Source organism: Pseudomonas sp. SJZ131, assembly GCF_007828705.1.
In the GTDB taxonomy this organism is placed as follows: domain Bacteria; phylum Pseudomonadota; class Gammaproteobacteria; order Pseudomonadales; family Pseudomonadaceae; genus Aquipseudomonas; species Aquipseudomonas prosekii.
The window spans coordinates 1-57513 of sequence record NZ_VIVC01000005.1 but is presented as its reverse complement, the minus strand read 5'-3'; the positions used below and the strand labels follow the sequence as shown (position 1 = coordinate 57513).

The following is a 57513-nucleotide window of genomic DNA, read 5'->3' as shown; positions in this document are numbered from 1 at the left end:
GCGGTTGATCGCTGGCGAAGGTGCTCAACCCGACGGCATCGCCCTGACGCAACGCGACGTAACTCAGCAGCAGGCAGGCATTCAACGCATGGTCGAAGTGGCTCAGTTCACCGTCCTGGCTGCGCATGCTGCGGCCGCAGTCGAGCATGAAAACAATCTGCTGGTCGCGTTCGTCCTGATATTCCCGGGCAATTGGCGTGCGTTGGCGGGCGGTGGCTTTCCAGTCGATCTGGCGCAAGCTGTCGCCCTCGCGGTACTCGCGCAACTGATGAAACTCCAGCCCCTGGCCGCGCCGTTGCCGCTGACGCACACCGAGTTGGCTGAGCCAGTTGTCCACCGCCAGCAATTCACCGCCATACAGGCGCGCGAAATCCGGGTAGACCCGAGTGCTGTCGCTGACGCTCAGCAAGCGTTTGGCGGACCACAGGCCCATCGGGCTCGGCAGGTTGATTTCGCACCGTTCGAAACTGAAATGGCCACGGCGCAACGGGCGCAGACGATAGCTGATCAAACTGCGTTGGCCGGGTTGCAACTCGAGTGTCAGCGGCAGGTGTTCGAAGCTCAATCCATCGGGGACGTGATCGAAAATGTGCGCGGTCAGTGCATCGGTAAAATCGTGTTCGACTTCCAGTTGCACCTCGCCCCAGCGGCCCAGTGCCAGGCTGCCGGGCATCTGCCGTTTGAGCCGCGGTGCGGGCAAGCGTTTGAGGCGGATTGCGTCGATCACGCTCAACACCAGCAGCGCCAGCAACAGCGCCCAACTGATCGAAGACAGATTGTCTGGAAGGGCGAATTCAAGCGCGCGCAACGTCCCCAGCACCATGCCGAAACCGAGCAGCACGCACAGCCAGATCAGCAGCAGACGCGACGGTTTCACAGGCGTGGCGCCGCGACTTGGTCGAGCAGCTGTTGCAGCACCTGATCGACATTCAGGCCTTCGATATCCAGCTCCGGCGCGATCCGCACGCGATGGCGCAACACCGCCAGCGCGCAGCCCTTGATGTCGTCCGGGATCACAAACTCGCCACCGCGCAACAACGCCCGCGCCCGCGCGCAACGCACCAGCGCAATCGATGCGCGAGGCCCGGCGCCTAACGTCAGGCCGGGCCAGGTGCGCGTCGCGCGGGCGAGACGGATGGCGTAGTCGAGCACGTGTTCGTCCAGCGGCAAGTCGCTGGCAATCCGCTGCAACGCCATCACGTCCTTGGCCTGCAACACCGTGCGCAGCGGCTGCACGTCGAGCATGTCGGCGCGGGTTGAACGGCTGACCTGGCGCACCATGTCCAGCTCCTGCTCGGCGTCGGGATAATCCATACGCACTTTGAGCATGAAGCGATCCAGTTCCGCTTCCGGCAGTGGATAAGTGCCTTCCTGTTCAATCGGGTTTTGCGTGGCGAGGACCATGAACGGCTGCGCGATCGGCAGTGCCCGGCCTTCAAGGGTGACTTGGCGTTCCTGCATCGCTTCGAGCAGCGCAGCCTGGGTCTTGGCCGGCGCGCGGTTGATCTCGTCAGCCAGCAGCAGGTTGGTGAACAACGGGCCTTTGCGCAGTTTGAATTGCTCGGTTTGCAGGTCGTACACCGCGTGCCCGGTGACGTCGCTGGGCATCAAATCCGGGGTGAACTGGATCCGCGCAAACTCGCCACCGAAGCAGCGGGCGAGGGCGCGCACCAGCAAAGTTTTGCCCAACCCCGGCACGCCTTCGAGCAACACGTGGCCGCCGGCAATCAACGCGGTCAGGACGTCGTCGATCACGCTGTTCTGGCCGATCACGGCTTTGCGCAATTCGCCGCGCACCGACTGCGCCAGTTGACTGGCACGCTGGCGTTGCTGGGCGGCGTGTTGTTCGGTGCCGGGCTCGATGTCACTCATAAGGCATTCCTCAAAGTTTGCAGGTGGGCGACCTGACGGCTGAACTCAGCGCTGGACAGCCGCTGTTTCGGGCGCGGGCTCAGGGCCTGGCTGATGGCGCGGGTCGGTTGTCGGGTCAGGCGCGACAGCACCAGCCATTGTTCGGCAACCGCCAGTTGTTCAAAACCGGGATGGCGGCGGCGGGCGCGGCGCAGGATGTCGTGCTGCAAGGCTTGCAGCAGACTGTCCTGGCCGTTGCGCCGGAGCATGAAATCGGCGCTCGCGCGCAGGTGTTCCTGAAGTTGCCGGCGGGCTTTCGCGGGTGGTTGCAACAGCGGCCCATGGCGCACGCCGGCCTGCCAGCAACCGAGCAGGATCAACGCCGCGAGGGCCACCAGCGCTTGCGGAAAATAGCGCAGCAGCAAGGTCAGCAGCGAATCGTGTTCGCTGTTGTACAGCAGCGTCACGCTGGTGTCGGCGCTCAAGTACCAAAGCAGCCAGGCGTTGTCGTATTGCGCGATGGCCGGGTTTATCCACAGGTCGGCGTCGGTGACCACGATGATCGATCCGAGCCCGTGGGTCAGTTGCATCATGTGCGTTGCCTTGCCGCTGTTGGCCCAGGCCTGCGCGAGATTGTTCGGGTCTTCGAGATGGAATGCAGTATCGAAACCGGCGTAGGCGGGCGCCTCTTCATCTTCCAGATACAGCTTGGTCAGTTTTGGAAAGGCATCGTCAAGGGAGTCTGGCGGCGGCTCTTTGAGGTCTTTGCTCAGGGATTGATGCACTTGCACCCGGTCGAGCAGCAGGTCATTGCTCTGGCCGGTTTTTTCATCCCACAGCGCCTCGGCGACAAACAGCAATCGGCCACCGGCACGGGTCCAGTTCAGCACTTGATCAACCTGGCGCGGGGTCATGTTCGAACGATCACCGAACAGCAGCAGGCTGTTCTGGTGCGGGTCGATGCCGGGCAGCACGTCGAGGCTGTTGGCGTGGGTGACTGCCAATCCTTGTTTGCGCAGAAACTGCTCAGCCGCCAGATACGGATTGGCCCGTGCCTCCGGAGAAGGGCCGTGGTCGACAATCTCCTGATACGGCGTGGCGTTGAGGTACAGATAAACGCCCAAAGCACCGAGCAACAGGGCCACCACCGCGCCGAGCGCCAGCCATCCGCGCCGGCTCAATGCGCGGCTCCCGAGTGAAACAGCGCTCGCCAGCCGTCGCACAGTTGCTGCTGCGACTGCGCTGGTGGCAAGCGGTGCCCGTAAGCCATGGCTTGCCAGTGTTGGGTGAGGGTTTGGCTGAACGCGAGCAAGTCCGGTTGCTGCAGGTGGCCGACGCGCTCGAGCACCTGGCCCTCGGTGTCGGCGTCTTTCAACGGCAGATTGAAGTCATGCAACAACCGGCTGAGCAGCGCGCGATAAAGCAAGCCAAGCGCTTCGCGAGGATTGCTCTGCCAGAGTTGTTCGGCCGCCGCCGCGACGTCGGCGGGCAGGGTTTGCTGATGCACATTGAGCCCGAACAGTTGCTTGGGTATCGCCCGCTCGACTTGGGCTCGGCGGGTCGGTCGGCGGCTGACGAACGCCTGCAACCACTCGCGATAACGCCAGATCAACAGACCGAGCGCGGCAATCAGCGTGCCCCACAAAAGCACTTCCAACAGTGTCGCGATGGCGCCGAAACCCTGGCCGTCGAGCAACCTCAGCAGGGTTTTCAACCAGTCCGGGGCGCTGCCATCCTCTTGGCTTTGGCTGGCGGACTGCTCCTCGCCGAAACGGTAGCGGGTCACCGATTCGTTGTTCTTGAACGGCGGCTGTTCGAGGATTGCCTTGATGCTGTCGCGCGATGCCTGGCTGGTCAGCGGCTGATCGAGCAGGCGCGGCGCGTCCGGCGACATCACCGGCTCGGCGGCCCACAGCGTTTGCGTGTTCGGGATCAGCACAATCAGCGCCACTAGCAAGATTGCCGCCGCGCTGCTCAGGCGCTGACGCATGCGCCGGAACACCAGTTCAATATCCCAGGCCTCCAGCACCGTGCGCCGGTTCAGGTACAAACTGAAACCGCACGCGACATAAATCGGTTCCCAGACCACCAGCACCAATGCGTAAAAGGCGTTGGTCAGGTGTTCCAGCCACAACCAGTCATGACTGGCGGCGGCGATCAGGCTTTGCCAGTCCCAATCGAGTTCGATCTGTTGCGGCAGCAGCAAGTAAAACAGCACCATCAGGCCGACCCACAACGCGGTTTCCAGGTGCACGCCGATGATCGTCAGCCACTGCGCGGCGCCGGCATTGCGTTGCAGCAATACCGCCAGACGCTGCTGACGTTGCACGCCGTCGAGGCCTTCAAGTTGCACCACCGGCATCACAAAACTGCGACTCGGGCTCAAGCGCCGCCACGTCAGGCTGGCAAATAATTGCGGCTTGAGCAGGCGCGGCCATTCGCGCAGCGCTTGTCTGAGCGTGGGCGTTTCGCCAAACAGGACCTTCGACAGGATGTACAGCGGCAGGCGTTCGAACGCCGGTTTCAGCCACCAGAAAATAAACACCGCCAGCGACGGCGAATCCCACAGCAGCACACTTAGAAGAATGAAAATCGGCAAAGTGACGATGGCCCAACTGGTCATCAACAGGCGTCGATGGCGCTGGCTCAGCAACACGCCGAGGTCCATGGCTTCCCAGCTGTTACGCGGGCGAATGACGACGGTGGCATCACTCAGGCGCATGGCGAGTCCGTCCGGCGAGCAGCAGATAAGCGAGCACCAGTAACCACAACGCGGCGCCGACCAGGTATTTGGTGAGCGGCGTCACCGTGGTCATCGACGACCAATAGGCTTCGACAAACGCGGCAATCAACAGAAACAGCATCACCCCGCAAATCAGCAGCACACTCTTGCGCGCCGCCACCCGCAACGCCTCGGCGCGGGGCAAGCGGCCCGGGGCAATCAGCGCCCAGCCAAGTTGCAGACCCGCCGCGCCGGACAGGGCGATGGCGCTCAATTCAAAGGCACCGTGGCCAATCACGAAGGACCAGAAGGTTTGCCCGTAGCCGATTTGCGTCAGGTGCCCGGCCACCGCGCCGATGGTCAAACCGTTGAAGATCAGGAAAAACACGCTGCCCAGACCCAACAGCAAACCACTGGCGAAGGTCTGAAACGCGATGCCGATGTTGTGCATCACGTAGTAACCGAACATCACCCAGTCTTCGCTCGCGGCCCGTTCGGCCGAGCGCCCGAGGTGCCCGGCCACCGGGTCGTACATGCTTTGCATCTCGCTGACCTGATCGGCCGGGATCAGGTTGTAGATCAGCTCCGGGAACAGGTAAACCAACAGTCCCATGCCGATCAGACTGCCAAAAAACATCAGCACCGCCGCGAGCACAAACCGCCACTGCTGGCGCACCAGTCGCGGGAAGTCGGCGAGGATGAACGCCAGCGCATTCGCCCCGAACCGGCTGCGGTGCCGATAAAACTGCTGATGCCCGCGCAGCACCTGATGCTGTAACGAGTCGACGAGAAAACTGCTGTAGCCGCGTTCTTGCGCCAGTGCCAGATGATGGCAGAGCCGACGATAGTCTTTGGGGAAACTGGCGATGCGCGCAGTAGGCTTGCCGCGCTCCAGGCGTTCGAGGACCAGCGCGAAGTGCTCCCATTCGGCCTTGTGCCGACTCTCGAAAAGGCTTTGCTTCATGTCGGACCCAACAAGCCGCGAGCGATACCGTTGAGTTCGGCCACGGCGTGCGGCGGCGCAACGTGCAAAGGGGCCGCGAGCAGGCTGGCCAGTTCATCGACCCGCGCTGGCGACAATTCACTTTGGCGTTCGGCGAAACCGAGAATCGCCCGCTGCTCGGTCAATGTCAGGGCAAACGCCGGGCGCCGGGGCTGGGCCTCGGGCAATTCCGGGCGGCGCAGTTTTGCTTCGCTGTAGATCACCAGCGTACCGGCGGCGAGGTCGCCGAGGCGTTTGAAAGTGGGGTGTTGCAGGCAACTGATGGCGCCGAGGAAATACCCGAACGGCAGCATATCGACAAATCGCAGCAGGTTTCGCAGCAACGAGGCCGACCAGCCAATCGGCGTGCCGTCGTCCTGCACCACGCGCAAACCCATCAGGTGTTTGCCGGGCGAGCGCCCCTGATTGAGCACTTCGAACAGCACCATGTACCACCAACTGATCGCGAACAGCAGCAGCGAACCGAGCCCGGCGCCGAGTCGACCGAGAAATGCCAGGACAATAAACAGCAGGCCGAGGATCAACCCGCGCACACCCAGGTCGATGCTGAACGCCAGCGCACGGACCAGCAACCCGGCCGGGCGCAGTGGCAAGTCGATGCCTTCCGGCGTTTCGACGTGATACCGCGTGTCCAGTGGCGGGGACAGCGTCGCTTTCCTTGGCAGTGCTGTGGTCACGAGCATGGTCAACCTGAATGATGAGGCCGGATCGGCAAGCAATCTGGGGCCGATGCTAGCAGCCTCTCGGGTAAAAACGACATAACTATGTAGTGCACGCTGCAAACGCTGAAATGATTGAATCGCCAGAGCACTGGCCGCAACGCCCGGTGTGCGCCTAGACTTTGCCCGACTTCAGTTCAGGAACAGCCCGTGACTTCGATCTTCTGGTACGACTATGAAACCACTGGCATCAACCCGCGTTGCGACCGCCCCTTGCAAGTCGCCGGGATTCGCACCGACTTTGAGCTCAATGAAATAGACCAGCCGGTCAATCTGTATTGCCAGCCCAGTGACGACATCCTGCCGCACCCGGCGGCGTGTGCGATTACCGGTATCACCCCGAGCCGCCTCGCCGAGCTGGGCTTGAGCGAAGCCGATTTCATGACGCGGGTGCACGCGCAACTCGCGGCACCCGGCACTTGCGGCGCGGGTTACAACACCTTGCGTTTCGATGACGAGATGACCCGGTACAGCCTGTATCGAAACTTTTTCGACCCGTATGCCCGCGAGTGGCAGGGCGGCAACAGCCGTTGGGACCTGATTGATGTGGTGCGCGCAGCCTATGCCTTGCGTCCCGATGGTCTGCAGTGGCCAACGGATGACCAGGGGCGGGTGACGCTCAAGCTTGATCGGCTGACGGTGGCCAACAACATCGATCACGGCAACGCTCACGAGGCCTTGTCCGACGTGCGCGCGACGATTGCCCTGGCGCGCTTGATTCGGCAGAAACAACCGAAGTTGTACGACTGGCTGTTCCAGTTGCGCAGCAAACAGAAAGTCATGGATCAGATTCGCTTGTTGCAGCCGATGGTGCACATCTCCGGGCGGTTTTCGGCAGCGCGCAGTTTTGTCGGGGTGGTGCTGCCGCTGGCGTGGCATCCGCGCAACAAGAACGCGCTGATCGTCTGCGACTTGCACCTCGATCCGCAGGGCTTGCTCGACGTCGATGCCGAAACATTGCGCCAGCGCCTCTACACCCGACGCGATGATCTGGCCGAAGGCGAATTGCCGGTGCCGCTCAAACTCATTCATATCAACAAGTGCCCGGTGGTCGCACCGTTGTCGGTACTTCGCCCTGAAGATCAGCAACGCCTGGGCCTGGATATGGCGCTGTATCAGCAGCGCGCGCTGCGGCTAAGTGACGCACAACAAGTTTGGCGCGATAAAGTCATGGCGATTTACGCCAGCGAGGCTTTCACTTCCAGCGAAGACCCGGAACAGCAGTTATATGATGGCTTTATCGGTGATCGCGATCGGCGTCTATGTGATCAAGTCAGGGCCGCCGACCCGCTGCAATTAGCGCAACAACAATGGCCATTCGATGACGAACGTTTACCTGAATTATTGTTTCGCTATCGCGCCCGTAACTTCCCCGACACGCTGAGTGTGGAAGAGCAAGAACGCTGGCGCATATTCTGTCAGCAACGTTTGTCTGCTCCAGAATGGGGCGCGCCAAATACCCTCGAATCTTTTGCACGCGACGCGGCGCAATTGGCCAATAGCGCTACATCGTTTCAGCAGGAAGTACTCAATCAATGGATGATTCATGTCGATCGACTACGCCAACGATTGAACATCAACAGTGAATGATTGCCGGCTGAATCACAGGCATAAAAAAACGCCAGCATTCGCTGGCGTTCTTTTGTGTCACATAATCATTCTGTGACGGCGTGCAGCTTAGCCCAGCAGGGTAGCCCAGCCTTCAACCACGTCACCGCCCCACTTGGCTTTCCACTCTTTCAGAGTTTTGTGGTTGCCACCTTTGGTTTCGATGACTTCGCCATTGTGCGGGTTTTTGTATTGTTTAACTTTGCGCGCACGCTTGGTGCCAGTAGTTTTTACTGCGCCGCCACGTGGTGCCTTGGACTTGGACTCAGGATCCAACAGCGCAATGATGTCACGCAGGGACTTGGAGTATTCACCCATCAGGGTGCGCAGCTTGCCTTCGAATTCCAGCTCGGTTTGCAGTTTGTCGTCTTGGGACAGATTCTTCAAACGGGCTTGCAGCTCTTTGATAGCTTCTTCGGTGGCGCGGTATTCGTTGATCAAGGACATGAGAATTACCTTATGCAGGAAACGGGATGGCAGGGACAGTGCGGCAATAATAGTCAGGGTGTTTCAGCAAGTAAACATTTAACCCGGGTTTTATTTAAATGAGTTGCGATCAAATAGCCATAAATTCAATGTGCAGTTAAATAGTGTGATGCAGTCAACACAGATATTCACAATTGCATGCTTGAAGAACGCTGGTGTGAGCACCATTACGCCAGCGCGTGATGCTGGCGCCAGCCGCGCCTGCGCCCAATGTGCCGAGCGCGGCATCATCAATACTGCAGTTTTGCTGCGCAATCGCTAGAATGGCGGCCTTTACGAAGTTCTGGAGTTTGACCCAAATGCGCACTTTTCGGCTGGTGATTGCTTGCCCGGACCGCGTCGGTATCGTTGCTAAAGTCAGTAACTTTCTGGCGTCACATAACGGCTGGATCACTGAAGCGAGCCACCACTCGGACAATCTGAGCGGCTGGTTCTTCATGCGTCACGAAATTCGTGCCGACTCGCTGCCATTCGGTCTTGAAGCCTTCCGCGAGGCGTTTGCGCCAATCGCCGAAGAGTTCTCGATGGACTGGCGTGTCACCGACACCGAGCAGAAGAAGCGCGTGGTGTTGATGGCCAGCCGCGAGTCGCACTGCCTGGCGGACTTGCTGCACCGCTGGCACAGCGATGAACTGGACTGCGAAATCTCCTGCGTGATTTCCAACCACGACGACTTGCGCAGCATGGTCGAATGGCACGGCATTCCTTATTACCACGTGCCGGTCAATCCACAGGATAAAGAACCGGCCTTCGCCGAAGTCTCGCGTCTGGTCAAACAGCACGACGCCGAAGTGGTGGTACTTGCCCGTTACATGCAGATTCTGCCGCCGGAGTTGTGCCGCGAATACGCGCACAAAGTCATCAACATTCACCACAGCTTCCTGCCGTCGTTTGTCGGCGCCAAGCCGTACCACCAGGCTTCACTGCGTGGCGTGAAGTTGATCGGCGCAACTTGCCACTACGTCACCGAAGAACTCGACGCCGGCCCGATCATCGAGCAGGACGTGGTGCGCGTCAGCCACAGCGACAGCATCGAAGACATGGTGCGCTTCGGTCGCGACGTCGAAAAAATGGTCCTGGCCCGCGGTCTGCGTTATCACCTGGAAGACCGGGTGTTGGTGCACGGCAATAAAACCGTGGTGTTCTAAGCTCAGTGCAAGCGCGTTCCCATGCTCTGCGTGGGAACGATTTGAACCGGGAGACAAACATGAGCGATCCACTCGACAAAGCCACATCCAAAGCCCCCGCGACATTGGGCGAAGGTTGTTTGAGCCGCTACGACCCGGATGAGCTGAGCCCGGACGACGGCACCGATTTCCCGGACGCCGCGCAGTTGTGGGAAGAGTTGAAACCGCAGTCTGAAGAGGACTGAGATTCAGGCCTGTTTGAACTTCATCAACTTCTTCAACAGTGGTCGCCCGAGCATTATCAGAAACACCGGCCCACCGACCACCAGATAAAAGTAATACGTCACTGCTCGCCAAATCAGGATCGCCGCCGCTGCGGTCGATTTGCCCACCATCGGCGCCAGCAAGGCTGCCGAAGTCAACTCCGCCGCCCCGGCACCGCCCGGCAACAGGCTGAACTGCCCCGCACTCAACGACAGCATCTGGATCAGAAAACTCCAGGCCCACTGCAAGTCCGCGCCCAAACCGCGCAACGCCAGGTACAGCACGCTATAACGCAAAATCCAATGCACGCACGTCAGGGCAAACACCTTGATCAGCGTCGGCACCGGCAGTTTCAGCGTGTCAGTGAATGCCGCCAGAAAATGCAGGAGTTTGCGCGCCCAGCGCATCCGCGTAGAGCCTTTGACGTTGAGCCGCACCAGCAGCCGACCGCCCAGGCGAATCAGCAAACGGTGATAACGCGCCACCGCAATACAGCAGAGCAGCCCGCCAAACATCGACACCGCGCTCACCGTCAGCAGCCATTCCATGCGTTGGCTGAGGTGCTGGAACAGGGCATAAATCAAGATCCCGCTGAGCGCGCAGAGGAAAAACAGCAGATCGCTCAACTGGTCCATGGCAAACACCGCGCTGCCACGCGCCGGGCGCACGCCGTTGCGCGCCAGCAGTGCCATGATCGTCAGCGGTCCGCCGCTGCCGCCGGGCGTGGCGCAATAGGCGAACTCGGCCGCCATGACCACACCCAGGCTTTTGACCCGCGTGACTTTGTGCCGTTGATCGCCGAGCAACAGGCGCAAGCGCATGGTGTTGACCACCCAGCACAGCAAAATCATGCCGAACATGATCAGCAATCCGCTCAGCGGAAAGCTTTGCAGCCGCGACCAGGTTTCATTGCCGCCCAGCACCAGCGGAATCATCACCGCCGCGAGCAACGCAAGAAACAGCAGAATCCCGCGACTCATGCGCCGTGGCCGATACGATCAGGTTGCAGCTCCAGCCAGTTGGCCTTGGTCATTGGCACACGGCCCTCATCCATTAAGCGTTTAAGTGTTTGTAGCCAATAATTGCGCGAAAAGGCGTGGCGCATGTCCACCGGGTGCAGGCCCAGGCGAATCACCGGCGCCTGCCGCCAGCGTTGTTCGCGCTGATCGCTGATGACTTTCGACAACCCGCGCCGCCACGCACTGCGCGCACTCCAGACCAGCCCGGGGGCGTCGATCACGCAAAAGTCCGGCAGACGATACAGATGTTGCGGGTCGCTGGTGTAACTCAATGGCAACTGGCGCAATGCCTGGCGGGTGCCATCACTCATCAGCCAGGCCGGCGCGACAAAACCTTCGAGCGGCCAATTGTAACGGCGAAACACCTCAATGCCAGCCTGCAAACGCGCGAGGGCGGCGGTTTGCGAGAGGCTGTAGAACTCGCCTTCGTGGGTGTAGACGCGACGCATGAACCAGTCTCGCGGGGAATGCGCCGGCGGCCCGTCGTCGCAATGGAAGTAGCCGTGCAGCGCCAGTTCGTCACCGCGCGCGACGCGGCTGTCGAGCATTCGGCGAAAATCTCCATGCGCTGCAAGCTGATTGTTTTTGTGAAAATCGGGGACCACCAGCCAGGTGATCGGCACATTACCCAAGGCATCGACAGCGTCGACGAAAGGTTGGTAATCCGCCCAGGTTTGCGGCGCGACATCGTGCAGGACCAGTAACAGGGTTGGCGGATTCATCGCTTTCAACCATTCGCGGCCAGCGGCATATGGCTGCCGAGCACCGCGTGGTAATGCCCGAGCAGGCTGTTGACCACCGCGTCCCAGGCGTAATGGCGCTCGACATGTTGCCGCGCCTGCTGGCCGAGCGTGACGCTGCCCTGGCTGAACAATTCGCGCACGGCATTGGCCATCGCCAAGGGATTGTTCGGCGCGCAGAGCAAACCGCAATGTTCGCTGACGATTTCGCTGAACGCCCCGGCGGCCACTGCGACCACCGGAATCCCGCTGGCCATGGCTTCGAGGATCACCAGGCCAAAAGTCTCCTGATCGCCGGCATGCAGCAGCGCGTCGGCACTGGCCATCAGCCGCGCGACTTGCGGCGCCGGGCAAAACTCATCGATCACGCTAACATTGTCCGGCACCTGCGCCGGCATTGAGGAACCGACCAGCAACAAGTGGTAACGCGGGCCGAGGCGTTTCATGCAATTGAGCAGCACCGGCAGGTTTTTCTCTTTCGAACCACGGCCAGCGAAGATCAGCAGCCGGGTGTCTTCAGCAATTCCCAGCTCGGCGCGCAACTCCGGATCGCGGGCGCCGGGATTGAATGTCTGCAAATCGACGCCGAGTGGCTGCACGAAGACATTACGCACGCCGAGACCGGTGAGTTTGTCGGCCATCACTTGGCTGGGCGCCAGCACCCGGTCGAAGTTGCCATACAGTTTGCTGACGTAGGCTTCGACATTGGTCGTCAGCCAGTTGCCCATGCGATTACTCACCAGCAGCGGCAAGTCCGAGTGGTAAAAGCCGATCACCGGCACGTCGAGTTGCCGCCGCGCATCCAGTGCCGCCCATGCGGTGAGGTACGGATCGCCGACTTCGATCAGATCCGGCTGCAAATCCTGCAGAACGTTGCGCCACGGCGCCAGCCGCAGCGGGAAGCGATAACCCTTGCCGAAGGGCAGGGCGGGGGCGGGAACGGTGTAGATGCCGTCCTGTTCACTGAAGTGTGAACCGGGGATCAACAGACTGTGACGAATGCCCGGCTTGATGCTCAGGCGACGATGTTTTGCATCCAGATAAGTGCGCACGCCACCGCTGGCAGGGGCGTAGAACATGGTTATGTCAGCGATATGCACGATGAACATCCCTCTGGGCCGTGGCTCTTCCTCGGTTGACCTTTAACAAGGATAGATGTTCGGTTGAGGTTTTGCGGGCGGGGGTATCAGCGAGGGATGGGGTGTTGGTGAGGTCGCCTTCGCGGGCAAGCCTCGCTCCTACAGGGAAATGCATTCCAATGTAGGAGCGAGCCTGCTTGCGATGAGGCCTTCAGGCGCACATCAGATGCGGAAACTGCCCACCAACTGCTTCAACCGCGCCGCTTGCTGCTCCAGATCGGAACACGCGCGCAACGTCGATTGCAGGTTTTCCACGCCTTCCTGGTTCAGCGTGTTGATCTCGGTAATGTCGACGTTGATCGACTCCACCACGGCCGTCTGCTCCTCGGTCGCGGTCGCCACCGACTGGTTCATCCCGTCGATTTCGCCGATGCGCAGGGTCACGCTGTTCAGGCGTTCGCCGGCCAGGTTGGCGATTTCCACGCTGTCCTGACTGTGGCGCTGGCTCTCGCTCATGGTGCTGACGGATTCGCGGGCGCCGACTTGCAGCTCTTCAATCATGGTCTGCACTTGTTGCGCCGATTCCTGCGTGCGGTGCGCGAGGTTGCGCACCTCGTCGGCGACCACCGCAAAGCCGCGACCCGCTTCACCCGCGCGCGCCGCTTCAATCGCGGCGTTGAGCGCCAGCAGGTTGGTTTGCTGGGAAATGCTGGTGATCACTTCGAGAATCTGCCCGATGTTCACGGTTTTGCTGTTCAGCGACTCGATATTGCTGCTCGACGCGCTGAGCATGCTCGACAGCTGATTCATCGCTTTGATGCTGCGATCGACCACTTGCTGACCATCCTCGGCGAGGCTGCGGGCATCGCTGGCCTGATTCGACGCTTGTGCGGCATTGCGCGCGATTTCCTGCGCAGCAGCGCCGAGCTGGTTGATCGCGGCGGCCACGCTGTTGGTGCGCGAGGCTTGCTGGTCGGAGTTGAACATCGACGAGTTCGACGCCGCCACCACCCGCAAGGCAACTTCGTTGACCTGGCCGGTGGCCGAGGATACTTCGCGGATCGAGGTGTGAATGCGCTCGACAAAACGGTTGAACGCGGTGCCGAGGATGCCGAATTCATCCTGGTTCTGAATGGTCAGGCGCTTGGTCAAATCGCCTTCACCGTCGGCAATGTCCTGCATCGCGCGGGTCATCACGTGCAACGGCTGGATCAGGATGCGGATCAGCATGCCGAGCAGGGCGATGATGATGGCCACGGCAATCACCGTCGCAATCACCGCCGAGGTGCGGAATTCGCTGAGCATGGCGAAGGCTTTGTCCTTGTCCACCGACAGGCCGATGTACCAGTTGACCGAGGGCAAACCCTTGATCGGCGTGAACGTGACGATGCGTGTTTTGCCGTCGACGTCGACTTCGCTGAAGTCGCTGTTGATCCGTGGCGTGTCCTGTGGGTAAGCCTCGCTGAGGGATTTCATCACCATGGCTTTGTCCGGGTGTACCAGAATCTTGCCGTCGGCGCTGACCAGGAACGCGTAGCCCATGCCGTCGAAGTCGCGAGCGCTGAGGGTGTCGATCAGCGTTTGCAGGCTCAAGTCGCCGCCGACCACGCCGACACTTTGCCCGGCTTTCTTCGAGGCAGTGGCGATGGAAATGATGGTTTGGCCGGTCGCGGCATCGATGTACGGTTCGGTCAGGGTCGGCGTGCTGCTGCTTTCCGCGCCTTTGTACCAGGGGCGAACGCGCGGGTCGAAGCCGTCAGGCATTTTCGCGTCGGGGCGAATGGTGAAGTGCCCGGTGGCGTCACCGAGGTAGGATGCCATGAACGTCGACGTCAGCGCTTTCTGCTCCAGCAGGCTGGAAACAGTGGCCTGCTCGGGGTTGATCGCGATGTTCTGCGCGAGGTTGTCGATCAGCAGAATGCGCCCGCTCAGCCATGTCTGGATGTTGCTGGCGGTGACTTCGCCCATCTCGGTGAGGTAGTTGTCGAGGTCTTCGCGAATCGCGTTGCGTTGCAGATAATCGTTGTACAGCGTGAACGAAGCAAAAGCGGCAATGACGACCAGTGCGGCCGCAAGCAGGATCTTATGGCTGAAACGCAGATTTTTGTTCATGGCTTGGGGTGTCCGCTAAGGTCTTAATGTCCAGGTCGTGCTTTTATAAGCACGGGCAAATCGGGCAGCGTGAAATCAAGCTGATATTCCGTCTCTCCTTAGGGAATGTCCGAGGCTCTCTTCAGTCTGGTTCTCGCCATTATTTATCGGCCGTCAACGATCAAAGATTAACCATGGGTGACAAAATGCCTGACTCCTCGAAACTCGTTATCGGCGCCGACCTTGCAGGGCAGCCGATTGCTCAGGCCATGCGCCTGGCCAACCGTCACGGTCTGGTCGCGGGCGCAACCGGCACCGGCAAAACCGTCACCTTGCAACGGCTGGCCGAAGCCTTCAGCGATGCCGGCGTGGCGGTGTTCGCTGCCGACATCAAGGGCGACTTGTGCGGACTCGGCGCCGCCGGCAACCCGCAAGGCAAGGTCGCCGAGCGCATCGCCGGGATGCCGTGGCTCAATTACACGCCGCAGGCTTATCCCGTGACCTTGTGGGACATCCACGGCGAGTCCGGTCATCCACTGCGCACAACCTTGAGTGAAATGGGCCCGCTGCTGATCGGCGCGTTGCTCGAACTCACCGACAGCCAGCAATCGGCGCTGTACGCCGCGTTCAAGGTCGCCGACCGCGAAGGCCTGTTGCTGCTCGATCTGAAAGATTTGAAAGCGCTGCTCAATCACCTTCGCGACAACCCGCAATTGCTCGGCGATGACGCGGCGCTGATGACCACCGGTTCCAGCCAGGCGCTGTTGCGACGCCTGGCCATCCTCGAACAGCAGGGCGCCGAAGCCTTGTTCGGCGAACCGGCGCTGCAACTCGAAGACATCCTGCAACCGGCGGCCGATGGTCGCGGGCGCATTCACTTGCTCGATGCCAGCCGTCTGGTCCACGAAGCGCCGAAGGTCTACGCGACGTTTCTGTTGTGGCTGTTGGCGGAACTGTTCGAGCAACTGCCGGAACGCGGCGACGCCGATAAACCGTTGCTGGCGCTGTTTTTCGATGAGGCGCATTTGCTCTTTGCCGACACGCCGAAAGCCTTGCAGGAGCGACTTGAGCAAGTGGTGCGGCTGATTCGCTCGAAAGGCGTTGGCGTGTATTTCGTCACGCAATCGCCGGGCGACCTGCCGGATGACGTGCTGGCGCAGTTGGGTCTGCGGGTTCAGCACGGTTTGCGCGCATTCACTGCCAAGGAGCAGAAATCCCTGCGTGCGGTGGCTGAGGGCTTCCGGCCGAATCCGGCGTTCGACGCTTTGTCAGTGTTGACTGAGCTGGGGATCGGCGAGGCGCTGGTCGGCACCTTGCAGGACAAAGGCACGCCGGAGATGGTCCAGCGCGTATTGGTCGCGCCGCCGCAGTCGCGGATCGGGCCGCTGACGGCCACCGAGCGCACCATGCTGATCGCCGGCTCGCCGTTCAAGGGGCGTTATGACAAGCCGATCGATCGTGAATCTGCTTATGAAGTGTTGATGGGGCGCAAGGGGCTGGCGCCTGAGGCTGAAGCGGATAAACCTGCTGCCGAGGAGCCGAGCTTCACCGACAAGGCCGGCGAGTTTCTGGGCACAGCGGCGGGGCAGGCGTTGAAATCGGCGATGCGCCAGGCGGCTAATCAGATTGGTCGGCAACTGGTGCGCGGGTTGATGGGCTCATTGCTCGGTGGCAGCAAACGCCGTTAACCCTTGTAGGAGCGAGGCTTGCCCGCGAAGCTTTTGGCGTCCTCAAGGACCTCTTCGCGGGCAAGCCTCGCTCCTACAGGATGTGTGTCAATCCTTGGGTTTGGCGTGCGCCGCGAGTCTTTCCAGCGCCGCGCGCAGGTTTGGATCGGTAATACCGTCCGCCGTTGCCTGAATCGTCGCCCCGGCATCGCTCGACAAACTGATCGTATGCCCCGCTGCGCCTTGCGGCACGGTCGGCGGCTGAACCTTGAACAGAATCCGCGTCAGGCTGGCGAACTCATCAAACAACTGCAATTGCCGTTGCAAGCGTTTTTGCTGGTAACGCAAGCGCGTCGCCCAGTGACCGTCGGTGACAATCAACAGCAAACTGCCTTCGCGCCACGACGCCACATGGCAATGCTCGCGTGCGGCAGGCTGCAACTGGCTTTCCACCAGACGTTGTAAATGACCCAGGCGTTGAGCGTGGCCGAAGATGGCTTTCAGCGGTTTGGCTTCGCGAAGCAGAACGGCGGGTGCTCTGGCCGTGAGGGGGCGAAATGCCATGATCAGACACCTGAAGTAACAGAGCGGCCATGGTAGCAGAAAGCATTCGATCAGCCTGACCCATTGCTTTGCGCGCGCTTTACCCATTAAATCAACAAGTAACTTCTGCCGTGAATGGCTTGAAGTTCAGCAAAAAGCCCTTATTTTAAGTGAGCCCCGTAACAGCGCAGTGCATGCATCGTGGAACAACGCCACTTTCCTCACCTTCGTTTCCGGGTAGAATGCTCGTTCGCATGCGGCCATGAGGGCTGCTCGGGCGACTCACGGGGCCGCCCTCCATCCCTTTAGTGTGGAAGATCCTGCCGATATGTTTGCGCCTTTGTTAAAGAAACTTTTTGGAAGCAAGAACGAGCGTGAAGTCAAACGCATGCTCAAGACGGTGCAACTCGTCAATGCCTTCGAAGAGCAAATGGTGGCCCTTTCGGACGATCAGTTGCGTGCCAAGACAGACGAGTTCAAGGCCCGCATCGCCAAAGGGGAAACCCTCGACAAGCTGTTGCCAGAAGCCTTCGCGGTCGCCCGTGAAGCCGGTAAACGTGTCATGGGTATGCGTCACTTCGACGTCCAGTTGATCGGCGGCATGACCTTGCATGAAGGCATGATCGCGGAAATGCGTACCGGTGAAGGCAAGACCCTGGTGGCAACTCTGGGTGTTTACCTCAACGCGCTGTCCGGCAAGGGCGTTCACGTAGTAACCGTGAACGACTACCTGGCGCGTCGTGACGCCAACTGGATGCGTCCGCTCTACGAATTCCTCGGTCTGTCGGTCGGTGTGGTCACGCCATTCCAGCCGCCGGAAGAGAAGCGCCTGGCTTACGCCGCCGACATCACCTACGGCACCAACAACGAATTCGGTTTCGACTACCTGCGCGACAACATGGCGTTCAGCATGGAAGAAAAATTCCAGCGCGAACTCAATTTTGCCGTGATCGACGAAGTCGACTCGATTCTCATCGACGAAGCCCGTACCCCGCTGATCATCTCCGGTCAGGCCGAAGACAGCTCCAAGATGTACGTCGAGATCAACAAACTGATCCCGCAACTGGAACTGCACGTCGAAGAAGTTGAAGGCGAAGTCACCAAGGCTGGCCACTACACCGTTGACGAGAAGACCCGTCAGGTCGAACTCAACGAAGCCGGTCACCAGTTCATCGAAGACATGCTCACCCGTGTCGGCATGCTTGCCGAAGGCGAGAGCCTGTACTCGGCGCACAACCTGGGCCTGCTGACTCACGTGTATGCCGGTCTGCGTGCGCACAAACTGTTCCATCGCAACATCGAATACATCGTGCAGGACGGTCAGGTTGTCCTGGTCGACGAACACACCGGCCGTACCATGCCGGGTCGTCGTCTGTCCGAAGGCCTGCACCAGGCCATCGAAGCCAAGGAAAACCTGAACATTCAGGCCGAAAGCCAGACCTTGGCGTCGACCACGTTCCAGAACTACTTCCGTCTGTACAACAAGCTGTCCGGCATGACCGGTACCGCCGACACCGAAGCGTTCGAATTCCACCAGATCTACGGTCTGTCGGTGATGGTTATCCCGCCGAACAAGCCGCTGGCGCGTAAAGACTACAACGACCTGGTGTTCCTCACCGCCGACGAGAAGTACGCGGCGATTGTTGCCGACATCAAGGAATGCATGACCCAGGGCCGTCCGGTGCTGGTGGGTACTGCAACCATCGAAACTTCGGAACACATGTCGCGCCTGCTTGAGAAAGAAGGCATCGAACACAAGGTTCTGAACGCCAAGTTCCACGAAAAAGAAGCCGAAATCATTGCCCAGGCCGGTCGCCCAGGCGCATTGACCATCGCCACCAACATGGCCGGTCGCGGTACCGACATTCTGTTGGGCGGTAACTGGGAAGTGGAAGTGGCTTCGCTCGAAGACCCGACCCCTGAGCAGATTGCACAGATCAAGGCCGATTGGCAGAAGCGTCACCAGCAAGTGCTGGAATCCGGCGGTCTGCAGGTCATCGCTTCCGAGCGTCACGAATCGCGCCGTATCGACAACCAGTTGCGTGGTCGTGCCGGTCGTCAGGGTGACGCCGGTTCCAGCCGCTTCTACCTGTCGCTGGAAGACAGCCTGATGCGCATCTTCGCCTCTGATCGGGTGAAGAACTTCATGAAGGCCCTGGGCATGCAGTCCGGTGAAGCGATCGAGCACCGCATGGTGACCAACGCCATCGAAAAGGCTCAGCGCAAGGTTGAAGGTCGCAACTTCGACATTCGTAAACAACTGCTCGAGTTCGATGACGTCAACAACGAACAACGTAAAGTGATTTATCACATGCGTAACAGTTTGTTGGCCGCTGACAACATTGGCGAAACCATCGCCGATTTCCGTCAGGACGTGCTCAACGCCACGGTCAGCGCGCACATTCCACCGCAATCGCTGCCCGAGCAGTGGGACGTGGCCGGCCTGGAAGCCGCGTTGCAGAGCGACTTCGGCGTGGCGTTGCCGATCCAGCAATGGCTCGACGAAGACGATCACCTGTACGAAGAAACCCTGCGCGAGAAGCTCATGACCGAGCTGCTGGCGGCGTACAACGAGAAAGAAGAAGCGGCAAGCGCCGAAGCGCTGCGCACCTTCGAAAAACAAATCGTCCTGCGCGTCCTCGACGATCTGTGGAAAGACCACCTGTCTACCATGGATCACCTGCGTCACGGCATCCACTTGCGTGGTTATGCGCAGAAGAACCCGAAGCAAGAGTACAAGCGCGAGTCGTACACGCTGTTCTCCGAGCTGCTGGATTCGATCAAGCGTGACTCGATCCGTGTGTTGTCGCACGTTCAGGTCCGCCGCGAAGATCCGGAAGCCGAAGAGCAACGTCTGCGTGAAGAAGCCGAGGCACTGGCGGCGCGCATGCAATTCCAGCACGACGAACCGCCGGGTCTCGAGCAACCGGAACTGCTCGGTGAAGAGGTCGATGTTGCCCTCGCCACCGCCACCGCACCGGTGCGCAACGATCAGAAACTGGGCCGTAACGAACTGTGCTACTGCGGTTCGGGCAAGAAATTCAAGCATTGCCACGGGCAGATCCAGTAAAACCCGTTTCAATCGCTGAAATACCCGCGCCGCGACCGGCATCAGCCGTCGCGGCGTTTTGCCATTTGAACGCCGACGCTGCGGCGCCGGTGCCGACATCATTTATTAAGGAGCGCATTCATGGCTGTTGGTCTTGGTCCTTTGCCAACGTTGCACCCGGTTGCCGGTTTTGAACTCGGTATCGCCTCGGCCGGCATCAAGCGCCCTGGGCGCAAGGATGTCGTGGTCATGCGCTGCGCCGAAGGTTCGACCGTTGCGGGCGTGTTCACCCTGAACGCGTTTTGCGCCGCGCCAGTGATTCTGGCCAAGCAACGCGTGCAAGGCCCGGTGCGTTACCTGCTGACCAACACCGGCAATGCCAACGCCGGCACCGGCGAACCTGGCCTCGCCGCCGCCGCACGCACCTGCGCGAAACTGGCTGAACTGACTGGCGTCGACGCCAGCCTGGTGCTGCCGTATTCCACCGGCGTGATCGGCGAGCCACTGCCGGTCGAGAAAATCGAAGGCGCACTGCAAGCCGCGCTTGATGATCTGTCGGTAAACAATTGGGCAGCCGCCGCCACCGGCATCATGACCACCGACACCTTGCCGAAGGGCGCCAGCCGCCAGTTCGAACATGACGGCGTGACCATCACCGTCACCGGCATCAGCAAGGGCGCTGGGATGATCCGCCCGAACATGGCAACCATGCTCGGCTACATCGCCACCGACGCCAAAGTCTCCCGTGATGTGCTGCAGAACCTGATGCTGGACGGCGCCAACAAGTCGTTCAACCGCATCACCATCGACGGCGACACCTCGACCAACGACTGCTGCATGCTGATCGCCACCGGTCAGGCTGCGCTGCCGGAAATCACTGCGGCCAGCGGCGAACTGTTCGCCAAGCTCAAACAAGCGGTGTTCGAAGTGTGCATGGACGTGGCCCAGGCCATCGTGCGTGACGGCGAAGGCGCGACCAAGTTTGTCACCGTCGAAGTCAATGGCGGCGGCAATCACCAGGAATGCCTCGACGTCGGTTACACCGTGGCGCACTCGCCGCTGATCAAAACCGCGCTGTTCGCCTCCGACCCGAACTGGGGGCGTATCCTCGCCGCCGTCGGCCGTGCCGGTGTGCCGAACCTCGACGTGAGCAAGATCGACGTGTTCCTCGGTGACGTGTGCATTGCTAGCCGTGGCGCGCGCGCCGAGACCTACACCGAAGCCCAGGGCTCGGCGGTGATGCAGCAGGAAGAAATCACCATTCGGATCGAGTTGGGTCGCGGCGATTGCAGCGAAACCATCTGGACCACCGACCTGTCCCACGAATACGTGAAGATCAACGCCGAATACCGAACGTAAGACCGCGGCGCCTCATTCGCGGGCAAGCCTCGCTCCTACAGGTAGGACATCGCCCTTGTAGGAGCGAGGCTTGCCCGCGAAGAGGCCCGACCAGACGCCAAAGATTCCGGCCCTGAACTCCTCAACAAAAAGGTCCCGAACATGAGCCTGCACCTGATCATCGGCGACAAACTCTATTCCTCCTGGTCCCTGCGCGGTGCCTTGGCGCTCGACCTGACCGGCGCTGCGTATACCGAAGAACTGATCAAACTCAATCAGCCCGACACCCGCGAACGTGTGCTCAAGCATTCGCCGACCGGCAAAGTGCCGTTGCTGAAAACCGCCCACGGCGTGATCGCCGATTCGCTGGCCATCGCCGAATACCTCGCTGAACAATTCCCCGAGGCCAACCTCTGGCCCACAGACACCGCCGCCCGCGCCCAGGCCCGTTCGGCCTGTGCGCAAATGCACAGCGGTTTTTTTGCGCTGCGCAGCAACATGCCGTTCGACTTGAGCCGCGACCAGGCTTTGCCATCGACGCCGCCCGAGGTTGCAGCGGAAATCCAGCGCATGCTGGCGCTGTGGGCCGAATGTCGCGCGGTGGCGAGTGAAGCCGGGCCGTTCCTGTTTGGCCCTGCCTCGCTGGCCGATGCGTTTTTCGCGCCGATTGCCGTGCGTCTGCGCACTTACCGGGTGCAGTTGCCGGCGGCGGACGAGGCTTATGTTGAAACCATTTACCAATGGCCGTTTTTCAAGGCCTGGCAGAAAGCCGGTCTTGCGGAGGTAACGCAGTGAAACGAGTTCACGTCGCCGCCGCCGTCATCCGTGACAGCGCTGGCAAGATTTTGATTGCACGCCGTGCAGATACCCAGCATCAGGGCGGTTTGTGGGAATTCCCCGGTGGCAAAGTCGAGGCTGACGAGTCGGTCGAAAGCGCGCTGGCCCGCGAGCTGCAGGAAGAGTTGGGCATTGTGGTCAACGCCGCGCGACCGCTGATCAAGGTTCAACACGATTACCCGGACAAGCAGGTGTTGCTGGATGTCTGGGAAGTCTCGGCGTTTAGCGGCGAGCCGCATGGCGTCGAAGGTCAGCCGTTGGAGTGGGTCGCCCAGCGCGATTTGCTCAACTATGAATTTCCTGCGGCCAACCAGCCGATCGTCGCCGCCGCGCGGTTGCCGGCCGAGTACCTGATTACTCCGGAAGATTTGGAAACCCCGGCGCTGCTGCGCGGCATCCAGAAAGCCATTGCCAGCGGCATCAAGCTGATTCAACTGCGCGCGCCGAACGGCTACGACCCGAAATATCGCGATTTGGCGGTGGACGCGGCGGGGCTGTGTGCCGGCAAAGCGCAGCTGATGATCAAGGGACCGTTCGAATGGCTGGGCGATTTCCCGTCCGCCGGTTGGCACATCACCGCCGCGCAATTGCGCAAATACGCGGAGAAGGGCCGACCGCTGCCAGCGTCGCGCTGGTTGGCGGCGTCGTGCCATAACGCTGAAGAACTGGCGCTGGCCGAGCAAATGGGCGTGGACTTCGTGACGTTGTCACCGGTGCAGCCGACGCAGACTCACCCGGATGCGCAGCCGTTGGGTTGGGAACAGGCTGCGAGCCTGATCGCCGGCTTCAGCAAACCGGTGTTCTTGTTGGGGGGCGTTGGCCCGGCGGACCGGCAGAAGGCTTGGGAAGTCGGGGCGCAAGGCGTGGCGGGGATTCGCGCGTTCTGGCCCGATTCTTTGGTCTAGCGGCTGGCCTCTTCGCGGGCAAGCCTCGCTCCTACAGGATTTGTGTCGTTCACAACATCCGCGAACAACATAAACCGTGTAGGAGCGAGGCTTGCCCGCGAAGGCGTCCTCGAAGGCGCCGACTAAACCTCAGGCTTCGCCGCCGGTTGCCACAATATCTCGGCGATGCCCTGACGCTTGGCAATCAGCCGCGCCGCCACGAACAGCAAATCCGACAAGCGATTGATATACGCCAGCCCAACCCCGGTCAGCGGCTCTACCGCATTCAAATGCTGACACCGGCGCTCGGCACTGCGCGCCAGGCTTCGGCACACGTGCGCTTGCGCAATCAACGCCGAACCGCCGGGCAGAATGAAATTCTCCAGCGGCCCCAGCTCTTCGTTCCACAGATCAATCGCCGCTTCCAGGCGCTCGATTTCCGCGTCGTTCAACGCCTGATAAACCGGCATCGCCAGCTCACCACCGAGGTCGAACAAGCGATGCTGACACGGCGCCAACACCTCGATCACTTCATTCAAACCCGGATACGCGGCGCTTTCTGCTGCCAACCCGGCCAGCAACACGCCGACCTGACTGTTCAACGTATCAACTTCGCCAATCGCCTCGATGCGCGGGTGATCCTTGGGCACGCGGCGGCCATCGCCCAGGCCGGTCTCGCCTTTGTCGCCGGTGCGGGTGTAAATCTTCGACAAGCGAAAGCCCATGGTTACCTCGGTAGCTGATTGAGTTCTTGAGAGACCAGCGGCGTGCCCGCCAACGGCAGGCGCAAAGTGAAACAAGTGCCCTGGCCGAGGGTCGATTGCACTTCCATCTGACCCTTGTGGTTGTTGGTGATGATGAAATACGAAACGGACAAACCGAGGCCGGTGCCCTGGCCGATTTCCTTGGTGGTGAAAAACGGCTCGAACGTGCGTTTGCGCACGTTTTCGCTCATGCCGATGCCGTTGTCCTCGACCTGAATCTCGGCCCACGGCGGATTGAGTCTGGTCCGCAGAATGATCCGCCCCGGCTCGCTGTCGTCTTCACGCTGGTGAATCGCCTGCGCGGCGTTTTTCAGCAGATTGAGCAGCACTTGTTCCAGTTCGTTGGCGGTGCCCGGTACCGGGCCGAGCGCGGGGTCGAACTGGCGAATGATTGCCTGGCCCTTGAAGTCGAAACCGATCGCCAGATCGAAGTCGTTACCGGCGATTTCCACGGCTTGATCGATCAGCGCCGGCAAGTCACACGGGGCCATTTGCCGCGTACTGCGACGGCTGAAACTGAGCATGTGCGTGACGATCTTCGCCGCCCGCGCGCCGGCCTGCTGGATGCCATCGAGCAACTGCGGGACTTCCCGCGCTTGCAGGTATTGATTGACGGTTTCCAGCTCAATGCCGACCTGTTCCGCTTGTTCGAGGTTTTTCGGCAGCTCCGGCGACAGGCGTCGGCGGATGTTCTGCACGTTGTGCAGGATCGCGCCCAGCGGGTTATTGATTTCGTGGGCCATGCCGGCAGCGAGGCCACCGACCGAAAGCATTTTTTCCGATTGCACCATCATTTCTTCCAGCGACAGGCGCTGGGTGATGTCATCAATGCGGATCACCACGCCGCGCCCGGCGCCGCCCATCAGCGGATAGAACGTCAGCGCGTAATGCTTGGCTTCATCGTCCTTGACCCAGGTCACGCGCTCGATTTTCGCCACGGTGTGCTGTTCGACGGTTTGCTTGAGTTGCGGCAAAAACGGCTTGAGCGGTTCGAATGCGAGGAAGATCGGCTGGTTCAGCGCTTCGTCCAGACGCGTGCCGGACAGGGCGCTGGCCTCCTGATTCCACTGCGTGACGTAGAGCTGCTCATCGAGGGCGATCAGCGCCGAAGGCATCGAGTCGATGATGCTGTTGAGGTAGTTCTGGAAACCGGTGAGTTTCTTCTCGATCTTGCTCCGCACCTGCACTTCCAGTTCCAGTTTGCGGTTGGTGTGGCGGGTTTCTTCCGCCAGACCTTGTGCCTGATCGTAAGCCTCTTGCGACTCATCGCGGGCGCGCTTGAGCTGCTGCTCGCGCGCTTCGATCCGCGACAGCATGGTGTTGAACGCCTCGGCGAGGCTGCCGATTTCGTCGTGGTTGCCGCGAGAGGCGCGCAGCGCATAGTTCTCTTCGCGGGTGACCTGGCGCGAGAGCTCTTCGAGTTGATGAATCGGCCGGGTGATCAGGCGTTTGATCTGCCGCGCAATCACCAGCCACAGCAGCACACTGAAGATCAGGATGCCGAGGCTCGCGGTCAGGGTGCCGGTGTAGAACGCCGTCGGCAGTTCGCTGCTGGCCACCAACAGCAAATGCCCCGGTTGAGTGCCGGGGCGGGGCAGGGTGATGATCTGGTTGCTGCGAAATTCCGTGGATTGCCAGGCTTCGATGTGTTGATAGCGCGCCGGCAACTTGAGTTTGTTGCCGTGCTGCAACTGCGCGAGACGCTCGCCGTTACCGTCGTACAGCGCTGCGGCGCGCAACGGTGAATAACTGTTGAGTTCCTTGAGCAGGCGGTCGGCGCTTTGCGGCGACTGCAAGGCTTCGGACACCAGACTCGGATTCGACACCAGCCGGCCGATGGTCTGTAGGGCCTGCGGCGCCATGCTTTCCTGGGAAATGTAATAGGCGGCGCTGATAAACGTCAGGTTGGCGACCAGCAGTACGGTGATCAAGAGCACCAGCAAAGCGGCCAGCAATTTCTGGCCGACGGGAAGGTTTTCGAGGCGCTGGCGCAATGGCATCAGGTTCGTCGCTGAAAGGGAACAAGTCGCCAGCGTAGCCGCTGCTCAGTCGCTGGGCAATCCAAGGCTGTGCAGATGCGTGACCAGGCGCTGCTGCAACTGATTGAGGTGCGGCAGGTTCAACTGATGCCGCGCCGCGACTTTGCACGCATGGCCCAACAGATAGCTGATTTCAGTGCGGCGCTGATGGGCGACGTCCTGATACATCGATGAGTAATTGGCGGCGGTGGCCTGGATCACTCGTTCGACTTCCTGCTGCAAGTCCTCGGCAGCAGCGGGCTGACCGCAGCGGTCAAGCAGCTCGGTCAGCTCGACGCAGAGCGTGGCGACTTCGCAATGATGGTCCTGCAAACCGCCGTTGCGGCAACCGTGCAGCACCGTCAGCGGATTGATCGCGCAATTGAGCGCCAGTTTGCGCCACAGCCGCGTGAGGATTTCGGTGCTCCATTCGTGGGGAATGCCGGCGGCGTTCAGATCGTCCAGCCAGATCGGCGCCACCGGATGCCCGGCATCGCCGAGCCAGGTGTAACCGTGGCCGGCGAACACCACGCGCCAATCGCCATCGCGAAACGCGCCTTCGGTGCTCGACGCGCTGATGCAGCGCGCTTGCGGGGCGCGCGCCGCCACGGCGTCCTGACTGCCGAGGCCGTTCTGCAACAGAATCAGTTCGGCGCCCGGCGTCAGACGCGGCGCCAGTTGCGCCACGGCGTGTTCGGCGTCGTAGGCTTTGCAGGCGACCAGCAAGCGGCTGATCGGCGCGTCGCTGTCAGGTGTTTCAGCGGGCACGGCGTAGGTGCTCGCGCTGCCGTGCTCGACCAGGGTCAAGCCGCCGGCCGCGTGATATGCGTTTAAACGATTTTCGTCCCGCACAATCAAACGCACCGCAACACCCGCGCGCGCCAGGCGGGTGGCCCATAACGTGCCGAGGCTGCCGGCGCCGAGAATATGCCAGGTGGTCGACATCAGCTTTTTGCTCGGTTTGAGGCACGCATGAGAGGCTCGCAGTATCGGTTGGAAAAGACCCGTTATAATGAGCCCGATTTTAACCGCAAGCCAAGCGCGCTCCATCGTGATCGAGCGCGCCTTTTTTTACCGGATTATTGGAGAAATTACATGCCGTCGTTCGACGTGGTATCCGAACTGGACAAACACGAAGTCACCAACGCGGTCGAGAACGCCGTCAAGGAACTCGATCGTCGTTATGACCTGAAAGGCAAAGGCACTTTCGAGTTCAAGGAAAAGGAGCTGACCGTCAATCTGACCGCCGAGGCCGACTTCCAGCTCGAAGCGATGATCGAAATCCTCAAGCTGGCCCTGGTCAAGCGCAAGATCGACGTGCAGTGCCTTGAGGTCAAGGATGCTTATGCGTCGGGCAAGTTGATGAAGCAGGAAGCCGTGCTCAAGGAAGGCATCGACAAGGAGCTGGCGAAGAAAATCGTCGCTCACGTCAAGGACGCCAAGCTCAAGGTCCAGGCCGCCATTCAGGGCGAGCAAGTGCGGATCACCGGCAAGAAGCGCGACGATTTGCAGGAAGCCATCGCGGCCCTGCGCGCCAAGACGTTCGACATGCCGCTGCAGTTCAACAACTTCCGCGACTGACCCTCGCAACACACAATCCTGTTGCAGTGAGCCTGCTCACGATGAGGTCGTGGCATTCAACGTCTGTGTTGAATGGCTCGCCGCCATCGCGAGCAAACCCGCTGCCATCGCAGGATTGTGCTGAAACCCGGAGAAAGTAGATGGATTTGAATACTGAAGTGGACCATTTGGTGAAGGCCTCGCAGGCCTGGATCCCGATGATTATGGAATACGGCAGCCGTGTGCTGCTGGCGGTGATTACCCTGGCGATCGGCTGGTGGCTGATCAACAAAGTCACGCAAAAACTCGGCGGCCTGCTGGCCCTGCGTAACGCCGACCTGGCGCTGCAAGGTTTTATCAGCAGCCTGGCCAACATCATTCTCAAAGTGCTGCTGATAGTCAGCGTCGCATCGATGATCGGCGTCGAGACCACCTCGTTCGTTGCCGCCATCGGTGCCGCAGGTCTGGCGATCGGCCTGGCATTGCAGGGCAGCCTGGCGAACTTCGCGGGCGGCGTGCTGATTCTGTTGTTCCGGCCGTTCCGCATCGGTGACTGGATCGAAGCCCAAGGCGTGTCCGGCACGGTCGACAGCATTCAGATCTTCCACACAGTGCTGCGCACCGGCGACAACAAAACCATCATCGTGCCAAACGGCAATCTGTCGAACGGCATCATCACCAATACCAACCGTCAGCCAACCCGCAAAGTTGTGTTCGATGTCGGCGTGGACTACGAAGCGGACTTGCAGAAAGCCCGTCAAGTGCTGCTCGACCTGGCCAAGGATGAGCGCGTGATGACTGACCCGGCACCGCAAGCCGTTATCTCGACGTTGGGTGACAGTTCAATCACTGTTTCGCTGCGTGTGTGGGTGAAGACTGCGGATTACTGGGACGTGATGTTCATGTTCAACGAACAGGCGCGTGATCGTTTGAAAGCTGCCGACATCGATATTCCGTTTCCGCAGCGCGTTATTCGCGTGGTTCAGGAAGCACCGGTGCAGTAAGTTTTTTATTGGCCGGTCAGTCAACTTAAACGCAAGCCCAAGAGTCGGTGAGACTCTTGGGCTTTTTAATGCCTGCAGGTCGGTAAAGATAGCTGGCTAATGTTTATTAGTTGAAGTTAGTTAGCTTGCTTTCGAAGTTGCGTTGTAACGCGCATAAAAAAACCGCCCACCTGAAACAGGTGAGCGGTTTCTGTCAGAGCAAAGCTCTACAGTACGACCGGTTTACATCCTGATTACAGGATGGTCAGCGGGTACTCAATGATCAGACGGGTGTCGTAGTTGTCAGACGAGTAGCCGCTGTACGCGCCGTTCGAGCGGTAGTTGGCGAAACGCAGACGCATCGACAGGTCTTTTGCCGGACCGTCCTGGAATACGTACTTGGACTCCAGGTTCCACTCGTTTTCCTTGCCTTCACCCAGACCGTTGGTCTTGATGTTGTCACCCATTACGTAACGGGTCATGAAGCTCAGGCCAGGAACGCCGTAAGTTTTCATGTTCAGGTCGTAGCGAGCCTGCCAGGAACGCTCGTCGCGGCCCACGAAGTCGGAGATCTGAATGGAGTTGGCTACGAAGATCGTGCCGTTACCGTCAACGCCGTAGTAGTAACCGTTGTCACCGCTGGAGCGCTGGTGAGCGACGGTGAACTTGTGTGCGCCGAGGCTGTAAGCAGCTGCCAGGGACCACAGTTTGTTGTCTACGCCGGTGGTGCCGTCGCCGATTGCGTCGACCAGGTCGCCGCGCTTCTCGCCTTTGGTGTTGTACCCGTTGAAGTCGAAGTTCAGCGACTGATCTTCGTTGATCGGCAGGGTGTAGTTCAGGTTGATGTACTGCTTCTTGAAGTAGTCATCAGCGTCGGAAGCCGCTACTGCACCGGTGAAGTTATCGGTGAAGGCGTAGCTGGCGCCGAAGATATTGATGTTGGTCAGGCCTTTGCCGCCAAAACCGTTTTCATCGGAGAGACCGCCGATGCTGTCACGACCCATGCCGGTTTGCTTGCTCAGGGAGGTGAAGCGACCTGCGCTCAGTTCCAGGTTCTTGATCTCTTTGGAAGTGATCAGAGTACCGGTCGCGACTTCTGGCAGCAGACGGCTGTCATCGGTAGCAAATACTGGGCTGGCAACGAATTGCTGGCCGTATTTCAAAGTAGTGTCGGAGAGGCGGAACTTCACTGCTGCGCCGGACTTGGACTGAGTCTTTTCCGGGTTGCCATCGCTGTCGTTAGCGAACAGGCCGTTACCACGATGACCCGAACCACCGTCCAGTTTCGCCGAACCCATTACCATTGCATCCAGGCCTACGCCGACGGTGCCTTGGGTGAAGCCGGATTCGTAAGTGATCAGCTCGCTGATACCGGTGTCTTGACGATAGCCAGCAGTACCGGAAGACGAGTTACCTGCACCGTTCTTGAAATCACGGTTCATGTACTGGATACGGGTCTTGGCTTTCAGACTTTGGTCTTCGATAAAGCCTTTGGCCTCGTCCTGGGAGGACGCGATTGCGAACTGCGAGGTGCCTGCTGAAACAGCCAGTGCGATTATGCTCCACTTCATCACGCGCATCGTGATTTGCTCCTTTGGTTTTTAGAAGAGTACTGCCGTCCCACCTGTTTTATTATCTGGGCGGCTCTTTCTTTTTGTGTCGGCGCAAACTTATATCACGCCGACAATGTTGGCGATACTTGCTCATCTAACCTTTCAGCTTCTTTACGACCCTGTCGCAAACAGCTGTGTAGATGTCGCAAATTTACAACCTCGACGCAAGCGGACAAACAACTTCAGCGCTGTTTTTCAAAGCTTTGGCGTCGCTAAAAAGAGTCCCTGGCGAAACGTCTGAAACTCCATCGGGCAACCCTGCCGCTGTTTTTTTTATTTGCCTGAGCGCTGCCACTTCCAGTGGACGCTTTGAGGCGATATGGGGGTGAATGCAACAAGCGTGCTCAAACCCGGATTCTGTCGCTGTTTTTTTCGAATTTGTGCGGGTCGCTGCAAAAACCTCATAAAACCGGGGGTTTCAAGTGCGTTTTGTTTGCGCTTGACGCCATCCGTGTCCTGGTGTTGCCGCACCCTGAAAAATGCGCGACCACAAAAAACGTTACCGGTTCACCCCTGAAGTGAGTAATCGGCGGATCCCCGACCGCCTCAGCGTAGACGCGATGTGCGGTTTTGGTGCAGAAAATTTCAATCACTGTGTCGAATTCATACAGCTTGGCCACAGGCGCGAGGTGGGCGGGTGAGCGTTTGCCAGTTACTTCGGCTGTTTTTGCCGAGCGTCTGGTTCTGTAATGGTGCGTTCGCCGCAAAAATGTCTCATGGCGGGGCGCGGGTTCCGGCGGCAGGGCATTCGCGGGTATGCTGCCGTCCTGTCGCTTGGCGCGCGGCCTCGGAGTCGGGGCGCTAAGCTGAAACTGATGAACCAGGCGGGAGTGCGCGCAGTGTTCGCTTTAGATCCACAACTTCAACAAGACACTTTACCCATCGGTGATTTCCCGCTCTGCCGGCTGCTGCTGTGCAACGACGCGAATTACCCGTGGTTCATTCTGGTGCCGCGCCGCGAAGATATCAGCGAGTTGTTTCAGTTGGATGTCGATGATCAGCAGCAGCTCTGGCAGGAAACCAACGCTTTGGCAGAGATGCTCAAGGACCTGTTCGACGCCGACAAAATGAATGTCGCGACACTGGGCAACGTGGTCAGCCAACTGCACATGCACGTGATTGTGCGCACGCGCGACGATGCCGCGTGGCCGGCGCCGGTCTGGGGCAAGCACCCGGCCAAGCCGTACAGCGCCGAGCAGGTCGCAACGATTCGCGAGCGACTGCGCTCGGTGCTTGCCGATCAAATCACCTGGTCGGCACCTGAAGGGAGCGTTTAAGCGATGAACCTCGAAGAGCGTGTCAACGATCTGGAGAGCCGCTTGGCGTTTCAGGACGACACCATTCAGTCATTGAACGATGTGCTGGTGGCGCAGCAGCGCGTGGTCGAACGCCTGCAACTGCAAATGTCGGCGTTACTGCGCCGTCAGGAAGAAATGGCCGGGCAGTTCGAGTCCTCCGAAGAAGAGGCACCACCGCCGCACTATTAATAAGCCAAGGGTCAAGTCGGCAAAAACGCCGGGCAATAAAAAACCGCGAACAGCCAGGCTGTTCGCGGTTTTTTTATCGCTTGGGATCAGCGACGGGGCAGTGCGGCGATCACGTCTTCGGCTTGCAGGCCTTTGTCGCGGTTCATCACCGAAAACTCCACGCGCTGGCCTTCGACCAGAACGCGGTGGCCTTCGCCACGGATGGCGCGAAAGTGCACGAAAATATCATCGCCCGAATCGCGCGAGATAAAACCGAAGCCTTTGGAGGTGTTGAACCACTTGACGGTGCCGGTATCGCGGTTGCTCATGTCATAGCTTGGCGAGGAGGCGGCCGGTGACGATTTGTAGAAGCTGATGGCCAAGTGCAGGAACACGGCGACCAGGGTAACAACAAGGCTGAACAGCACCGCAGGTTGACCGGCAATAACCGGCATCGGCGCGATCAGCGTCAGGGTTTGCAGCACCACAGCCAGGACCAGCAGAGCGCTGACGAGGTTTTGCAGTTGGTGGCGAGGACCTTTGTTCCAGTAAGGGATAACCGGCGCGAGGGTCAGGTTGAGCAGGCCGAAAAAGGCCAGGTAAAGTGCATCGGGTTGTTGCAGGTAAGGTACGGCTTCGGATTGCAGGCTAGGGATGAAGGACAGCAGCAAAGCTGCTGCGCCCATTAGCAGGTGGACGATTTTCAACATTTTGATTGACTCACGTTAAGACGGATCACTAGGAAGAGCTGACAAAGTACGGTTCGCTTCAGAACAATAAGAGGCGCTGGACACGTACCCGCTATCAGCCTATGCGCCGGCCCCCGGAAAAATAAGGGACTGACGACACGCTGCCTATTTAACAGCAAAGCCTGCGGCTACTCAAATCAGGCGGTCGGGCGGCGCCCCGTGGGCGATTTGTCGCAGGCAGGGCAATTATCCGGGGCTGCATGGTGTGGACAGCCTTGCTACAGTGGTCCGGCACTTGTCGGATGAATTTCATCACCTTTTGGGGATAAACATGGCAATCGATATCGGTATCAGTGAAGAGGACCGCAAGTCCATCGTCGACGGGCTGTCACGTCTGCTGTCGGACACTTACGTGTTGTACCTGAAAACCCACAACTTCCACTGGAACGTCACGGGGCCGATGTTTCGGACCCTGCACCTGATGTTCGAAGAGCAATACAACGAGCTGGCACTGGCCGTCGATTCGATCGCCGAGCGTATTCGTGCACTGGGCTTTCCGGCGCCTGGCGCCTATTCGGTGTACGCGCGGCTTTCTTCTATTAAAGAAGAAGAGGGTGTGCCGAGCGCCGAAGACATGATCAAGCAACTGGTCGACGGGCAAGAGGCGGTCACCCGCACCGCGCGCGGGATCTTCCCGCTGCTGGACAAAGTCAGTGACGAGCCAACGGCCGACCTGCTGACCCAGCGTATGCAAGTCCACGAAAAAACCGCGTGGATGCTCCGTTCGCTGCTCGATCAATAAGTGTGAAGGTGCGCGGATGACGCCAGCGGCGTTGTTCGTGCACCGCTGCTTTCGTAGGCGGAATCTCTATTTAACTGCGGAAAATCGCCGCGCTGCTGTAGGAAACTGTCCGGCCTAGGACGGTGTCCAGGATCCTCCCTCATTTGTTGGCTTATCCTACGTCGATGGTCATAAAGTCATCTGGCTATAACTTTGCGCGTGCGTTTTTATAAGGATTCAGGAGAACTGATCTGATGAAAACCACAGATGGCAAAGGAGTGTCAGCGCTATGGTTTATGGACAAAGTGAGCGCGAATGGAGGTTTGTCGCGCAACCGGCGATAAAGATTGACCCGTTTGTCAGTGAATTTGATATGGGCTTGGCCCGGCCGTTATCGCGGTCGGTGCGCTTGAACGGTTTTGCGACCTGCCTGCGGCTCGAGCAGGTCTATTGGGACATCCTCGGCGAAATGGCCACGCTCAACGGCTGCTCGGTGAGTACCTTGTTGTCGCACGTGGACCGCGAGGTGCATTTGCGTCACGGCGGGGTGAAGAATTTCACTGGGCTGGTGCGTGTGGTCTGCGTTGTCCACAGTCTGAAGTGAGGCGTGGATAAGCCGGTTCGAGGTTGAAACGGTCGCGGTGTCGGTCTGTGCAGTCTTACGGCTGCACAGGCTGCATTTAATCGATATAATCCCGCTCTTTGCCGCAAAACCCTGCGTTTGCGGTAGCAATCTGATCACCGAGACAACCCCCATGCCGATGTACGACTATCAATGTGCTTCCTGTGGTCATCAGTTGGAAGCCATTCAAAAGATCAGCGCAGCACCGCTGGTCGACTGCCCTGCGTGCCAGGCACCAGAGCTGAAGAAGATGCTGTCCATGCCGGGTTTTCGCCTCAGCGGCACCGGTTGGTACGAAACCGACTTCAAGACCGGTTCGAAGAAAAACCTGGCCGGCGGCGACAAGGCTGACTAGGTTTGCAACCTGTTGAATGACACGCGTGAGCTCTTGCATCATCTGGCAACTGCCGTGAGCACGACCTCCAACCGAATTTCGAATTACGAGAAGTGAAACCACTACCATGATGCGCAGCCATTATTGCGGCCAACTGAACGAAGCCCTGGAAGGCCAGGAAATTACCCTTTGCGGATGGGTTCACCGTCGCCGTGACCACGGTGGGGTGATTTTCCTCGATATCCGTGATCGTGACGGTCTGGCCCAAGTGGTGTTCGACCCGGACCGCGCTGAGACTTTCGCCGCCGCCGACCGCGTGCGCAGCGAGTACGTAGTCAAAGTCACCGGCAAGGTGCGCTTGCGTCCAGCCGGTGCCACCAACGCCAACATGGCATCGGGCATGATCGAAGTGCTGGGCTACGAACTGGAAGTGCTGAACGAAGCGGAAACCCCGCCGTTCCCGCTCAACGAGTTCTCCGACGTTGGCGAAGAAACCCGCCTGCGTTACCGCTTCCTCGACCTGCGTCGCCCGGAAATGCTCGAGAAGCTGCGTCTGCGTTCGCGCATGACCACCAGCATCCGTCGCTTCCTCGACGAAAACGGCTTCCTCGACGTCGAGACGCCGATCCTGACTCGCGCAACTCCGGAAGGCGCTCGCGATTACCTGGTGCCGAGCCGCACCCACGCCGGTTCGTTCTTTGCGTTGCCGCAATCGCCACAGCTGTTCAAGCAATTGCTGATGGTCGCCGGCTTCGACCGCTACTACCAGATCGCCAAGTGCTTCCGTGACGAAGACCTGCGCGCCGACCGTCAGCCGGAATTCACCCAGATCGACATCGAGACCAGTTTCCTCGATGAAAAAGAGATCATGGCCATCACCGAAAAAATGATCCGCAACCTGTTCAAGGAAGTGCTGGATCTGGAATTCGGTGAATTCCCGCACATGACCTTCGAAGAAGCCATGCGCCGTTACGGCTCCGACAAGCCAGACCTGCGTAACCCGCTGGAACTGGTAGACGTTGCCGACCAGCTCAAAGAAGTCGATTTCAAAGTCTTCAGCGGCCCGGCCAACGATCCGAAGTGCCGGATTGCCGCACTGCGCGTTCCAGGCGCTGCGAGCATGCCGCGCAAGCAAATCGACGATTACACCAAGTTCGTCGGCATCTACGGTGCCAAGGGCCTGGCGTACATCAAGGTCAACGAGCGCGCCAAAGGCGTCGAAGGCCTGCAGTCGCCGATCGTCAAGAACATTCCTGAAGCCAACCTCAATGTGATCCTCGATCGCGTTGGCGCGGTCGACGGCGACATCGTGTTCTTCGGTGCCGACAAAGCCAAGATCGTCAGCGAGGCCCTGGGCGCGCTGCGGATCAAGGTCGGCAACGACTTGAACCTGCTGACCTGCAAGTGGGCGCCGATGTGGGTTGTCGACTTCCCGATGTTCGAAGAGAACGACGACGGCAGCTTCACTGCGTTGCACCACCCGTTCACTGCACCGAAGTGCACGCCGCAGGAACTGGAAGCCAACCCGGCGACCGCACTGTCCCGCGCCTACGACATGGTTCTGAACGGCACCGAGCTGGGTGGCGGTTCGATCCGTATCCACCGAAAGGAAATGCAGCAGACCGTGTTCCGTCTGTTGGGTATCAACGAAGCGGAACAGGAAGAGAAATTCGGCTTCCTGCTCGACGCCCTGAAATACGGCGCGCCGCCGCACGGTGGCCTGGCATTCGGTCTCGACCGTCTGGTGATGCTGATGACCGGCGCGCAGTCGATCCGTGAAGTGATCGCGTTCCCGAAAACCCAGAGCGCGGCTGACGTCATGACTCAGGCACCGGGTGCTGTAGACGCCAAGGCTTTGCGCGAATTGCACATTCGTTTGCGCGAAACGCCTAAAGCCGAATAAGGCTGGCTGAGTAAGGCTGACCCTGAAGGCGCATCCTCATGGGATGCGCCTTTTCTTCAGGTCGAGATTTTTTCTTGCTGGCCGGCGCTGATGCGCGGCGGGCAATGTTTCAAAGAAAATTCGGAGTGAGTTATGGCGGGTCATTCGAAGTGGGCGAACATCAAGCACCGCAAAGAACGTCAGGATGCCAAGAAGGGCAAGATTTTCACCAAGTGGATTCGTGAACTGACGGTCGCGGCCCGTCAGGGTGGCGGCGATCCGGGCTCCAATCCGCGTCTGCGTCTGGCGCTGGATAAAGCCCTCGGCGCCAACATGAGCCGCGACATCATTGATCGCGCGGTCGCGCGCGGTGCCGGCGCTGCCGATACCGACGACATGGTCGAACTGACCTACGAAGGTTACGGCCCGGGCGGCGTGGCAGTGATGGTCGAATGCATGACCGACAACCGCAATCGCACCGCAGCGGCCGTGCGCCATGCGTTCAGCAAGTGTGGCGGCAACCTTGGCACCGACGGCTCGGTGGCTTATCTGTTCGAACGCAAAGGGCAGATTTCCTTCGCGCCGGGCATCGATGAAGACGCGCTGATGGAAGCCGCGATGGAAGCCGACGCCGACGACGTGGTCACCCACGAAGACGGCTCGATTGAAGTGTTCACCTCGTTTGCCGGTTTCTATTCGGTGCGTAACGCGCTGGAAGCCGCAGGATTCAAAGGTGACGACGCAGAAATCGTGATGCTGCCGACCACCAGTGCCGAACTGGATCTGGAAGGCGCGGAGAAAGTGCTCAAGCTGATCGACATGCTTGAAGACCTGGATGACGTGCAGAACGTTTATTCCAACGCCGATATCCCGGAATCGGTTGCCGCGCAACTGGGTTGAGGGCGAGTAAGATCCCCCTGTGGGAGCGAGCCTGCTCGCGAGCGCGGATTTCAGGCAGCATCGTTGCTGAATGTGAAACCGCGTTCGCGAGCAGGCTCGCTCCCACATTTGTTATTCGTGTATTGAATACCGTGCTTTTACTGAACCCGCAGGCGTTATGACTTTAATCCTTGGTATCGACCCCGGTTCGCGCATTACCGGTTACGGCGTGGTACGCGATACCGGGCGCGGCTGCGTGTATGTGGCGTCGGGGTGTATTCGCACCGGCTCCGGCGAGCTGCATGAGCGTCTGCAAATCGTCTATCGCGGCGTGCGCGAAGTGATCCAGACCTACGGCCCGACAACCATGGGCATCGAAAAAGTCTTCATGGCGCGCAACGCCGACTCCGCGCTGAAACTCGGTCAGGCGCGCGGCGCGGCAATCGTTGCTGGCGCCGAAGAAAGCCTGGAAATCGCCGAGTACACCGCCACTCAGGTCAAGCAAGCGGTCACCGGCACCGGCGCGGCGAATAAAGAGCAGGTGCAAATGATGGTCATGCACATGCTCAAACTCACCAGCAAACCGCAAATCGATGCTTCGGATGCCCTCGCGATCGCGATTTGTCACGCGCACACCCGTTCCAGTCTGCTGCCGCATGGTCTCGGGACTGCACGCAGTCGTGGCGGGCGCCTGCGTCTCTGATAGCATCAGCAATCATTTTTACGGGATGAGGGTTTTGCGCCTGTGTTGTCGGCGCCAAACCCTGGTCCTGTCAGTCGCCAGCACTTGGCTGGCCAACGCTCAAGGATCTGAAACGTGATTGGACGCTTGCGCGGCACCCTGGCTGAAAAACAGCCGCCGCACCTGATTCTGGATGTAAACGGCCTCGGGTATGAGCTGGAAGTGCCCATGACCACGCTGTATCGCTTGCCGTCGGTCGGTGAACCGCTGACGTTGCACACCCATTTAGTCGTACGCGAAGACGCGCAGTTACTCTATGGCTTCTACGGCAAGCGTGAGCGAGACTTTTTTCGCGAGTTGATCCGTCTCAATGGTGTAGGGCCGAAATTGGCCTTGGCGCTGATGTCGAGTCTGGAAGTTGATGAACTGGTGCGTTGCGTGCAATCCCAGGACACCTCGGCGTTGACCAAGGTGCCGGGGGTCGGCAAGAAGACTGCCGAGCGTTTGCTGGTCGAACTCAAGGACCGCTTCAAGGCTTGGGAAACCGTGCCGGCGATGTTTGCACTGGTGCCGAACCAGCCGGGAGGGCCGGATGCGCCAGCCCCGGCGATCACCGCCGAGAGTGATGCGATCAGCGCGCTGGTCTCCCTGGGCTACAAGCCGCAGGAAGCCAGCAAGGCGATCACCTCGATCAAGGAGAAAGGTTTGAGCAGTGAAGATCTGATTCGCCGTGCCCTGAAGGGAATGATTTAAGTGATTGAAGCTGATCGTCTGATTGCCGCCACGCCGGGCCCTCGTGATCGCGAGGAAGTCCAGGACCGGGCGATTCGTCCCCTCAGCCTGGCCGAATACATTGGCCAGCCCACCGTTCGCGAGCAAATGGAGTTGTTCATCCAGGCTGCTCGCGGGCGCAGTGAATCGCTGGACCATACGCTGATCTTCGGCCCGCCGGGCTTGGGTAAAACCACGCTGGCCAACATCATCGCCCAGGAAATGGGCGTGTCGATCAAAAGCACCTCGGGCCCGGTCCTCGAGCGGCCGGGCGATCTCGCGGCGCTGCTGACCAACCTTGAGCCGCATGACGTATTGTTCATCGACGAAATCCATCGGCTGTCGCCGATCGTCGAAGAAGTGCTGTACCCGGCGATGGAAGATTTCCAGCTCGACATCATGATCGGCGAAGGGCCGGCCGCGCGTTCGATCAAACTCGATTTGCCGCCGTTCACTCTGGTCGGCGCGACGACGCGCGCGGGCATGCTGACCAACCCGTTGCGCGACCGTTTTGGTATCGTCCAGCGTCTGGAGTTCTACAGCACCGCCGACCTGGCGACGATTGTCAGCCGCTCGGCGAGCATTCTCGGGCTGCCACTGGACCCGGAGGGCGCTTTTGAAATCGCCCGTCGCGCCCGCGGCACGCCGCGAATCGCCAACCGCTTGCTGCGGCGCGTGCGCGATTTCGCCGAAGTGCGCGCCAAGGGCCACATCACTAAGCCGATTGCCGACCTCGCATTGAATTTGCTGGATGTCGATGAACGCGGTTTCGATCATCAGGACCGGCGTTTGCTGCTGACCATGATCGAGAAGTTCGACGGCGGCCCGGTCGGCGTCGACAGTCTGGCGGCGGCGATCAGCGAAGAGCGCCACACCATTGAAGATGTGCTGGAGCCGTACCTGATTCAGCAGGGCTATATCATGCGCACTCCGCGGGGGCGGGTGGTCACTCGACACGCGTATCTGCACTTCGGTTTAAACATCCCGTCACGATTGGGCGAGATGCCCGTAGTAGACGAGTTCCTCGATGCAGTAGACGATTAATCACCTTTGCGGGCTGATCGATTGAGCGTTTGTGTGGTCCTAGGGGCTCACATGACGAATCTTTCGCTTGAAAGCTGCATCAACAATGAAAAACAGTTGCCTGGCTGGATTGGCAACCTGAGGAGTAAGCACTAGAGTATGCGCGCGCAAAACGGGCTTGAGCCTTCCGCATTTCGTTGTCGCGTTTATTACGAGGACACCGATGCGGGCGGCATCGTGTATTACGTTAATTACCTCAAGTTTATGGAACGGGCTCGAACCGAGCGGCTCCGGGAACTGGGCTTTGCCCAATCCCAGCTGGCAGGGGAGGACCTGTTGTTCGTCGTGCATTCCAGCGAAGCGCGATATCACGCGCCGGCGCGACTGGACGACGAACTGACGGTAAGCGCTGAAGTAATCGAATTGAACCGTGCCAGCCTGCGCTTTAAACAGCAGGTCAGGCGGGCTACGGATAATGTGCTGCTCTGCGAAGGGCAGTTTTTGGTGGCCTGTGTGCGCACTGACAGTTTGAAACCCCGGGCCATTCCCGAAGCTCTACGTGCGGCCTTTGCCGACGTGAGCGGCGCGGGTAAACACTCAAAGCAGGAGATAAAGCGTGGAAGCTAACGTCGTCGACCATTCCTCCATGTGGAGCCTGGTCAGCAATGCCAGCGTCGTGGTGCAGTTGGTAATGCTGATTCTGGTAGCCGCATCGGTGACCTCATGGATCATGATCTTTCAGCGCAGCAACTTGCTGCGCGCCGGTCGACGTGCCCTGGAGAGCTTTGAAGAGCGCTTCTGGTCGGGTATCGACCTGTCCAAACTCTACCGTCAGGCCGGCAGCAACCCTGACCCGGATTCGGGCGTCGAGCAGATCTTCCGTGCCGGTTTCAAGGAATTCTCCCGTCTGCGCCAGCAGCCAGGCGTTGACCCGGAAGCGGTCATGGAAGGCGTGGCCCGTGCCATGCGCGTGGCGATTTCCCGCGAAGAAGAAAAGCTCGAACAGAGCCTGCCATTCCTCGCCACCGTCGGTTCCGTCAGCCCGTACATCGGTCTGTTCGGTACGGTCTGGGGGATCATGAACTCCTTCCGTGGTCTGGCCACCGCCCAACAGGCGACCCTGGCCACCGTGGCTCCGGGTATTGCCGAAGCACTGATCGCCACCGCGATCGGCCTGTTCGCGGCCATCCCGGCCGTTATCGCTTACAACCGTTTTGCTGCACGCAGCGAAACCTTGCTGGGCCGTTACTACACCTTCGCCGACGAATTCCAGGCGATCCTGCACCGCAAAGTGCACACCAGCGAAGAATAAGCAGGTAATTTCCAATGGCTTTAATCGCTCGAGCTCGCAAAAAGCGCAAGCCGGTTGCCGAGATGAACGTGGTGCCTTACATCGACGTGATGCTGGTACTGCTGGTCATCTTCATGGTGACCGCGCCGATGCTCAATCAGGGCGTGAAAGTTGATCTGCCCAAGGTTTCCAGCGAAGCCTTGCCGCAGGACAACAACACTCAGGTCCTGACCATTTCGATCAAGTCTGACAAGACCTATTACTGGAACCTTGGCAGCGAAGTCGACACCGAAAAGCAGCAGGACAAGGCGATGACCTTGCCGCAGATGACCAGCGCGGTGACCAAAATCATCAGCGCCGGCAATGACAACGGCAAGCGCACCCAAGTCTTCATTCGTGGCGACAAGACCGTCGACTACGGCTCGGTCATGGGCGCCATGGGCGGGTTGCAGAAAGCCGGCGTCGGTAATGTTGGCCTGATTACCGAGGCGCCCTGATGCAGCAACAACGAGAGCCAACAGCCTCGGAAAGCTACTTCTGGCCTAGTGTCTGGGCGATTGGCTTGCACGTGCTGGTTTTCGGCATGCTGTTTGTCAGTTTCGCCATGACGCCTGAGTTGCCGCCGGCCAAGCCGATTGTCCAGGCGACCCTGTACCAGCTGAAATCGAAAAGTCGGGCGACCACCCAGACCAATCAGAAGATTGCGGGTGAAGCGCAGAAGTCTGCTGCGCGCCAGACCGAAGTCGAACAGATGGAACAGAAAAAGGTCGAGCAGGAAGCGGTGAAGGCTGCGGAACAAAAGAAAGAAGAAGCGGCTCAAAAAGCCGAGGAAGCCAAGAAGGCCGACGAGTCGAAGAAGTCCGAGGAAGCTAAAAAGGCTGATGAAGCCAAGAAAGCCGACGAAGCGAAGAAGACCGCCGAAGCCAAAAAGGCTGAAGAGAAACAATTGGCCGATATAGCCAAGAAGAAATCTGAAGAAGAAGCCAAAAAGGCTGCTGAAGAAGAGGCCAAGAAAGCGGCCGCTGAAGAAGCCAAGAAAAAGATTGTCGAGGACGCGAAAAAGAAAGCCGCGGACGACGCCAAGAAAAAAGCTGAAGCGGAAGAGGCGAAGAAGAAAGTCGCCGATGAAGCGAAGAAGAAAGCTGCTGCCGATGCTGCGAAGAAGAAAGCGCAGGATGCGGCACGTAAATCTACCGAGGATAAAAAGGCTCAGGCCCTGGCAGATTTGCTTTCCGACACGCCGCAGCGTCAGCAGGCCTTGGCGGATGAGCAGGGTGACGAAGTCGCCGGCAGTTTCGATGATTTGATTCGTGCTCGGGCAGCGGAAGGGTGGGCTCGTCCTCCTTCGGCACGCAAAGGCATGACGGTTGTGTTGCAGATCGGCATGTTGCCGGACGGTACGGTGACTTCGGTCAGTGTGTCCAAGTCCAGTGGCGACGGTCCGTTCGACTCGTCCGCAGTAGCGGCGGTCAAGAATATTGGACGTTTGACAGAAATGCAGGGAATGAAGCCGAGCGATTTCGCTCCGTATCGTTCATTCAAGATGACATTCACACCTGAGGATCTAGCCTTGTGAGAAACCTTCTTCGAGGAATGCTGGTCGTTATCTGCTGCATGGCAGGGTTGGCGACGGCAGACGAAAAAAACATTCTGGTTACCAGCGGCAGTGATCGGGCTACTCCGATTGCGGTAGTTCCGTTCGGTTACCAGGGCGGCACCGTCCTCCCGGACGACATGGCCGAAATCATTGGTAACGACTTGCGCAACTCGGGCTACTACTCGCCGATCGCCAAGCAGCAGATGATCAGCCAGCCGAGCCAGGCCAGCGAAATCATTTTCCGTGACTGGAAGGCGATCAGCGCCCAGTACATCATGGTCGGCAGCATTGTTCCGGCGGGCGGTCGTCTGCAGGTGCAATACGCACTGTTCAACGTCGCTACCGAGCAGCAAGTGATGACCGGCAGCGTGTCGGGCAGCGTTGATCAACTGCGTGACATGGCGCACTACATCGCTGACCAGTCGTTCGAAAAACTCACCGGCATCAAAGGTGCGTTCTCGACGCGTCTGCTGTACGTGACAGCTGAGCGTTTCTCCGAGAAGAACACGCGTTACACGCTGCAACGTTCGGACTACGACGGTGCCCGCGCCGTGACCCTGCTGCAATCGCGCGAGCCAATCCTGTCGCCGCGTTTCGCACCGGATGGCAAGCGCATCGCTTATGTTTCGTTTGAACAGCGCCGTCCGCGCATCTTCATGCAGAACATCGATACCGGTCGCCGTGAGCAGATCACCAACTTCGAAGGCCTGAACGGTGCTCCAGCGTGGTCGCCGGATGGCAATCGCCTGGCATTCGTACTGTCCAAGGACGGCAACCCGGACATCTACGTGATGAACCTCGGTTCGCGCCAGATCACCCGTGTGACCAACGGCCCTGGCATCAACACTGAACCGTTCTGGGGCAAGGATGGTTCGACCATCTACTTCACCTCCGACCGTGGCGGCAAACCGCAAATCTACAAAACCAGCGCAGGCGGTGGTGGTGCAGAACGCGTTACTTTCATCGGTAACTACAACGCAAACCCGAAACTTTCGGCCGATGAAAAGACCCTGGTGATGATTCACCGCCAGGATGGCTTCACTAATTTCAAGGTGGCGGCCCAGGATTTGCAGCGCGGAAGCGTAAAAATCCTAACTGATAGCACTCTGGACGAGTCGCCTACTGTTGCGCCCAACGGCACCATGGTAATCTACGCCACCCGCCAGCAGGGCCGGGGAGTCTTGATGCTCGTGTCCATTAATGGACGCGTAAGGCTCCCGCTTCCTACCGCACAAGGCGAAGTCAGAGAACCATCCTGGTCCCCTTACCTGAACTGACGCGGCGCTACAAAAAGATTTGCTTAACACACTGGGGTTCATTAGGAGTTTCACGATGGAAATGCTGAAGTTTGGTAAATTTGCTGCGCTGGCTCTGGCCATGGCTGTAGCTGTAGGTTGCTCGTCCAAAGGCGGCGACAATGCCGGTGAAGGCGCTGTTGATCCAAACGCTGGTTACGGCGCTAACACTGGTGCAGTTGACGGCTCCCTGAGCGAAGAAGCTGCTCTGCGCGCTATCACCACGTTCTACTTCGAATACGACAGTTCGGACCTGAAGCCAGAAGCCATGCGCGCTCTGGACGTTCACGCCAAAGACCTGAAAGCAAACGGCGCTCGCGTTGTTCTGGAAGGCAACACCGACGAACGTGGTACTCGTGAGTACAACATGGCACTGGGCGAGCGTCGTGCGAAAGCCGTTCAGCGCTACCTGGTACTGCAAGGTGTTTCCCCAGCTCAGCTGGAACTGGTTTCCTACGGCGAAGAGCGTCCAGTTGCTACCGGCAACGACGAGCAGTCCTGGGCTCAAAACCGTCGCGTCGAACTGCGTAAGTAATTCGTCATGCGAACGTGCCGTCGTGCTGTAACTGTTTTGGCTCTCAGTCTCGCACCGCTTGCGGTGTGGGCTGCGGTTCCTGTGGTCGATGACAACAACTCCGGTAATAGCGGAAGTAGTTATCCGCCTGCAGGTTACGGTACGAACGGCGCCTATGCCGGGGGAGGGGTTTCGGCCCCTGTCTCGGCACAGGGCGAGCTGTTCAACCAACTGCAATCAATGCAGGAGCAGATCTCACGCCAACAAGGTGTGATCGAAGTTCTGCAAAATGATGTGTCGCGCATGAAGCAGGAAAACCTGGAGCGATACCAGGATCTTGATCGGCGCATAGGAACCGGCGTTGCACCAGCCGCGACTCCTGATAATTCTTCCACCAGTGGCACGTTGAATGCCCCTGGTGCAGCAGCCGCTGCAGGCGCCAGTGCGGGAGCGGGTGCCGCTCAGGCACCGGCCGCCAGCAGTGAACCGGGTGATCCGGCGAAGGAAAAACTGTATTACGATGCAGCCTTCGACCTGATCAAAGCCAAGGATTTCGACAAGGCCAGCCAGGCTTTCGCCGCTTTCCTGCGCAAATACCCGAACAGCCAATACGCGGGCAATGCCCAGTACTGGTTGGGCGAAGTCAATTTGGCCAAAGGTGATCTGCAAGGTGCAGGTCAGGCGTTTGCCAAGGTTTCGCAGCTGTACCCAAAGCACGCCAAAGTGCCTGACTCGCTGTACAAGCTCGCTGATGTAGAGCGCCGCCTCGGTCATAACGACAAGGTAAAAGGCATTCTGCAACAGGTGGTGGCCCAATATCCGGGCACGTCCGCCGCTCAGTTGGCGCAACGCGATCTGCAACGCATGTAAGCCTGCTTGAGCTGAATTGAAGAAACCCGCGCTTGTCGCGGGTTTTTTCGTTAGAATTCACGCCCTTTTTCTGAAACACGCTTTTTGGGATTCGCGCGTTGGCGGGGTTCCTTGAAGAGCCTGACGGAGGCGGACAGCCTGTTTAGCTGTTACGCCCGTGGCGATTATGCAAGACACATTGAGAATTACCGAAGTTTTCTACTCTTTGCAGGGGGAAACGCGGACTGCCGGGCTGCCCACTGTTTTTGTGCGCCTGACCGGTTGCCCACTGCGTTGCCAATACTGCGACAGCGCTTATGCGTTCACTGGCGGGACAATCCGCACGCTCGACGATATTCTCGAGCAAGTGGCCGGTTATCGTCCGCGCTACGTCTGTGTCACCGGCGGCGAGCCGTTGGCGCAACCCAATGCCATTCCGTTACTCAAGCAGTTGTGCGACGCCGGTTACGAAGTGTCACTGGAAACCAGTGGCTCTATCGACATCTCGGCGGTAGATTCGCGCGTCAGTCGTGTGGTCGACCTGAAAACGCCAGGATCGAAAGAAGCGCATCGCAACCGCTACGAGAACATCGACCTGCTGACGCCCAACGACCAGGTGAAATTCGTTATCTGCTCGCGGGAAGACTACGACTGGTCCGTGTCCAAGTTGATCCAGTACGGTCTGGAGCGACGTGCCGGCGAAGTGCTGTTTTCCCCAAGTCACCACGACTTGAATGCACGGGAGTTGGCTGACTGGGTGGTGGCGGACAATCTGCCAGTGCGTCTGCAATTGCAGCTGCATAAATATCTTTGGAATGACGAGCCGGGGCGCTGAGATGACCGAACAACTGAACACAACTGAAAAACGCGCAGTAATCCTGCTGTCCGGTGGCCTCGACTCGGCAACGGTCGTCGCCATGGCCCGCGCCGAAGGCTACAGCTGCTACACCATGAGTTTCGATTACGGCCAGCGCTCTCACGCCGAATTGCACGCTGCTGCACGCGTCGCACGCGACCTCGGAGTGGTCGAGCACAAGGTTATTGGCTTGAACCTCGACGGTATGGGCGGTTCGGCATTGACCGACACTAACATCGACGTGCCGGAAGAAGCGGGCGAGGGCATTCCAGTCACTTACGTGCCAGCGCGCAACACGGTGTTCCTGTCTCTGGCGCTGGGCTGGGCCGAAGTGCTCGGCGCGCGGGATATCTTTATTGGTGTCAACGCGGTGGATTATTCCGGTTATCCGGATTGCCGTCCCGAATTCATCGAATCGTTTGAGCGCATGGCCAATCTGGCGACCAAGGCTGGCGTCGAGGGCAACGGCTTCCGCATCCAGGCGCCGCTGCAGAACCTGAGCAAGGCACAGATCGTCCAGGCAGGCGTGAAGCTCGGCGTTGATTACGGGCTGACGGTTTCCTGCTATCAGGCCGACGATAAAGGCTACGCCTGCGGCAAATGCGACAGCTGCCGCCTGCGCTCCGAAGGCTTCGCCGCCGCCGGAATCAGCGACCCAACCCCTTATTTTTGATTTATTTCAAATTAGGTGTTGAATAGTCCTTAAAAATCAGTATTATACGCGCCACCACACAGCGGGTCGTTAGCTCAGTTGGTAGAGCAGTTGGCTTTTAACCAATTGGTCGTAGGTTCGAATCCCACACGACCCACCATTTTTTGTAGCAGTTTTAAAAGTCTGGAAGGCCCACGCAAGTGAGGATTTCCGGATTTTTTTTTGCCTGCGATTTGCCTGCGCCCACCGGCGCACGACACAAGTCAGAATCATCTTTTGCATCCACGGGATATTCTGTAGCCTTGCTCGGCTCCAACGCTGTGCCTGATGAATACTCACTCTCCCGGCGGTACCCATTTGCGGTCCGGAGCCGGGTGTATACTCGACTTTCGCGCGAAAGCGCCCGCAGGTCTTGCGAACATGACGCAAATTTCTGAACGCCTATTGGTTCAAGCTCACCTCGATGCCAAGCAACCCAAGCCGCTGAGTGCCGAGGAAGAGGCCTATTACCGTTCTGCCATCGCTGCCGAGCTCAAGGCTCAGGACGCGGTGCTGGTGGCCCACTTCTATTGTGATCCGGTGATTCAGGCCCTGGCCGAAGAAACCGGCGGCTGCGTCTCCGACTCCCTCGAAATGGCGCGCTTCGGCAATGCCCATCCGGCCAAGACTGTGGTGGTCGCCGGCGTGAAGTTCATGGGCGAAACGGCGAAGATCCTCAATCCTGAGAAACGCGTGCTGATGCCGACTCTGGAAGCGACTTGCTCGCTCGACCTCGGTTGCCCGGTGGACGAGTTCTCGGCGTTCTGCGACCAGCACCCGGAGCGCACGGTGGTGGTCTATGCCAACACCTCGGCGGCGGTCAAGGCTCGGGCGGATTGGGTGGTGACTTCGAGCTGTGCGCTGGAGATTGTCGAAAGCCTGATGGACAACGGCGAGACCATCATCTGGGGCCCGGACAAGCACTTGGGCACGTACATCCAGCGCAAGACCGGCGCGGACATGTTGCTGTGGGACGGTGCCTGCATCGTTCACGAAGAGTTCAAGTCCAAGCAGCTTGAAGACATGAAGGCGTTGTACCCGGACGCGGCGATTCTGGTGCACCCGGAGTCGCCGACTGCGGTGATCGAACTGGCGGACGCCGTCGGCTCCACCAGCCAACTGATTGCCGCCGCGCAAAGCCTGCCGAACAAGACGCTGATCGTCGCTACCGACCGTGGCATTTTCTACAAGATGCAGCAGCTGTGCCCGGACAAGGTCTTCATCGAAGCGCCAACGGCCGGCAACGGCGCCGCGTGCCGCAGCTGCGCGCATTGCCCGTGGATGGCGATGAATACGCTTGAGCGCACGCTGAAGAGCTTGAAGGAAGGCACGAACGAGATCTTCGTCGATCCGGCACTGATTCCGCAGGCGATCCGACCGCTGAAGCGCATGCTCGACTTCACCCAGGCGGCGCGGATGAAACTGGCCGGTAACGCCTGAGGCTTATCAGGCAAACACAAAAACCTGTAGGAGTGAGCCGGCTCGCGATAGCGGTGTAATTGTCGACATCAATGTCGACTGGCACACCGCTATCGCGAGCGGGCTCACTCCTACATTTGGTTTTTCGCTGAGGCTGAGTTATTTGGTCTTCTTCGGAATCCGCACCAGCTGCGTATTCGAATACATGTCGTGCCAGCTGCGCTTCTGCTTATCAAACAGCGGCCAGATAAACCCCAGCCCTACGCACAACCACGACGCAATCGACACCACAAAGCGCAACAACGCCTGCCACAGGCTGATGGACGAGCCATCCGCGTTCTGTACGCGAATGCACCACACCTGCATGCCCAGGGTCTGGCCCGACCAAGTCCAGAACTTGGCGAAGAAGCCGAACAGCACAAACAGCAGCACCGTCGACAGCAACGGATCGCCATCCAGCGCGCCGGCCTCGGTCAGTGCGCGCATGCGGTCTTCGCCGATGATTGCCATCTGAATCATCTTGTAAATTCCGCTGGTGACGATCAGCAGGGCGGTGCACAACAGAAAGTCGTAGAACATCGCTGCCAGGCGACGGCCCAAAGTGGCGGCGGGGAAGTCGCCCTGGGGTTTGAGCAGGTGTTTCGACATGGCAGCCTCGAAGCGAAAAAAGAAGGCCATTTTACGGATTTACGCGCACAAAAAAGCCCCTGATGTCAGCATCAGGGGCTTTTTCGTAACAGAAGGTTAGGCTTCGGCTTGTACTTCGTCAGCCTGCATGCCTTTCTGGCCTTGCACTGCAACGAAAGTCACTTTCTGGCCTTCTTTCAGGCTCTTGAAGCCGTTGCCCTGAATGGCGCGGAAATGCACGAACAGATCCGGACCGCTTTCAGGAGTGATAAAACCAAAACCTTTCTCGTCGTTAAACCACTTGACGGTACCGCTCTGACGTTGGGACATTTCTTATTTCCTTTGACGCAATAATTAATGGCAGTCTCCTTCTCATGAAAGAGTACTGGGGCTGGTTGCAGGAGAGTAAGAAGACGTCGAACGGGATGTAGCTAACTTGTAGGCTACTGCCCAGGTCACGATTCCAAGCGACCCATGCAAACACAGTGGAGAGACTCTACGCCAACTAGCCAATAAAAAACAAGCCCCCGCGAGAGGCCCGGTTTTGCTCGGCTTGGTGGCTGTTAGCGATGTCGCTAGTGCAGGCTTAGACGATTGAGCGCTTCAATTGTTTTCGTTCGTTATAAGCCAAGTTCGTAATCGAAAACTTGCACTGTTTTATGGCGGTTGCGTTACACATTAGTGCACTGTTAACGCAACCGCGTTACTTATAGAAACAGTCAATCAACCACGGTAGTAGCGTTGTGCAACAAATGGCATTTTGCTTACAAGCAAAGGCACCTTTTTCCCACGCACGATCGCCCAGACCGGCGTATCCAGCGCGGTGTACGCACTGTCCACGTAACCCATCGCCAATGGCGCGCCCAGCGTCGGGCCGAATCCACCGCTGCAGACGCTGCCAATGATCTCGCCTGCTTCGTTGACGATTTCTGCGCCCTCGCGCACCGGCGTGCGTTCTTGTGGCAGCAGGCCGACGCGTTTGCGGCTGACCCCGCCCTGTTGCTGCGCGAAAATGTTCTCCGCGCCCGGGAAACCGCCCGACCGCGCGCCATCGGCACGTCGTGGTTTGGAGATTGCCCACAACAGGCTGGCTTCGATCGGCGTGGTTTCGCTGTTCATGTCGTGGCCGTACAGGCACAGGCCGGCTTCCAGACGCAATGAGTCACGCGCTCCAAGGCCAATCGCCGCCACTTCCGGCTCGGCCAGCAAGGCGCGGGCGAGGGCTTCGGCGTTCGCTGCCGGTACAGAGATTTCGAAACCGTCTTCGCCGGTGTAACCCGAACGGCTGACAAAGCACTCAACGCCCAGCAGCTCGACGCGGGCGAACTGCATGAAGGTCATCTTCGCCACGTCCGGCGCCAGCCGCGCGAGTACGGTCACAGCGGCCGGACCTTGCAACGCGAGCAACGCGCGTTCTTCGAACAGCGGTTCGATGGTGCATTGATCAGCGATGTGCTGACGCAAGTGTGCGAGGTCTTGATCCTTGCACGCGGCATTCACCACCAGAATGAGTTCGTCGTTGCCGAGGTTGGCGACCATCAAGTCGTCGAGGATGCCCCCCGTCTCGTTGGTGAACATCGCGTAACGCTGCATGCCCACCGGCAGGTCGATGATGTCCACCGGCACCAGGGTTTCCAGAGCCTTGGCGGCATTGGCGCCGGTCAGGCGGATCTGGCCCATGTGCGAAACATCGAACAACCCGGCCTGCTCACGGGTGTGCTGATGTTCTTTCATTACGCCCAGCGGGTATTGCACCGGCATGTCGTAGCCGGCGAACGGCACCATGCGCGCGCCGAGTTCGAGATGCAATGCGTGCAACGGGGTTTTCAGCAATTGTTCGGTGGACATATTCAGCTCCTGAAAAATCTGCAAAGGCCAATGCGCGCGCATCAGCACTCAATAATGTTGACCGCCAAACCGCCACGGGCGGTTTCCTTGTATTTGCTTTTCATGTCGGCGCCGGTCTGGCGCATGGTGCGGATGACCTTGTCCAGCGAGACAAAATGCTGGCCGTCGCCGCGCAACGCCATGCGCACCGCGTTGATGGCTTTCACCGAGCCCATCGCATTGCGCTCGATGCACGGCACTTGCACCAGCCCGCCAATCGGGTCGCAGGTCAGACCGAGGTTGTGTTCCATGCCGATTTCGGCAGCGTTTTCCACCTGCGAGACGCTGCCGCCGAGGACTTCGCACAAGGCCCCGGCGGCCATCGAGCAAGCGACGCCGACCTCGCCCTGACAACCCACTTCGGCGCCGGAGATCGAGGCGTTCTCTTTATAAAGAATGCCGATCGCCGCCGCCGTCAGCAGAAAACGCACGACGCCGTCTTCATTGGCGCCGGGGATGAAGCGCATGTAGTAATGCAAAACTGCCGGGACGATGCCCGCCGCACCGTTGGTGGGAGCGGTGACCACGCGTCCGCCGTTGGCGTTTTCTTCGTTGACCGCCAGCGCGTAAAGGTTGACCCAGTCGAGCACCGACAGCGGGTCGCGCAGCGCCGATTCCGGGTTCTTGCACAGTTGCCGATGCAGCGCTGCGGCGCGCCGTTTGACTTTCAGGCCGCCGGGCAGGATGCCTTCGTTGCGACAACCGGCGGCGACGCAATCCTGCATCACTTGCCAGATGTTCAGCAGGCCGGCGCGGGTTTCCGCTTCCGGGCGCCAGGCACTTTCATTGGTCATCATCACTTGGCTGATCGACAAGCCGTAAGTGGCGCAATGCCCGAGCAAGTCCTTGGCGCTCTTGAATGGAAAAGTCAGCGGCGTGGCGTCCTCGACGATGCGGTCGGCGCCAGCGGCGTCTTCATCGACGACAAACCCGCCGCCGACGGAATAGTACTCGCGGCTGCGAATCTGCAGGCCCGCGGCATCGAACGCGCGAAAGATCATGCCGTTGGGGTGATAGGCCAACGGTTTGCGAATCATCGCCAGGTGCAGTTTTTCATTGAATTCGATGGAATGCTCACCGAGCAGATTCAAGCGACCGCTGCTGCGAATCTGTTGCAGACGCTCAGCGACGGTTTCGGTGTTGACGGTGTCCGGGTGTTCGCCTTCGAGGCCGAGCAACACGGCTTTGTCGCTGCCGTGGCCCTTGCCGGTCGCGCCGAGCGAACCGTAGAGCTCGACTTTGACGCAGGCGGTTGCTGCCAGCATTTGTTCACGGCGCAATCCTTCAACAAAACGCGCAGCAGCGCGCATTGGGCCGACGGTGTGCGAGCTGGAAGGGCCGATGCCAATCTTGAACAGGTCGAACACGCTTAACGACATGAGTGGTTCTCCGGTTTCTTGTTATAGGCGCAACGCGAACCTGTAGGAGCGAGGCTTGCCCGCGAAGCTTTTAGCGGCCGTGATGGCCTCTTCGCGGGCAAGCCTCGCTCCTACAGGGGGTGTGGCGTCCTTGCGGGACGGCCAAGCCGTCCCTTATGGATCAAGCGTAGCTTTCGATCGAAGGGCAGGCGCACACGAGGTTGCGGTCGCCAAACACGTTGTCGACGCGACCCACCGGTGGCCAGTATTTGCCTTCGATCAACGAAGCCACTGGGTACACCGCTTGCTCGCGGCTGTACGGGTGGGTCCACTCGCCAACGATTTCCGCTGCGGTGTGCGGCGCGTTTTTCAGCGGATTGTCTTCCTTGTCCAGCGTGCCGTTTTCCACCGCGCGAATCTCTTCGCGGATGCGGATCATGGCGTCGCAGAAGCGGTCCAGTTCTTCCTTGGATTCGCTTTCGGTCGGCTCGATCATCAACGTGCCAGCGACCGGGAACGACATGGTTGGCGCGTGGAAACCGAAGTCGATCAGGCGCTTGGCGACGTCATCGACGCTGATGCCGCTGCTGTCCTTCAATGGGCGCAAATCGAGGATGCATTCGTGCGCCACCAAGCCGTTGCTGCCGGTATAGAGCACTGGGTAATGCTCTTCGAGGCGACGGGAAATGTAGTTGGCATTGAGGATCGCCAGTTGCGAAGCGCGCTTCAGACCGGCGCCGCCCATCATCCGAATGTACATCCAGGTGATCGGCAAAATGCTCGCGCTGCCGAACGGTGCCGCGCACACCGCGCCTTCCTTGCGAGCCATTTGCGCGTGGCCCGGCAGGAATGGCGTCAGGTGCGATTTCACGCCAATCGGACCAACGCCCGGGCCGCCACCGCCGTGCGGGATGCAGAAAGTTTTGTGCAGGTTCAAGTGGCTGACGTCGCCGCCGAACTTGCCCGGTGCGCAGAGGCCGACCATCGCGTTCATGTTGGCGCCGTCGATGTACACCTGGCCGCCGTGGTCATGAATGATGCCGCAGATTTCGCGGATGCCTTCTTCGAACACGCCGTGGGTCGACGGGTAAGTGATCATCAGCGCCGCGAGGTGTTCGCGGTGCTCGATGGCTTTGGCGCGCAGGTCTTCGATGTCGACGTTGCCACGGGCATCGCACGCGGTAACGACGACGCGCATGCCGGCCATGTTGGCGGTCGCCGGGTTGGTGCCGTGGGCGGACGAAGGGATCAGGCAAATGTCGCGACGGTCATCGCCACGGCTCTGGTGATAAGCGCGAATTGCCAGCAAACCAGCGTATTCACCTTGGGAACCGGCGTTCGGTTGCAGCGAAATCGCGTCGTAACCGGTCGCGGCGCAAAGCATCGCTTCCAGTTCGTCGGTCAATTGCTGATAACCGGCGCTTTGCTCGGCCGGGGCGAACGGGTGCAGGGCGCCGAACTCGGCCCAGGTTACCGGGATCATTTCGCTGGCGGCGTTAAGTTTCATCGTGCAGGAACCCAGCGGAATCATCGTGCGATCCAGCGCCAGATCCTTGTCGGCGAGCTTGCGCAGGTAGCGCATCAGCTCGGTTTCCGAGTGATAACGGTTGAACACCGGGTGGCTGAGAATCGGCGATTGACGCACCAGCTCGGCCGGAATCGTGCTCTGCACCGAAGCGGCGAGGGCGGCAAAGTCCGGCAGGGTTTTGCCGTCGGCCAGCAGCGCCCACATGGTTTCGACGTCGGCCTGCGCCGTGGTTTCGTCGAGGGACAGGCCCAGACGTTCGGCATCGACTACGCGCAGGTTCATCTGCTGGGCGCGTGCCTTGTCGTGCAGCTTGGCGGTGTTGGCGCCAGTGTTGAGAGTCAGCGTGTCGAAGAAGTTGGCTTGCTCGACGTTCAGGCCGATAGCTTTCAGGCCTTGGGCCAGAATCGCGGTCAGGTGATGCACGCGGTTGGCAATCTGCGTCAGGCCTTTCGGGCCGTGGTAGACGGCGTACATGCTAGCGATGTTGGCCAGCAATACCTGCGCGGTGCAGATGTTCGACGTGGCTTTCTCGCGGCGGATATGTTGCTCGCGGGTCTGCATCGCCAGGCGCAATGCCGGTTTGCCGAAACGGTCGACGGAAACGCCGACCAGACGGCCCGGCATGTCGCGTTTGAACGCATCTTTAGTCGAGAAATAAGCGGCGTGCGGGCCACCGAAACCCAGCGGCACGCCGAAACGTTGCGCGCTGCCGATGGCCACGTCCGCGCCGAATTCGCCCGGCGGGGTCAGCACGGTCAGGGCCAGCAGGTCGGCGGCGACCGCGACCAGCGCGTTGGCGGCGTGGAAGCGTTCGGTCAGTTCGCGGTAATCGAATACGTCACCGTTGCTCGCCGGGTATTGCAGCAACGCGCCGAAGAACGGCGTCACGTCAGTCAGTTCGCGTTCGTCGCCGACCACCACGTCAATGCCCAATGGCTCGGCACGGGTGCGCAATACGTCGAGGGTTTGCGGGTGGCAATGCGCGGAAGCGAAGAAGGCGTGGCTGCCCTTGTTCTTGCTCAGGCGTTTGCAGAAGGTCATGGCTTCGGCAGCGGCGGTGGCTTCGTCGAGCAAAGAGGCGTTGGCGATCGGCAGCCCGGTGAGGTCGCTGATCAGCGTCTGGAAGTTCAGCAACGCTTCGAGACGACCCTGGGAAATCTCCGGTTGGTACGGCGTGTACGCGGTGTACCAGGCCGGGTTTTCCAGCAGGTTGCGCAGGATCGGCGACGGCGTATGCGTGCCGTAGTAACCCTGGCCAATGAAGGTCTTGAACAGCTGGTTTTTGCCGGCGATGGATTTGATCAGCGCCAGCGCATCGGCTTCGCTCAGGCCATCTTCGAGGCCGAGGACGCTGGTGCCCTTGATGCTTTCCGGGATGACGCTGGCGCTCAGGGCTTCCAGCGAGTCGAAACCGAGGCTGTTGAGCATGGCTTGCTCATCGCCGGAACGCGGGCCGATGTGGCGCGCGATGAATTCGTTGGCAGTGCTCAGATTAATAGTCATGGCGGCTCCTCAGGCTTCGGCGTTGGCTTTGATCAGACGGTCGTAGGCGTCCTGATCCAGCAGTTTGGCGACTGCCGCAGGGTCTGTTGGCTGGAAACGGAAGAACCAGCCTTCGCCCAGCGGATCTTCGTTGACCAGTTCCGGGCTGCTGTCGAGCGCCGGGTTGACTTCGAGCACTTCGCCATCAAGCGGCATGTAAACGCCGCTGGCGGCTTTGACCGATTCCACGGTGGCGGCTTCTGCGCCTTGCTCGTAGGAATGCAACTCCGGCAGTTGTACGAAAACCACGTCGCCCAAGGCGTTCTGCGCGAAAGCGGTGATGCCGACAGTAACGCTGCCGTCAGCTTCGGTGCGCAGCCATTCGTGATCTTCAGTAAAACGCAACTCGCTCATGGAAACTCCTAAAGGGGCCAGACTCGTCTGGTGGACGCGATTGAATGCTTGGGCGGGGAAAGCCCTTATTTATGAGTGGTTACCAAGCAAAATCGCGGCCAATGTTGTTTTTTGTATAGGAATCAATGGTTTGCAGTTTTGTGAGTGATGCTGGAATGGCAGGCGTGTAGCGATATCGCTACAGAACAAGAGAGGGAAAAAAGCTTATGCGGATCAAAGCCTTGCGCAGCAGTGATCAGGAGAGGGTGTAGCGATATCGTTCCGCTGTAGCGCTTTCAGTACAGATGAACGTCGCTTTTGAACAGTTTTCGGGCCGGCCCACAAGCCTCGTGGGAGCCGAGCTTGCTCGCGATTGCGGTGTGTCAGACGGCACTGATTTTGGAGGATAGACCGCTATCGCGAGCAAGCTCACTCCTACAGGGATCTTCGGTGTTCAGAAGATTTGTGGCCAACTCCGCTCATTGTAGGAGTGAGCTTGCTCGCGATGGCTGCGTGTCAGTCGGCACTGATTTTGAAGGACAGTCCGCTATCGCGAGCAGGCTCACTCCTACAGGGATCTTCGGTGTTCAGAAGATTTGTGTGCAACCCCGCTCATTGTAGGAGTGAGCCTGCTCGCGATGGCTGCGTGTCAGTCGGCACTGATTTTGAAGGACAGACCTCTATCGCGAGCAGGCTCACTCCTACAGGGATCTTCGGTGTTCAGCAGATTTGTGGGCAACCCCCGCTCAATGTGGGAGCCGAGCTTGCTCGCGATGGCGGCCTTACGGTTTATTGGGAATCCCGTACTTGCGCAGGCGATGGGCAATCGCGGTGTGGGAGGTTTGCAGGCGACTGGCCAGTTGGCGGGTCGAGGGGTAGCTGACGTAGAGTTTTTCCAGCAGGGTTTTCTCGAATTCGTCCATCGCCTGCTCCAGGCTGTCGACTTCGCTGTCACTCTGGCGCGCCACCGAGGTGCCGGCGATGTCCAGATCACCGATATCCACCAGGCTGCTTTCGCAAATCGCCGCCGCGCGGAAGATCACGTTCTGCAACTGCCGGACATTGCCCGGCCAGCGATTGCCGAGCAACGCCGGATACGTCCCCGGCGCCAGACGACACACCGGGCGCTGGATCTGCGCGCAGGCCTGCTGCATGAAATAGCGCGCCAGCAGCAAAATGTCCTGGCCACGTTCGCGCAGTGGCGGGACTTCGACGTTGAGCACGTTGAGGCGGTAGAACAAATCTTCGCGGAAGGTGCCTTCGCTGACCATTTTTTCCAGGTCGCGGTGGGTCGCGCTGAGGATCCGCACGTTGACCTTGACCTCACGATCACCGCCGACCCGGCGGAAACTGCCGTCGTTCAAAAAGCGCAGCAACTTCGCTTGCAGGTACGGCGACATTTCGCCGATTTCATCGAGAAAAACCGTTCCCTGGTTCGCCAGTTCCATCAGCCCCGGTTTGCCACCGCGTTGCGCGCCAGTGAAAGCGCCGGGCGCATAGCCGAACAGCTCGCTTTCGGCGAGGTTCTCCGGCAATGCCGCGCAGTTCAGCGCGAGGAACGGCGCACTGTGCCGCGCACTGATGGCGTGACAGGCGCGCGCCACCAGTTCTTTGCCGGTGCCAGTTTCACCCTGGATCAACAGCGGCGCATCAAGCGCGGCGACGCGTTGCGCGCGGGCCTTCAAGGTGCGAATGGCCGGGGACTCGCCGAGCAATGCGTCGAAACCTTCCGCGTGATCGTGGTGCAGCGCCGACAGACGTTCGCCGATGCGATTCGGTTGATACAGCGTCAGCAGTGCGCCGGCATCGGTGATCGGTGTGGCGTCCAGCAGCAGAGTCTGGCCGTTGACGGTGATTTCGCGCAGCGGCAGGCGGAAGCCGTTTTCCAGCAAGGTATCGAGCAACGCGGGGTCGGCAAACAGCTCGGCGATGCTTTCGCCGGCCGGTTCGCGACCGTACAACGCGATCAACGCCGGGTTGGCCAGCAGCACTTTGCCGGCGCTGTCCAGAGCCAGCACCGGGTCGGTCATGGCCGCGAGCAACGCGTCGAGTTGCAAGTGCCGGCGCTGGCCGGGAAGGATGTCGACCACTGTCATGGCCTGCACGCCGTGGACGCTGAGCAACGCATCGCGCAGCTCTTCGAGCACTTCGGGGCTCAGGGTCGGGGCGTCGATGTAGACGTTGGGCGGGACCATTTCCACCGCATCCAGATTGAGATTGCGCCCACCGAGCAGGGCCAGGACTTCCTGGGTAATGCCGACGCGGTCGATGAAGCTGACGTGGATACGCATGGGGCGGTTTTTGATTCTGGAGTGCGGAGGGTGGCAAGTATGCCTTGGTGGAGGGCTGGGGTGAAATCTTGAGATTTGAGGTGGAGCTGAAAACCACCCCTCACCCCAGCCCTCTCCCCAAAGGGGAGAGGGGGAAAGGGGGCCGATCTCTGTTGCTTTCAAGGCCTGAGTTCGACTCGGACTTTCAGGTCGATGTCGCTCGAATATGCAACCCGGTCAGTCCCCTCATCCCTTTGGAGGTGGAGTTGAAAACCACCCCTCACCCCAGCCCTCTCCCCAAAGGGGAGAGGGGGAAAGGGGGCCGATCTCTGTTGCTTTCAAGGCCTGAGTTCGACTCGGAC

The 57513-nt window shown here is 59.5% G+C and carries 54 protein-coding genes, 1 tRNA gene and 1 pseudogene (1 of these 56 only partly in view); 31 read left to right on the top strand and 25 right to left on the bottom strand.

The annotated features are described in order from the left end of the window. The 6 genes in view from FBY12_RS21310 to FBY12_RS21285 are tightly spaced (each overlapping or abutting the next) and all read right to left on the bottom strand, a layout consistent with a single transcriptional unit that may run on beyond the window. Positions 1-877, bottom strand: partial view of a DUF58 domain-containing protein gene (locus FBY12_RS21310; RefSeq protein WP_145255656.1) — the 5' portion only. 455 nt of this gene lie to the left of the window's left edge; the window shows 877 of its 1332 coding nt (coding positions 1-877); the start codon lies at positions 875-877; its stop codon lies off the left edge, out of view. Then, positions 874-1872, bottom strand: a complete 999-nt coding sequence (locus FBY12_RS21305; protein WP_145255653.1) for a MoxR family ATPase — start codon at positions 1870-1872, stop codon at positions 874-876. The genes FBY12_RS21310 and FBY12_RS21305 overlap by 4 nt, the downstream gene beginning before the upstream one ends. After that, a complete protein-coding gene (locus FBY12_RS21300; RefSeq protein ID WP_145255650.1) occupies positions 1869-3032 on the bottom strand; it encodes a DUF4350 domain-containing protein in 1164 nt (387 codons plus the stop codon). The genes FBY12_RS21305 and FBY12_RS21300 overlap by 4 nt, the downstream gene beginning before the upstream one ends. Next, positions 3029-4573: a DUF4129 domain-containing protein gene (locus tag FBY12_RS21295; protein ID WP_145255647.1), complete on the bottom strand. Its 1545-nt coding sequence runs from the start codon at positions 4571-4573 to the stop codon at positions 3029-3031. Before FBY12_RS21295 ends, FBY12_RS21300 begins: the two co-directional genes overlap by 4 nt. Beyond that, the gene (locus FBY12_RS21290; protein WP_121731379.1) at positions 4560-5537 is read right to left on the bottom strand and encodes a stage II sporulation protein M; all 978 of its coding nucleotides are present in this window, start codon (positions 5535-5537) and stop codon (positions 4560-4562) included. The genes FBY12_RS21295 and FBY12_RS21290 overlap by 14 nt, the downstream gene beginning before the upstream one ends. Further along, the gene (locus tag FBY12_RS21285; RefSeq protein WP_145255644.1) at positions 5534-6259 is read right to left on the bottom strand and encodes an RDD family protein; all 726 of its coding nucleotides are present in this window, start codon (positions 6257-6259) and stop codon (positions 5534-5536) included. Before FBY12_RS21285 ends, FBY12_RS21290 begins: the two co-directional genes overlap by 4 nt. Before the next feature lie 186 nt (positions 6260-6445). Here FBY12_RS21285 and sbcB point away from each other — a divergent pair, with 186 nt between their 5' ends. Further along, entirely contained in the window at positions 6446-7885 is a 1440-nt protein-coding gene (gene sbcB / locus FBY12_RS21280) for an exodeoxyribonuclease I (RefSeq protein ID WP_145255641.1), read from the top strand. Positions 7886-7972: 87 nt separating this feature from the next. On the opposite strand, the gene mvaT is transcribed toward sbcB, so the two are convergent. Beyond that, the gene (gene mvaT, locus FBY12_RS21275) at positions 7973-8350 is read right to left on the bottom strand and encodes a histone-like nucleoid-structuring protein MvaT (protein ID WP_007945872.1); all 378 of its coding nucleotides are present in this window, start codon (positions 8348-8350) and stop codon (positions 7973-7975) included. Between the two features lie 338 nt (positions 8351-8688). On the opposite strand from mvaT, the gene purU reads away from it, so the two are divergent. Both purU and FBY12_RS27695 read left to right on the top strand, forming a co-directional pair. Continuing rightward, positions 8689-9537 carry a formyltetrahydrofolate deformylase gene (gene purU / locus FBY12_RS21265; protein WP_121731275.1) on the top strand — a complete coding sequence of 283 codons (849 nt, stop codon included), beginning with the start codon at positions 8689-8691 and terminating at the stop codon, positions 9535-9537. Positions 9538-9596: 59 nt separating this feature from the next. After that, complete coding sequence (locus FBY12_RS27695) at positions 9597-9761, top strand: hypothetical protein (protein ID WP_178111787.1); 165 nt, start codon at positions 9597-9599, stop codon at positions 9759-9761. Between the two features lie 3 nt (positions 9762-9764). On the opposite strand, the gene FBY12_RS21260 is transcribed toward FBY12_RS27695, so the two are convergent. The 5 genes and pseudogenes from FBY12_RS21260 to FBY12_RS28210 all read right to left on the bottom strand — a co-directional run. Beyond that, positions 9765-10760, bottom strand: a complete 996-nt coding sequence (locus tag FBY12_RS21260) for a lysylphosphatidylglycerol synthase transmembrane domain-containing protein (protein ID WP_109520016.1) — start codon at positions 10758-10760, stop codon at positions 9765-9767. Further along, on the bottom strand, positions 10757-11521 hold the full coding sequence (locus FBY12_RS21255) for a DUF2334 domain-containing protein (RefSeq protein ID WP_145255637.1): 765 nt from the start codon (positions 11519-11521) through the stop codon (positions 10757-10759). The genes FBY12_RS21260 and FBY12_RS21255 overlap by 4 nt, the downstream gene beginning before the upstream one ends. A 5-nt stretch (positions 11522-11526) precedes the next feature. Then, positions 11527-12648, bottom strand: coding sequence for a glycosyltransferase family 1 protein (locus FBY12_RS21250; protein ID WP_178111786.1), 1122 nt, complete (start codon positions 12646-12648; stop codon positions 11527-11529). Positions 12649-12840: 192 nt separating this feature from the next. Then, on the bottom strand, positions 12841-13605 hold the full coding sequence (locus tag FBY12_RS28215; RefSeq protein ID WP_371927523.1) for a methyl-accepting chemotaxis protein: 765 nt from the start codon (positions 13603-13605) through the stop codon (positions 12841-12843). A gap of 93 nt (positions 13606-13698) precedes the next feature. Beyond that, positions 13699-14730, bottom strand: a pseudogene (locus FBY12_RS28210) (cache domain-containing protein); the annotation flags it as partial. Positions 14731-14915: 185 nt separating this feature from the next. Between FBY12_RS28210 and FBY12_RS21240 the strand changes: the two are divergent. Further along, complete coding sequence (locus FBY12_RS21240; protein WP_145255628.1) at positions 14916-16397, top strand: helicase HerA-like domain-containing protein; 1482 nt, start codon at positions 14916-14918, stop codon at positions 16395-16397. Positions 16398-16484: 87 nt separating this feature from the next. Here the strand turns inward: FBY12_RS21240 and FBY12_RS21235 are convergent, their stop codons facing one another. Then, a complete protein-coding gene (locus FBY12_RS21235) occupies positions 16485-16940 on the bottom strand; it encodes a DUF721 domain-containing protein (RefSeq protein WP_145255625.1) in 456 nt (151 codons plus the stop codon). A 307-nt stretch (positions 16941-17247) separates the two neighbouring features. On the opposite strand from FBY12_RS21235, the gene secA reads away from it, so the two are divergent. The 4 genes from secA (at position 17248) to FBY12_RS21215 (ending at position 23048) form a co-directional block, all read left to right on the top strand. After that, positions 17248-19989, top strand: a complete 2742-nt coding sequence (secA, locus tag FBY12_RS21230; protein ID WP_121731270.1) for a preprotein translocase subunit SecA — start codon at positions 17248-17250, stop codon at positions 19987-19989. Between the two features lie 120 nt (positions 19990-20109). Continuing rightward, positions 20110-21327, top strand: a complete 1218-nt coding sequence (argJ, locus tag FBY12_RS21225) for a bifunctional glutamate N-acetyltransferase/amino-acid acetyltransferase ArgJ (protein ID WP_101208001.1) — start codon at positions 20110-20112, stop codon at positions 21325-21327. Between the two features lie 141 nt (positions 21328-21468). Beyond that, the gene (locus FBY12_RS21220) at positions 21469-22101 is read left to right on the top strand and encodes a glutathione S-transferase family protein (RefSeq protein ID WP_145255622.1); all 633 of its coding nucleotides are present in this window, start codon (positions 21469-21471) and stop codon (positions 22099-22101) included. Continuing rightward, positions 22098-23048, top strand: a complete 951-nt coding sequence (locus FBY12_RS21215; RefSeq protein WP_145255619.1) for a Nudix family hydrolase — start codon at positions 22098-22100, stop codon at positions 23046-23048. The genes FBY12_RS21220 and FBY12_RS21215 overlap by 4 nt, the downstream gene beginning before the upstream one ends. Positions 23049-23170: 122 nt before the next feature. Here FBY12_RS21215 and FBY12_RS21210 read toward each other — a convergent pair whose 3' ends face one another. Genes FBY12_RS21210 through FBY12_RS21200 form a run of 3 tightly spaced genes read right to left on the bottom strand, consistent with a single transcriptional unit; the run spans position 23171 to position 26754 of the window. Beyond that, positions 23171-23752, bottom strand: a complete 582-nt coding sequence (locus FBY12_RS21210; RefSeq protein WP_145255616.1) for a cob(I)yrinic acid a,c-diamide adenosyltransferase — start codon at positions 23750-23752, stop codon at positions 23171-23173. A 2-nt stretch (positions 23753-23754) separates the two neighbouring features. Continuing rightward, positions 23755-25791 carry an ATP-binding protein gene (locus FBY12_RS21205; protein ID WP_145255613.1) on the bottom strand — a complete coding sequence of 679 codons (2037 nt, stop codon included), beginning with the start codon at positions 25789-25791 and terminating at the stop codon, positions 23755-23757. Positions 25792-25836: 45 nt separating this feature from the next. Continuing rightward, a complete protein-coding gene (locus tag FBY12_RS21200) occupies positions 25837-26754 on the bottom strand; it encodes a putative 2-dehydropantoate 2-reductase (protein WP_145255611.1) in 918 nt (305 codons plus the stop codon). Positions 26755-26904: 150 nt separating this feature from the next. Here FBY12_RS21200 and FBY12_RS21195 point away from each other — a divergent pair, with 150 nt between their 5' ends. Both FBY12_RS21195 and FBY12_RS21190 read left to right on the top strand, forming a co-directional pair. Further along, the gene (locus FBY12_RS21195) at positions 26905-27390 is read left to right on the top strand and encodes a YajQ family cyclic di-GMP-binding protein (protein ID WP_008029244.1); all 486 of its coding nucleotides are present in this window, start codon (positions 26905-26907) and stop codon (positions 27388-27390) included. 140 nt (positions 27391-27530) lie between these two features. Beyond that, complete coding sequence (locus FBY12_RS21190) at positions 27531-28373, top strand: mechanosensitive ion channel family protein (RefSeq protein ID WP_121731263.1); 843 nt, start codon at positions 27531-27533, stop codon at positions 28371-28373. A 233-nt stretch (positions 28374-28606) separates the two neighbouring features. Here the strand turns inward: FBY12_RS21190 and FBY12_RS21185 are convergent, their stop codons facing one another. Further along, positions 28607-29932 carry an OprD family porin gene (locus FBY12_RS21185; protein ID WP_145255608.1) on the bottom strand — a complete coding sequence of 442 codons (1326 nt, stop codon included), beginning with the start codon at positions 29930-29932 and terminating at the stop codon, positions 28607-28609. Between the two features lie 872 nt (positions 29933-30804). Between FBY12_RS21185 and FBY12_RS21180 the strand changes: the two genes are divergently transcribed. Next, complete coding sequence (locus tag FBY12_RS21180; RefSeq protein WP_145255605.1) at positions 30805-31242, top strand: HIT domain-containing protein; 438 nt, start codon at positions 30805-30807, stop codon at positions 31240-31242. Between the two features lie 3 nt (positions 31243-31245). After that, positions 31246-31452, top strand: coding sequence for a SlyX family protein (locus FBY12_RS21175; RefSeq protein ID WP_092278793.1), 207 nt, complete (start codon positions 31246-31248; stop codon positions 31450-31452). Positions 31453-31538: 86 nt separating this feature from the next. Here FBY12_RS21175 and FBY12_RS28035 read toward each other — a convergent pair whose 3' ends face one another. Beyond that, positions 31539-32141, bottom strand: coding sequence for a cold-shock protein (locus FBY12_RS28035; protein WP_092278795.1), 603 nt, complete (start codon positions 32139-32141; stop codon positions 31539-31541). A gap of 310 nt (positions 32142-32451) precedes the next feature. On the opposite strand from FBY12_RS28035, the gene FBY12_RS21165 reads away from it, so the two are divergent. From FBY12_RS21165 to nadA, 19 genes are all read left to right on the top strand, one after another. Further along, a complete protein-coding gene (locus tag FBY12_RS21165; protein ID WP_054045005.1) occupies positions 32452-32922 on the top strand; it encodes a Dps family protein in 471 nt (156 codons plus the stop codon). Between the two features lie 268 nt (positions 32923-33190). Then, the gene (locus tag FBY12_RS21160) at positions 33191-33505 is read left to right on the top strand and encodes a ribbon-helix-helix domain-containing protein (protein WP_092278799.1); all 315 of its coding nucleotides are present in this window, start codon (positions 33191-33193) and stop codon (positions 33503-33505) included. A 151-nt stretch (positions 33506-33656) separates the two neighbouring features. Then, complete coding sequence (locus tag FBY12_RS21155) at positions 33657-33878, top strand: FmdB family zinc ribbon protein (RefSeq protein WP_010457489.1); 222 nt, start codon at positions 33657-33659, stop codon at positions 33876-33878. A 106-nt stretch (positions 33879-33984) separates the two neighbouring features. Continuing rightward, on the top strand, positions 33985-35760 hold the full coding sequence (aspS, locus tag FBY12_RS21150; RefSeq protein WP_101208007.1) for an aspartate--tRNA ligase: 1776 nt from the start codon (positions 33985-33987) through the stop codon (positions 35758-35760). A 132-nt stretch (positions 35761-35892) separates the two neighbouring features. Continuing rightward, positions 35893-36639: a YebC/PmpR family DNA-binding transcriptional regulator gene (locus tag FBY12_RS21145; RefSeq protein ID WP_092278803.1), complete on the top strand. Its 747-nt coding sequence runs from the start codon at positions 35893-35895 to the stop codon at positions 36637-36639. 157 nt (positions 36640-36796) lie between these two features. Further along, positions 36797-37321, top strand: coding sequence for a crossover junction endodeoxyribonuclease RuvC (gene ruvC, locus FBY12_RS21140; RefSeq protein ID WP_054044997.1), 525 nt, complete (start codon positions 36797-36799; stop codon positions 37319-37321). 114 nt (positions 37322-37435) lie between these two features. Then, on the top strand, positions 37436-38053 hold the full coding sequence (ruvA, locus tag FBY12_RS21135; protein ID WP_145255602.1) for a Holliday junction branch migration protein RuvA: 618 nt from the start codon (positions 37436-37438) through the stop codon (positions 38051-38053). Next, the gene (gene ruvB, locus FBY12_RS21130) at positions 38054-39115 is read left to right on the top strand and encodes a Holliday junction branch migration DNA helicase RuvB (protein ID WP_054044994.1); all 1062 of its coding nucleotides are present in this window, start codon (positions 38054-38056) and stop codon (positions 39113-39115) included. 138 nt (positions 39116-39253) lie between these two features. Beyond that, positions 39254-39721 (top strand): tol-pal system-associated acyl-CoA thioesterase, encoded by a 468-nt coding sequence (gene ybgC, locus FBY12_RS21125; RefSeq protein ID WP_092278807.1) that lies wholly within the window; start codon positions 39254-39256, stop codon positions 39719-39721. Further along, positions 39711-40406, top strand: a complete 696-nt coding sequence (tolQ, locus tag FBY12_RS21120) for a protein TolQ (protein WP_092278810.1) — start codon at positions 39711-39713, stop codon at positions 40404-40406. Before ybgC ends, tolQ begins: the two co-directional genes overlap by 11 nt. Positions 40407-40429: 23 nt before the next feature. After that, positions 40430-40882, top strand: coding sequence for a protein TolR (tolR, locus tag FBY12_RS21115; protein WP_163914819.1), 453 nt, complete (start codon positions 40430-40432; stop codon positions 40880-40882). Continuing rightward, positions 40882-41961, top strand: coding sequence for a cell envelope integrity protein TolA (gene tolA, locus FBY12_RS21110; protein WP_121731260.1), 1080 nt, complete (start codon positions 40882-40884; stop codon positions 41959-41961). Before tolR ends, tolA begins: the two co-directional genes overlap by 1 nt. Positions 41962-41978: 17 nt before the next feature. Then, positions 41979-43259, top strand: a complete 1281-nt coding sequence (gene tolB / locus FBY12_RS21105; RefSeq protein WP_178076574.1) for a Tol-Pal system beta propeller repeat protein TolB — start codon at positions 41979-41981, stop codon at positions 43257-43259. 55 nt (positions 43260-43314) lie between these two features. Then, a complete protein-coding gene (gene pal / locus FBY12_RS21100; RefSeq protein ID WP_003178634.1) occupies positions 43315-43812 on the top strand; it encodes a peptidoglycan-associated lipoprotein Pal in 498 nt (165 codons plus the stop codon). A gap of 6 nt (positions 43813-43818) precedes the next feature. Beyond that, positions 43819-44661, top strand: a complete 843-nt coding sequence (gene ybgF / locus FBY12_RS21095; RefSeq protein ID WP_092278816.1) for a tol-pal system protein YbgF — start codon at positions 43819-43821, stop codon at positions 44659-44661. 166 nt (positions 44662-44827) lie between these two features. Then, entirely contained in the window at positions 44828-45475 is a 648-nt protein-coding gene (gene queE, locus FBY12_RS21090) for a 7-carboxy-7-deazaguanine synthase QueE (RefSeq protein WP_092278818.1), read from the top strand. Between the two features lies 1 nt (position 45476). After that, on the top strand, positions 45477-46169 hold the full coding sequence (gene queC, locus FBY12_RS21085; protein WP_121731259.1) for a 7-cyano-7-deazaguanine synthase QueC: 693 nt from the start codon (positions 45477-45479) through the stop codon (positions 46167-46169). A gap of 63 nt (positions 46170-46232) precedes the next feature. Next, positions 46233-46308: transfer RNA gene (locus FBY12_RS21080), tRNA-Lys, on the top strand. A gap of 260 nt (positions 46309-46568) precedes the next feature. Then, positions 46569-47627, top strand: a complete 1059-nt coding sequence (gene nadA, locus FBY12_RS21075; protein WP_121731258.1) for a quinolinate synthase NadA — start codon at positions 46569-46571, stop codon at positions 47625-47627. 138 nt (positions 47628-47765) lie between these two features. Here nadA and FBY12_RS21070 read toward each other — a convergent pair whose 3' ends face one another. The 7 genes from FBY12_RS21070 to FBY12_RS21035 form a co-directional block, all read right to left on the bottom strand. Continuing rightward, positions 47766-48254, bottom strand: coding sequence for an RDD family protein (locus tag FBY12_RS21070; RefSeq protein ID WP_145255599.1), 489 nt, complete (start codon positions 48252-48254; stop codon positions 47766-47768). A 96-nt stretch (positions 48255-48350) separates the two neighbouring features. Continuing rightward, positions 48351-48563, bottom strand: a complete 213-nt coding sequence (locus FBY12_RS21065; protein WP_003175786.1) for a cold-shock protein — start codon at positions 48561-48563, stop codon at positions 48351-48353. A gap of 393 nt (positions 48564-48956) precedes the next feature. Then, positions 48957-50081, bottom strand: coding sequence for a glycine cleavage system aminomethyltransferase GcvT (gene gcvT, locus FBY12_RS21060; RefSeq protein ID WP_145255596.1), 1125 nt, complete (start codon positions 50079-50081; stop codon positions 48957-48959). A 41-nt stretch (positions 50082-50122) separates the two neighbouring features. After that, on the bottom strand, positions 50123-51499 hold the full coding sequence (locus tag FBY12_RS21055) for an L-serine ammonia-lyase (RefSeq protein WP_121731256.1): 1377 nt from the start codon (positions 51497-51499) through the stop codon (positions 50123-50125). A gap of 160 nt (positions 51500-51659) precedes the next feature. After that, on the bottom strand, positions 51660-54509 hold the full coding sequence (gene gcvP, locus FBY12_RS21050) for an aminomethyl-transferring glycine dehydrogenase (protein ID WP_145255593.1): 2850 nt from the start codon (positions 54507-54509) through the stop codon (positions 51660-51662). A 9-nt stretch (positions 54510-54518) separates the two neighbouring features. Then, positions 54519-54902, bottom strand: coding sequence for a glycine cleavage system protein GcvH (gcvH, locus tag FBY12_RS21045; protein WP_121731254.1), 384 nt, complete (start codon positions 54900-54902; stop codon positions 54519-54521). A 761-nt stretch (positions 54903-55663) separates the two neighbouring features. Further along, the gene (locus FBY12_RS21035; RefSeq protein WP_145255587.1) at positions 55664-57172 is read right to left on the bottom strand and encodes a sigma-54-dependent transcriptional regulator; all 1509 of its coding nucleotides are present in this window, start codon (positions 57170-57172) and stop codon (positions 55664-55666) included. Positions 57173-57513: the final 341 nt, after the last annotated feature.

Coding starts and splice junctions, on each gene's coding strand:
- FBY12_RS21305 (WP_145255653.1), bottom strand. CDS start 1,872: ATGAGTGACATCGAGCCCGGCACCGAACAACACGCCGCCCAGCAACGC.
- FBY12_RS21295 (WP_145255647.1), bottom strand. CDS start 4,573: ATGCGCCTGAGTGATGCCACCGTCGTCATTCGCCCGCGTAACAGCTGG.
- FBY12_RS21290 (WP_121731379.1), bottom strand. CDS start 5,537: ATGAAGCAAAGCCTTTTCGAGAGTCGGCACAAGGCCGAATGGGAGCAC.
- FBY12_RS21285 (WP_145255644.1), bottom strand. CDS start 6,259: ATGCTCGTGACCACAGCACTGCCAAGGAAAGCGACGCTGTCCCCGCCA.
- mvaT (WP_007945872.1), bottom strand. CDS start 8,350: ATGTCCTTGATCAACGAATACCGCGCCACCGAAGAAGCTATCAAAGAG.
- purU (WP_121731275.1), top strand. CDS start 8,689: ATGCGCACTTTTCGGCTGGTGATTGCTTGCCCGGACCGCGTCGGTATC.
- FBY12_RS27695 (WP_178111787.1), top strand. CDS start 9,597: ATGAGCGATCCACTCGACAAAGCCACATCCAAAGCCCCCGCGACATTG.
- FBY12_RS21260 (WP_109520016.1), bottom strand. CDS start 10,760: ATGAGTCGCGGGATTCTGCTGTTTCTTGCGTTGCTCGCGGCGGTGATG.
- FBY12_RS21255 (WP_145255637.1), bottom strand. CDS start 11,521: ATGAATCCGCCAACCCTGTTACTGGTCCTGCACGATGTCGCGCCGCAA.
- FBY12_RS21250 (WP_178111786.1), bottom strand. CDS start 12,648: ATGTTCATCGTGCATATCGCTGACATAACCATGTTCTACGCCCCTGCC.
- FBY12_RS28215 (WP_371927523.1), bottom strand. CDS start 13,605: ATGTTCAACTCCGACCAGCAAGCCTCGCGCACCAACAGCGTGGCCGCC.
- FBY12_RS21240 (WP_145255628.1), top strand. CDS start 14,916: ATGCCTGACTCCTCGAAACTCGTTATCGGCGCCGACCTTGCAGGGCAG.
- FBY12_RS21235 (WP_145255625.1), bottom strand. CDS start 16,940: ATGGCATTTCGCCCCCTCACGGCCAGAGCACCCGCCGTTCTGCTTCGC.
- secA (WP_121731270.1), top strand. CDS start 17,248: ATGTTTGCGCCTTTGTTAAAGAAACTTTTTGGAAGCAAGAACGAGCGT.
- argJ (WP_101208001.1), top strand. CDS start 20,110: ATGGCTGTTGGTCTTGGTCCTTTGCCAACGTTGCACCCGGTTGCCGGT.
- FBY12_RS21220 (WP_145255622.1), top strand. CDS start 21,469: ATGAGCCTGCACCTGATCATCGGCGACAAACTCTATTCCTCCTGGTCC.
- FBY12_RS21210 (WP_145255616.1), bottom strand. CDS start 23,752: ATGGGCTTTCGCTTGTCGAAGATTTACACCCGCACCGGCGACAAAGGC.
- FBY12_RS21205 (WP_145255613.1), bottom strand. CDS start 25,791: ATGCCATTGCGCCAGCGCCTCGAAAACCTTCCCGTCGGCCAGAAATTG.
- FBY12_RS21200 (WP_145255611.1), bottom strand. CDS start 26,754: ATGTCGACCACCTGGCATATTCTCGGCGCCGGCAGCCTCGGCACGTTA.
- FBY12_RS21195 (WP_008029244.1), top strand. CDS start 26,905: ATGCCGTCGTTCGACGTGGTATCCGAACTGGACAAACACGAAGTCACC.
- FBY12_RS21190 (WP_121731263.1), top strand. CDS start 27,531: ATGGATTTGAATACTGAAGTGGACCATTTGGTGAAGGCCTCGCAGGCC.
- FBY12_RS21185 (WP_145255608.1), bottom strand. CDS start 29,932: ATGCGCGTGATGAAGTGGAGCATAATCGCACTGGCTGTTTCAGCAGGC.
- FBY12_RS21175 (WP_092278793.1), top strand. CDS start 31,246: ATGAACCTCGAAGAGCGTGTCAACGATCTGGAGAGCCGCTTGGCGTTT.
- FBY12_RS28035 (WP_092278795.1), bottom strand. CDS start 32,141: ATGTTGAAAATCGTCCACCTGCTAATGGGCGCAGCAGCTTTGCTGCTG.
- FBY12_RS21165 (WP_054045005.1), top strand. CDS start 32,452: ATGGCAATCGATATCGGTATCAGTGAAGAGGACCGCAAGTCCATCGTC.
- FBY12_RS21160 (WP_092278799.1), top strand. CDS start 33,191: ATGGTTTATGGACAAAGTGAGCGCGAATGGAGGTTTGTCGCGCAACCG.
- FBY12_RS21155 (WP_010457489.1), top strand. CDS start 33,657: ATGCCGATGTACGACTATCAATGTGCTTCCTGTGGTCATCAGTTGGAA.
- aspS (WP_101208007.1), top strand. CDS start 33,985: ATGATGCGCAGCCATTATTGCGGCCAACTGAACGAAGCCCTGGAAGGC.
- FBY12_RS21145 (WP_092278803.1), top strand. CDS start 35,893: ATGGCGGGTCATTCGAAGTGGGCGAACATCAAGCACCGCAAAGAACGT.
- ruvC (WP_054044997.1), top strand. CDS start 36,797: ATGACTTTAATCCTTGGTATCGACCCCGGTTCGCGCATTACCGGTTAC.
- ybgC (WP_092278807.1), top strand. CDS start 39,254: ATGCGCGCGCAAAACGGGCTTGAGCCTTCCGCATTTCGTTGTCGCGTT.
- tolA (WP_121731260.1), top strand. CDS start 40,882: ATGCAGCAACAACGAGAGCCAACAGCCTCGGAAAGCTACTTCTGGCCT.
- tolB (WP_178076574.1), top strand. CDS start 41,979: ATGCTGGTCGTTATCTGCTGCATGGCAGGGTTGGCGACGGCAGACGAA.
- pal (WP_003178634.1), top strand. CDS start 43,315: ATGGAAATGCTGAAGTTTGGTAAATTTGCTGCGCTGGCTCTGGCCATG.
- ybgF (WP_092278816.1), top strand. CDS start 43,819: ATGCGAACGTGCCGTCGTGCTGTAACTGTTTTGGCTCTCAGTCTCGCA.
- queE (WP_092278818.1), top strand. CDS start 44,828: ATGCAAGACACATTGAGAATTACCGAAGTTTTCTACTCTTTGCAGGGG.
- queC (WP_121731259.1), top strand. CDS start 45,477: ATGACCGAACAACTGAACACAACTGAAAAACGCGCAGTAATCCTGCTG.
- nadA (WP_121731258.1), top strand. CDS start 46,569: ATGACGCAAATTTCTGAACGCCTATTGGTTCAAGCTCACCTCGATGCC.
- FBY12_RS21070 (WP_145255599.1), bottom strand. CDS start 48,254: ATGTCGAAACACCTGCTCAAACCCCAGGGCGACTTCCCCGCCGCCACT.
- FBY12_RS21065 (WP_003175786.1), bottom strand. CDS start 48,563: ATGTCCCAACGTCAGAGCGGTACCGTCAAGTGGTTTAACGACGAGAAA.
- gcvT (WP_145255596.1), bottom strand. CDS start 50,081: ATGTCCACCGAACAATTGCTGAAAACCCCGTTGCACGCATTGCATCTC.
- FBY12_RS21055 (WP_121731256.1), bottom strand. CDS start 51,499: ATGTCGTTAAGCGTGTTCGACCTGTTCAAGATTGGCATCGGCCCTTCC.
- gcvP (WP_145255593.1), bottom strand. CDS start 54,509: ATGACTATTAATCTGAGCACTGCCAACGAATTCATCGCGCGCCACATC.
- gcvH (WP_121731254.1), bottom strand. CDS start 54,902: ATGAGCGAGTTGCGTTTTACTGAAGATCACGAATGGCTGCGCACCGAA.
- FBY12_RS21035 (WP_145255587.1), bottom strand. CDS start 57,172: ATGCGTATCCACGTCAGCTTCATCGACCGCGTCGGCATTACCCAGGAA.